This is a genomic window from Sphingomonas phyllosphaerae 5.2, assembly GCF_000419605.1.
Lineage (GTDB): Bacteria > Pseudomonadota > Alphaproteobacteria > Sphingomonadales > Sphingomonadaceae > Sphingomonas > Sphingomonas phyllosphaerae_B.
The window spans coordinates 1,522,501-1,580,171 of record NZ_ATTI01000001.1; the positions used below are offsets into that span (position 1 = coordinate 1,522,501).

Consider the following 57,671-nt stretch of genomic DNA (forward strand, 5'->3'; position numbering starts at 1 on the left):
CGAAAACTATTGAGGTAGTGCCTCGAGCGAATACCGTGGGGGGTAGAGCACTGGATGGGCTAGGGGGTCGCGAGATCTACCAAACCTAACCAAACTCCGAATACCCATGAGTACTACTCGGGAGACAGACGGCGGGTGCTAAGGTCCGTCGTCAAAAGGGAAACAGCCCTGACCTACAGCTAAGGTCCCCAAGTCACGTCTAAGTGGGAAAGCATGTGGGAATCCCAAAACAACCAGGAGGTTGGCTTAGAAGCAGCCATCCTTTAAAGAAAGCGTAACAGCTCACTGGTCTAAATAAGGGTTCCTGCGGCGAAGATGTAACGGGGCTCAAGACGTGCACCGAAGCTTAGGGTGTGATCATTGATCACGCGGTAGCGGAGCGTTCCGTAAGCCTGCGAAGCGATCTGGTAATGGGTCGTGGAGGTATCGGAAGTGCGAATGCAGACATGAGTAGCGATAAAGAGGGTGAGATGCCCTCTCGCCGAAAGACCAAGGGTTCCTGCGCAAGGCTAATCCGCGCAGGGTGAGCCGGCCCCTAAGACGAGCCCGAAGGGGGTAGTCGATGGGAACCACGTTAATATTCGTGGGCCTGGTGGTGTGTGACGGATGGTGTGTGTTGTACGTCCTTAACGGATTGGACGTGCTTCGAAACTGTCCCGGGAAATAGCCCCACCGTATAGACCGTACCCGAAACCGACACAGGTGGTCAGGTAGAGTATACCAAGGCGCTTGAGAGAAGTGTCCTGAAGGAACTCGGCAAATTGCCTCCGTACCTTCGGAAGAAGGAGGCCCCATGTAGGCGCAAGCCATCATGGGGGGCACAGGCCAGGGGGTAGCGACTGTTTAGCAAAAACACAGGGCTCTGCTAAGTCGGCTTCAAGACGACGTATAGGGCCTGACGCCTGCCCGGTGCCTGAAGGTTAAGTGGAGGGGTGCAAGCTCTGAAATGAAGCCCAGGTAAACGGCGGCCGTAACTATAACGGTCCTAAGGTAGCGAAATTCCTTGTCGGGTAAGTTCCGACCTGCACGAATGGCGTAACGACTTCCCCACTGTCTCCAGGACATGCTCAGCGAAATTGAATTCTCCGTGAAGATGCGGAGTACCCGCGGTTAGACGGAAAGACCCCGTGCACCTTTACTGCAGCTTCAGAGTGGCAGTGGACAAGAACTGTGTAGCATAGGTGGGAGGCTTTGAAGCATCGGCGCCAGCCGGTGTGGAGCCAAAGGTGAAATACCACCCTGTTGTTGTCTATTGTCTAACCTCGTACCGTGAAACCGGTACAGGGACCCTCTGTGGCGGGTAGTTTGACTGGGGCGGTCGCCTCCTAAAGAGTAACGGAGGCGCGCGAAGGTGGGCTCAGGCCGGTTGGAAACCGGCTGTTAGAGTGCAATGGCATAAGCCCGCCTGACTGCGAGACTGACAAGTCGAGCAGAGACGAAAGTCGGTCATAGTGATCCGGTGGTCCCTCGTGGAAGGGCCATCGCTCAACGGATAAAAGGTACGCCGGGGATAACAGGCTGATAACCCCCAAGAGCTCATATCGACGGGGTTGTTTGGCACCTCGATGTCGGCTCATCACATCCTGGGGCTGGAGCAGGTCCCAAGGGTTTGGCTGTTCGCCAATTAAAGTGGTACGTGAGCTGGGTTCAGAACGTCGCGAGACAGTTTGGTCCCTATCTGCCGTGGGCGTCGAAATTTGAGAGGAGTTGACCCTAGTACGAGAGGACCGGGTTGAACGTACCTCTGGTGTACCTGTCGTCGTGCCAACGGCGCAGCAGGGTAGCTATGTACGGACGGGATAACCGCTGAAAGCATCTAAGCGGGAAGCCTCCCTCGAGATAAGATTTCTCAGGACGGTCGGAGACCACGACCTTGATAGATCGGATGTGGAAGCGCGGTAACGCGTGAAGCTAACCGATACTAATCGTCCTATTCGCGCTTGAGAGCACACACCCCCAACATCAACGTTGGATGTGGGTGACTTCCAGACAAATCATAATGTGCATCGATTTTGAACCTCCCTGGCCTCAACAACCAGGGAAAACCCCCGTATGCTGGCCCCATTGCCTGGTGGCCATAGCGTCGGTGTCCCACCCGATCCCATCCCGAACTCGGACGTGAAACCCGACCGCGCCAATGGTACTATCGCTCAAGCGATGGAAGAGTAGGTCGCCGCCAGGCATTGAAGCCAGCACACGCAAAGAACCCATCACAATCTCCAAAACACCCGGCGCGGGGTGGAGCAGCCCGGTAGCTCGTCAGGCTCATAACCTGAAGGTCACAGGTTCAAATCCTGTCCCCGCAACCATTCCAGAATTCTCAAAGCGTCTCTGCAAGTCCCGGGGCGTTTTTTTCCATGCCTGTTGCCAATGCGTTGCGCCGGATCAGCGCTTCCCGCGAGGTGCCGGCACGTGCTCCTGAAACCCGGCACGTCGATTTGCTTTTGGTGGGGGCAGGTGGGGGTATCGGGGTGCGCGAAAGGAGTGGCGCCCCCATGGCTCTCAAGGAACTCGACGTGAAGTACGCGACCCGCCGGGATCGCGATTACAAGCTCGCCGGTGGCAGCGGTCTCTATGCCCTCATCCGGCGCAACCGCACCAAGCTTTGGCGGATGAAATACCGCTTTGACGGCAGGGAGAAGATGCTGTCATTGGACACCTACCCGTCAATCAGTCTCGCCGAAGCACGGGTGAAACGCATCAGGGCCAAGGCGTTGCTCGACGGACCGGCGCGGTCGCTGGCTGTATGGATGATGTCTTCATCGAGCGGCTCTCGCGGTCGCTGAAATACGAGTGCGTTTACCTGAACACATTCGTGACCGGCTCCGAGCTGCGGACCAGGCTCGGCAGATGGTTCGCCTATTACAACGGGCAGCGCCTCATCCCCGCCTTGCCGGCCGAACGCCGGAGGAGGTGTATAGGCAGATCGGGGCAACGCCATACCCGGGTCATGCGGATATGGCGTTCGCCAGAATGGCGGCATAAACCAACCAGGGTATAGCTTAGCTCAGCCGCCAAACTGCCCAGGATGGGAGACCACCTCAGACTTCGTTTCACGGAAGCATCGTGCTGACGCTAACAGGATAAGCGATCGGCGCAAATTTCGACATGAAGAATCGCTTAAGGAAAGAGGGAATGATGCGCGCACGGTCCTGATCGCCGAGATCCGCCGCCGTGGCAGCGATATCGGCTGCTCCCCCGGCAAGCGATCGCCCGACCACGGGACGTTCGGCTTCGACGGCGCGGGCATGGACCGGAGCATCAAGCCCGGCGACGATTTCTACGCCTATACCAATGGAACTTGGGCGAAGAACACCGCGATCCCCGCCGACGAATCGAACTATGGCGCGTTCAACGTGCTGCAGGATTTGTCGCGGGAGCGCGCGCGGTATCCTCGACGCGGGGAAGAGTGACGGCAATTCCAAGATCAGTCGCGCCTATGCCGCCTTCCTCGATGGCGCCGCGATCGAGACGGCAGGGCTGGCACAGATGGGGGAAATCTGCGATGCGGGCGGTACGCGGTCCAAGTGACCGCGTGTCGTCACATTTCCGGCTGTGATATGAAAAAACTTAGGAGGCCTCGCCCATGGATAGCGAGTCCTAACCACCTGAACAGCCTGAAAAGGCGTCCGGCTCAACCAGCAAGCTTGCGTCTGTCCGAATAGACCTGGCGCCCCAAACACGCGAAGCTCTGGTGGGCAGCGATCCCAATCTATTGGCGGATTGTTTTCTACACCCGTGACTAGGTGTCTAGGTTGTGTCTGCATTCATCGTAGCCAGATCATGGCACAGGCGAGATGTACGAAGCCCATGAAGGCAGTGATGGTTTTCTCGCAGCGCAGGGCGATGCGGCGGAAGCGTTTGAGCTTGTTGAAGAAGCATTCGACCTGATGCCGCTCCTTGTAGAGCCGCCAGTCGATTGACGGTTTTTTGGTGCGGCTGGGGTTTGCCTTGATCTGCGCGGTCGCGCCGAGATCATCGACGATGAAGGCGCGTAGCGGGTCGGCGTCGTAGGCGGCATCGGCGATGACGTGCCCGACGCCCTGTTAACCGGCCAGGAGGTTCCTGGCTTGCGGGGCGTCGCCATGTTGCCCCGGCGTGGGATGAATGCGGATCGGCAGACCGATGGCATCGACGGCTGCATGCAATTTGGTCGTCAGCCCGCCACGGGAGCGACCGATCGAGGCAGCTTCAGCCCCCCTTTTGCGCCGCTCGCATCGGCGTGGACTTTCGAGATGGTGCTGTCGATCAGGACGTATTCGAAGTCCGGCGTGTCGGCCATGCTATGGAAAAGCCTCTCCCATATCCCTGCGTGCGACCAGCGCCGGAACCGCGCATGAACCCCTGACCATTTACCGAACATCTCCGGCAGATCCCGCCAGCGTGCTGAGTTTCCCGCCATCCACAGGATCGCGTCCACGAACAGCCGGTTATCCATTCCACTCCGGCCGGGCATCCCCCTGCGTCCGGGAAGGTGACCTTCGATCCGCGCCCATTGCTCATCCGTCAGTGTCCGTCTGCTCACCGCTGGCTCCTTCCGCCAACCTTGAATCAGAACTTCACATCAAACGGAATCCCTGAATGCAGACACGACCTAGAGCGTGATGACGTGGATCTGAATCGCTGAGGATTTCCATTGGGCTGGCGATCTGATTCAATGTGCGGGTTGGCGAAGGAGGCCAGCCAGCATGTCAAAGCCGTATTCGATGGACCTGCGGGAACGGGTGGTCAGGGCAGTAACCGCCGATGGCATGTAGTGTCACGCGGCTGCTTCACGCTTCGGGGTGGCGCCGAGTTCGGCGATCAAATGGGTGCGGCGCTTTCGCGATACGGGCAGCGCCGCGCCGAGCCGGATGGGTGGTCGCCGATCCAACATCCTGTCTGGCGCGACACGTGACTGGCTGCTGGAGCGGATGACCCGCGACTTCACCGTGCGTGGACTGGTAGCGGAGTTGGCGAGCCGCGGACGTGAAGGTCGACTATGTTCAGGTCTGGCGGTTCGCCCATGACGAGGGGCTGAGCTTCAAAACAAAGCGTGCTGCCCGCCGAACAACTCCGTCCCGCGATCGTCCGGCGTCGGGCGCAGTGGAAGAAATACCAGGTCGGCTTGATCCGGCGCGTCTCGTCTTCATCGATGAGACGTGGGTGAAGCCTGTCCTGAGCCTGCCGAAGGGACGAACATGGCCCCCTTGCGCGGTGGGCACCGGTCGGCCAGCGGCTCCATGCCAAGGTGCCCTACGGCCACTGGCGCACGATGATGTTCCTGGCGGCGCTGCGCTGCGACCGGATCGACGCGCCGTGCGTGCTGGACCAGCCGGTCAACGCGCAAAGCTTCAGCGACTATATCGAGCAGTGTCTCGTGCCGACGCTGTCGCCCGGCGACGTCGTCATCATGGACAACCTCTCCAGCCACAAGAAACCCGCCATCCGCAACGCTATCCGTGCGGTCGGTGCCAGGCTGCTGTTCCTGCCGCCCTACAGCCCGGACCTGAACCCGATCGAACAGGTCTTCGCCAAGCTCAAGCACCTCATGCGCAAGGCCGCCGAGCGATCCCACGAGGCAACATGGAGACGCGTCGGCACGCTTCTCGATGCCTTCTCCCCCCCCCCCAGAATGCCGCAACTACCTCGTCAACTCAGGATATGGGTCAGCTTGATGTCATCCAACTCTAGTCCCGGCATTTGGTGGATCGGGTCGACGATGAACCGATTTGGCTTTGACGTCCCACATCTTGGCGATTTATTCGTAGGGTGTGAGCCCGCAGGGTGTCTTGAGCCGGCGGGCGAAGTTGTAGGCAGCCATGAAGTCGGCGGGGTGCGTTCGCAGTTGGTCGTGGCTCTCGTAGTGGAAGCGTTTGACGGTCGTCTCCTTGATGGTTCGGATCATCCGCTCGACCTGACCGTTAGTCCAAGGATGGTTCGGCTTGGTGAGCCGGTGCTCGATGCCGTGCGCGTCGCAGATCCTTCGACAGTTTGCACCTCGGCGATATCGATGTGGAAGAAGCCGATCGGGTAGCGTTTGAAGCGCTGACGCTTTGGCTTGTCGCCTTCGATGTCTGGCAGACGGGAAATGCCATGTCGCTGGAGGCAGCGGTGCAGCGCTGACCGTGTCAGGTGCGGTATCGACGGTTGCAACGCATAAAGGCAGTCGTCGAGAGGCAGCAGTGTGTGCCGGCGGAACGCCACGGCCACTACCTCTTCAGCCTCGGACAAGGTCGTTGAATGAGGGGCCTTCGGCCCGGTCTTCAGATCCTCGACGTTTGCCCCCTTGCGCCACTTCGCAACTGTCTTCGGGTCGATCCCCCAACTCACGGCTCAGCGTCGCGAGCGACGCTTGCGATCGCTGTATTGCTGCTCGAACAGCGTGCATGGTCGTGGCGCTCCCGGAACGTACCTGTCCCATGCGGCTTCCTTCCATTCCAACGAACGGATCGCACCATCAAACCCTGGGATCAAACAACTAGGGCCCGAGCTTCAGGGGTAAGTCACGTATGAGCGCGATCATTAATTCACGTCCTGCTGACCAATGAGCTCCGAGGGAATATCGTACATTTCCGCAGAATGGACGTAGTGATCCTCGTCCACTCGAGCCATAGTAATTCTCCTAGGGTCAGGACTCATTGGTCATAGCCAGAAGATGACTGTGGCCGCGAGGGCGACGGCGGAGAGGAAGACCGTTGGGCATCGGTCGTAGCGTGTGGCGACGCGGCGCCAATCTTTCAGGCGGCCGAACATGATCTCGATGCGGCTGCGGCGCCGGTAGCGCCGCTTGTCGTACCTGACCGGCTCGTTGCGCGATCTACGGCCCGGGATGCAGGGCTGGATGCCCTTGGCTTCCAGGGCGTCCCTGAACCAATCCGCATCATAACCGCGATCACCAAGCAGCCATTGCGCCTTTGGCAGATCGTCGAGCAGAGCTGCCGCGCCGGTGTAGTCGCTGACCTGCCCGGCGGTCATGAAGAAGCTCAAGGGCCGCCCATCCGCATCGCTGACGGCATGCAACTTGGTGTTCATACCGCCTTTCGTGCGGCCGATCAGGCGGCCGAGATCCCCTTTTTAACCCGCAGGCTCGATGCCGTGCGGTGTGCCTTCAGGTAAGTCGCGTCGATCATGACTGTTTTCGGCACGGCCTCCGCTGACGCCAGACCCTCCATCATGCGCAGGAAAACGCCCCGTTCACCCCAGCGCTTCCACCGGTTGTACAGCGTCTTGTGCGGACCATACGCGCTCGGTGCATCACACCAGCGCAGTCCGTTGCGATTGACGAAGACGATGCCACTCAGCACCCGTCGGTCATCGACCCGCGGCTTGCCATGGCTCTTGGGGAAGTACGGCTGCAGGCGCGCCATCTGCTCATCCGTCAACCAGTACAGGTCGCTCATCCACGCTCTCCTCACGGGGCCTGAATCAGATCGCGGCGCTCACATCAATGGGTCCTGACCGTAGCTTACTGTTCTCAACTTCGCTTCAGTCGCGCTCGCGACAGACGCCGATCTTCCAGGGAGTAGTACAGCCAGACCTCACCGTCGCGACTGGTGACGGACGCGGCGAAGGCGATGTCGCTCGCGGTCCGGTCCGGAGCCGGGGGCGGGGTGACGAGCGGTTCGATGCAGCGGTCCACCACACGCGTCAGTTCGCGGTCGAACGCCACCCAGCCGATCCGCCAGCGCGCGTCGTGCGTCGCACCGTTATAGAACATCACCGGCATTTCGGGATCGTCGAGCAGCATCGGGCCGGTCGACAGATGCCAGTTGTCCCACCCGTCTTCGCGCGGCATGAACGGCGTCGGCTGCTCGTTCCATGGCCCATCGACATTAGCGCCGATTGCGAGCCCGACGCGGCTCGCCTCGTCGGCGGCATATTCGTAGAACAGGCTCCAGCGCCCATCTTTCTCACGATCGACCGTCGCTTCCTTGGTGTTGCCGAGCGACTTGCTTGAGGCGAGCGCCACGCCGGCCTTGGCGAGTTGGCTGACGGTCGGCCCCGTCGCGTAGAACATCTCGCCATGCGCCATGTCGGCTTCGACGCCGGTATAATAGACGACGTAGCTGCCGTCGTTCATCTTTACCACGGTGGGGTCCTCTACCCCACCCGCATCCTTCTCGCCGGCGGCGCCGGGCAGGATCGAAGGCTGATCGAGCATCGCGAAACGGACTCCGTCGTCGCTCCACCCGGCCCAGATAATGCCCGTATCGGTCATCGGCTCGCCCGGCCGCGTCACTGCGCGCACCATGATCCCGAACCGACCATCGGGCTCGAGCCAGACGTACGGGCTCATCAGGTCGCGTGCCATCAATTGCGGCGGTCCCATCAGCTGTATATCCTGCAGCTCCTGGACGTTGAAATCGACGACTCCCGCGGACGGATAGAGCAGCACCTTACGGTCGCCGGTCACGCTGTCGGCGGGCAGGCGCGAGCGGACAATCGGCACCCCTGGCGTGATCTCCGACTGGTTCGTTGCCGCGGCCTTCGAAGACGGCGTGGCCGGGTTGTTCCCGATCATGCGCCGAGCGCCTGCATCAGCGAAAGACCGCCGTCGATCACGATCCGCGAGCCCGTGATGTACGAGGCCTTGTCCGATGCGAGGAAGACCGCGAGATCGCCAACCTCTTCGGGCCGGCCCGCGCGATCCAGCGGGATGTTGCGTTCGAGCGACCGGCGATAGGCGAGATCGGTGCTGGCGCGCGCGTTCATCGGTGTCAGGATCATGCCCGGCTCGATCGCATTGACCCGTATCCCGTTGGAAGCCTCCTCGATCGCGAGCGTCTCGATCAGGTTGGTCAGACCGCCCTTCGCCGCGCAATAATCGGCGCCGCCCGCGCGGACGGCATAAGCGTGGATCGAGGATATGTGGATGATCGCTCCGGGAGTGTTGGCGGGACGATCGCGAACGAAGCGGCGCGAGGTGAGGAACGCGCCCGTCAGGTCGGTAGCCAGCATGCGCTGCCATTGCGCCAGCGTCATTTGCCGGACCGGCACGCCAGCCATGTTGATCCCGGCCGAATTGACCAACACGGTGACGAGGCCAAACGCATGTTCGGCGGCCGCGAACGCCGCCTCGACCGAGGCTTCGTCGCCGACGTCGCACTGCACCGCTATCGCATCGCCGCCCGCTCCCTTGACCTTCGCGACGGTGTCGCTTCCGTCGATACGGGCATCATGGAACAACACCACCACTTTGTCGCCCAGCGCTCCGAATGCGATCGCGCAAGCCGCGCCGATGCCGCTTTCCGCGCCGCTTACCAACACGCATCTGCCGTTCGCCACCCGCGTTGCCCTTTCAATCGTTCACGGTCGTATCGGCGCTGCCCGCAGGCAAAAGCAAATATCATTTCTGTCATGTTAGAGCTGACAAAATGCCCGGCAGCATCCCGATGGATGCGGGCTGTTTGCGCGTTCGGGCGCCGTGTCCAAAGCGGCTGGTCCGCGAAGTTGAACGAACGACGGTTCTAGGTGGTAGCGTAGAGGAAGCGACGGGGGGCGCCGTCCTCAGCAGGGCCGGGCAGGTGATAAGCACCTTTCCGCTCTCGCGCTCGACGTTGACCGGCAGCGGCGTGGGCGGGATCTGGCGCGTTCCCGAGCGGCCGCGCTGACGACTTGGTCCTAGCGGTGAGCAGGAGCGACATGCCGGGCGTGCCGCCAAGACGTTCGACGTTGGCCACTCGGCCGCTTGGTTTGCGATGTCGATGACGCTGACACAGATGGCGTTGCGCATCCTGTCTCTTTCGACCACATTAATCGTCTAATTTGATGCTTTCGGGCACCACGGACGGGGTTGTGCGATGGATTTCACGGTGACCGAAATCGATCAGACCGATTGTCGCCTTCTAGGCGAGCTTTCCGCCGACGGACGAATGTCCGACGTCGCGCTCGGCGAACGTGTCAATCTTTCGAGCACTGCGACCGCACGGCGGCGCAAGATCCTGGAAGAGCGCGGAATGATCGCGGGCTACACCGCCAGCCTCGATCTCGATCGGCTTGGCTACGGCATCATGGTGCTGGTGTCGATCGAGTTGAACTCGCAGGCGGAGCAAGCGCTGATCGAGTTCGAGGAGGCGGTCATGCAATGTCCGTCGATGAGCTTCTGTAGCTTCGTTTCCGGTGACACCGACTTTATCATGATGGTGCATGTGCGCTCGTTCAACGACTATGACCGGGTCTACCGCAGCGAGCTCTCGCGCTTGCCGTATGTCGCCAAGATCCGCAGCAGCTTCATCATGCGTCAGGTCGCCCGCCGTGGCGTTCCGCCGGTGGTATTCGAACGCTAATCTGTACGCCATGCCGTCAGCCGCAACTTCGCGGCGGCGCGCGCCGCGCCTCTTCGATCTTTGACACGTCCCATCGTCCCCATGGCGTTCGAGATTCGTCCTCCGCATTAGATCGCAGTTCGCGCAAAGGACCAGACCGGCCTTTCTGCACGATTTTCCGGTGATTTCGATCCGCAGCGCTCGAAATCATCATTCGACAACGAAAATACCATGATTTTTCCGAAGATCGCCCATGCCCTAACGTGCAAGCTTATAACGATCGACACGGGGATCGACGCAGTAATGTTGCGCGAAACCCCTCGTCGACACCGTTGCACCCGATCAAGGCGGGGCAAGTCGGCCTGACTTTGATGTGCCTTTCCGGGTGCGTCAGAGACGACACTCAGGGCCGGGGAGAGGATGCCAGCAAGGCTGGTCGATTTTCTCGGGGGTGTTCGGACATGCAGGCAACGTCAACCACGGCATTACGGCGGCGCTACACGGCCCGGCTCGTCAACATGCTGCTGCTTGGTACAGCGGGTACGGTTTGGGGCGGCAGCGCAGCGGCACAGGTACCCGTGTCCTTCGCTGCGCGCCAGCCGTCCGAAGCGGGCGGCGAGCCCGTTGCGGTCGACACCGCGCTCACGCCGCCGCCGACCCAGGATACCGGTGCCGATTCCGTGCCGTCCGATGACATCGTTATAACCGGCAGCCGCATCGTCCGCGACGGCTATAGCGCGCCCACTCCCGTCACCGTGCTGGGCGCCGCCGACCTGGCTGCCCAGCGCCCCGCCAACGTCTCCGACTTCGTCAATCAACTGCCTTCCATCGCGCAGGGCAGCACTGCGGCGAACAGCTCGGGCTCGCTGTCGAACGGACTTGCCGGGATCAACTCGGTCAATCTCCGCGGATTGGGCGCCGGGCGCACGCTGGTGCTGCTCAACGGGCAGCGCTCCGTGGCCTCGGCCGTCAACGGCGTGGTGGATGTGAACACCTTCCCACAGGACCTGATCGAGCGGGTCGAGGTCGTCACCGGCGGCGCGTCGGCGCAATATGGGTCGGACGCCGTCGGCGGGGTCGTCAACTTCATCCTGGACGAGAAGTACCGCGGCATCAAACTCGCCGCCGACACCGGCATCACGGACCGTGGTGACGGCCACAATTACCGGTTCGCCGCGACGATCGGCAAGTCACTGGCCGGCGACAGGCTCCACCTGCTCGCCAGCGCCGAATATTACCATCAGGACGGGGTCGCCACGATCGCGCGCGACTGGAACGATCGCGGGTACTTCCAGATCAACAATCCCGCATACACCGCCGACAACGGCCTGCCGCAACGGCTGGTCGGCGGGGGCTTCGGCCCGGCCACCTACACGGCGGGCGGGCTCGTCACCGCCGGGCCGTTGCGCGGTACGTATTTCCTCGCACCGGGCACCACCGGACAGCTTACCTACGGCACCACCAACGCCACATCCTCGCCGTGGATGGTCGGCGGCGACTGGCGCACCACGCTCGCCGGGCACGTCGGCAGCAACTCCCTGTTGCCCAATGAAAAACGCATCAGCCTCTTCTCCCGCGTCGGCTTCGATCTCACACCCGACGTGCAGGTCTACGGGCAGGTCTCGTTCAACCGCTACGAAGGGCAGAGCTTCTACCAGCAGACGCCGAGCACCGGCGTCACGATCCGCGCGGACAACGCCTATCTGCTGACGCAATACCGCGACGTCGCCGCGCGCATGGCGGCGGCAGGGGTGTCGAGTTTGACGATCGGAACCTCGAACGCCGGCTTTCCCGTGCCCGGCAGCGACAACCGTCGCGATGTCTATCGCTACGTCGGTGGCGCGAAGGGCAAGTTGAGCGTCTTTAATCGCAGCTGGTCGTGGGACGTCTACTATCAACACGGCCTCACCAAATCGCATGAGGAACTGACCAACACCTGGAACAACGCGCGGATGGCGCTGGCGCAGGACGCGGTGCTCTCCGGCGGACAGATCGTCTGCCGCTCGACCCTGACCAACCCGGGCAACGGCTGCGTGCCGATCGACCGGCTTGGTACCGATGGCCCGTCGGCGGCGGCGCTGGGCTACATCTACGGTGCGGCGCAGCCGCAGCGCGATCAGTCGATCCAGCAGGACGTCGCCTCGGCGAGCATCAGCGGCACCGTGTTCGATCTGCCCGGCGGGGCGGCGGCAATCGCCTTTGGCGGGGAGTGGCGCAAGGAGCAGATCGACGGTCGCGTCGACCCGCAGTTCAGTTCGGGCTGGCTGTATGGCAACTATCTGGTCAACCGCGGCGACTATAATGTGAAGGAGGGTTTCGTCGAGATCGACCTGCCGCTGTGGCGCGGGTTCACGGTCAACGCCGCCGGGCGCTACACCGATTATTCCACCTCGGGCTCGGTCTTCACATGGAAGGCAGGCGCGACGTTCGAGCCGATCCCCGACCTCAAGTTCCGCGGCACCTACAGTCGCGACATTCGCGCGCCCAATCTGCAGGAGCTGTTCGCCGCCGGGACGGCGCGTACCAACACCGTCATTCTGCCCACGAACGCCCCCGCTACGGGATCGCAGCAGTTCCTCGAAAACACCATCGGCAATCGTGCGCTTGATCCCGAGAAAGCGAAAAGCTGGACGGTCGGCGCGGTGGCAACCCCGCGCTTCCTGCCCGGCTTCACGGCCTCGTTCGACTATTATGATATTCGCATCAGCGACGCGATCGGCACGATCACCGCGCAGAACACCGTCGATTTCTGCTATTCCGGGACGACACTTTATTGCGATAATATCGTCTACGCTGGCGGTGCGCTCAGCTCGATCGTCATACAGCCCTTCAACTTCGCCAGCCAGGTGGAGAAGGGCTTCGACATCGCGGTGAGCTATCGCCGCGACCTTGCCGAGATCGCTTCCGCTTTACCGGGCCGCCTGACGATCAACGGCGCGGTGACGCACTATATCGAGAACGTCATCGACAACGGCATCTTCCCTGTCGATTATGCCGGGATCAACGGCGGCAGCCTGTCGGGCACCTATTCGTCGCCGAGCTGGCGCTATCGCGTCAGCACTTTCTACGAACTCGACGCCTTCACGCTCAACCTCGTCGGCCGCGGGTTCGGCTCGGGCGTGTACGGCAACGATTATATCGAGTGCACCAGCGGCTGCCCGGTGTCGACGACGCAGTACCGCACGATCAACGACAACGACATCGGCGGTGCCTTTTACCTAGACGCCTCGCTTGGCGTGAAGCTGCGTGCCGGCGGGCGCGAGGGATCGCTGACCTTCATCGTCACCAACCTGCTCGACAAGGATCCGCTGCTCGTCGGCAACGGCCCCGACGGCAACAACACGCCCGCTTACCCACAGACATCGCGCAGCCTTTACGACGTGCTCGGCCGCAGCTTCCGCGTCGCCTTCACCACGAATTTCTGACCGCCGAAACCAACGGGAGATACGATATGACGACGTTCCGCGACGCCGTGACCGCGCTGCTGCTCGGTACGCTGCTTACGCCCCAGGCGGCGCTGGCGCAGGCCGGCAAGGCGCTCAAGCGCGAGGCCGAGAACAAGGTCGACGCGCAGGCCAAGGACATCCAGGTGATGGTCGACCAGGTGTTCAGTTATGCCGAGCCGGGCTTCCAGGAGGTCCGCACCTCGGCCTATCTCACCGCCGTGCTCGAAAAGGCCGGCTTCACCGTGACGCGCGGCGTTGCGGGCATCCCGACCGCTTTCACCGCTACCTGGGGCGAGGGCGGGCCGCTGATCGCGCTGGGCAGCGACATCGACGGGCTGCTCGGCGTATCGCAATATCCCGGCATGGCCGAAGCCAAGGCGATGGTGGAGGGCGGCCCCGGCCACGGCGAGGGGCACAATGCCGGCCTGCCGCTGGTGATCGCCGCGGCGATCGCGGCGAAGTCGGTAATGGAGAAGCATCATATCCCCGGCCGTCTGATGATCTGGCCCGGCGTCGCCGAGGAGCTGCTCGCGACCAAGGCCTATTATGTCCGCGAAGGGCTGTTCAAAGGCGTCGACGCCTGCATCTTCACCCATGTCAGTAGTGAATTCGGCACCGCTTACGGCGACTTCGGGATGAACGGCATGGTGTCGGTCGAATATCAATTCCGCGGCAAGACCGCGCACTCGGCAGGGATGCCGTGGGAGGGGCGCTCGGCGCTGGATGCCGTCGAACTGATGAACACCTCATGGAACTTCCGGCGCGAGCATCTGCCCGTCACGCAGCGCTCGCACTACGTCATCACCGATGGCGGCGGGCAGCCGAACATCGTCCCGGCGACCGCGTCGGTATGGTATTACTTCCGCGACCGGAGCTTTGGCGCGATCAAGTCGATGTACGAGACGGGCAACGAGATCTCGGAGGCAGCCGCCAAAGCGACCGGCACGACCGTCAGCCATCGCGTGCTCGGTTATGCCGCCCCCAATTTCGGCAACAAGCCCATGGCCGAGGCAGCCTATGCCAATATCGCTGCGGTCGGTATGCCGCACTGGTCCGCCGACGATCAGGTTTTCGCCAAGGCGGTGCAGCAAGCCAACCAGCGCAAGGTCGAACCGCTCAAGGCCAAGGTGAGCGAGCTGTCGACACCCGAAAACCGGCCGCAGTCGATCGGCGGGGGCTCTGATGACATCGGCGACATCATGTGGGCGGTGCCGACGATCACGATCCGTTTTCCCTCCAACGTGCCCAACATGATCGGCCACCATCTCACTTCGGCGATGGCGATGGCCACTCCGATCGCGCACAAGGGCGCAGTCGCAGGCGCCAAGGCGGTGGCGATGACGGTCCTTGATCTGATGACCTCGCCCAAGCTGCTGGCGCAGGCCACAAGCTATTTCAATGATGTGCAGCTGAAGAGCGACAGCTACGCCCCACTAATCACCGCGCAGGACAAACCCGCTATATGGCTCAACGAGAAGGTGATGCGCGACATGCGGCCCCAGTTGGAGAAATTCTACTATGACCCCGCACGCTACCCGAGCTATCTTGAGCAGCTGGGGATCAGCTATCCAAGCGTAACGATCGAAAGCAAGAAGGCGCCGTGACCTAAGATCAACAAGTGGCAACTTCGATGAGCTGCAACTTGTAAATAAGACGCAAGCGGACTTTCCTGAATGCTTCGCGCATGAGGCGGAGATAACCTCTGCCTCATGCCTCATGCGTCTTGTGCCTCGGCCGCAACGCCAGGCAGAACTTGCTATATCCGCGCGTAACCGACCGCGACCTCCGTTAACACCATCCCGTGGCCGTCCACGCGGTCGATCCGAACGCGGTTGGCGGTCGAATAGCGGGATGAGCAAACCTAGAAAGTCGGGAAGCGAGGTGGCCTACTGAGTCCCCGTTTCACCTGAAGCCGACAGCGACCGTCGCATGTCTTGCGCTTGCCCCCCATCTGTAAAATCGCCAAAACGATGCTGTAACAAGGTGTTGCGCTTCAAGGCGGCGAGGAGGGGGCGTGATGGTCGTTAGGCGCATAGGCGGTGCTGTAATCGTGGCATTTCTCGCCTCCGCATCACTTGCGGCCGGGCCTTGGACGGCCGAGCAGGACCATGCAGATATGATGCGCCGGCTCGGCATCACCCAGTTGCGCCCCGGTGCGAGCGGCGATCCGGCCGCGCCAGATGCCGCCAATTACGAACCCGGCAAAGCCAATCCGTATCCCGTCTGGCCTGACCTGCTGAAAATGGCGGACGGTCGGCCCGTGACGACCGCAGCGATGTGGCAGCAACGGAGGCGGCCAGAGCTGATCGAGCTGTTCGAGCGCGAGATCTACGGGCGCATTCCTGCGAACGTACCCGGCGTGACATGGCGCATCGACAACGTGGATCGCGAATATTTCGGCGGCCAGCCGGTGTTGGCACAGCAACTCGTCGGTCACGTCGACAACCGGGCAGCGCCGAAGATCGACGTCGATATCCGCGTAACGTTGGTGCTGCCGGCGAATGCGAAGGAGCGCGTGCCTTTGTTGATGATGTTCGCGCCGGCGCGTTATCCGTCACCAAGCCAGCCAAACGCGGTGGAGGCGGCCCGGCTCGACGCAGTGCTCAAGGCGACGTTGGTTGCGCGAGACCCCGCGCTTGCGCCAATCTTCACCGCGCATCCCGGTTTCGAGTTCGTCAAACCCGGCGGCTTTGTCGCGCCGCCGCCCGACGACGAGCGCATAACCAAGGTGATCGCTGCCGGCTGGGGCGTAGCGCTGCTCGATACATCGACGATCCAGGCGGACAACGGCGCGGGGCTGCGCGCGGGGATCATCGGCTTGGCCAATCGGGGCGCACCTCGCACGCCGGAGCAATGGGGCGCACTACGCGCATGGGGCTGGGGCGCGAGCCGGCTCCTCGATTATCTCGGCACGCGCCCGGAAGTCGACGTGGCGCACGTCGGCATCGAAGGCGTGTCGCGCTGGGGAAAGGCGGCGTTGGTCACCGCCGCGCTCGACGAGCGCTTCGCGATGGTGCTGATCGGATCGTCGGGGGAGGGCGGCGTCAAACCGCACCGGCGCAACTTCGGTGAGCAGGTCGAGAACCTGACGGGCACCAGCGAGTACCACTGGATGGCGGGCAATTTCCTCAAGTACGGGACGGAACGCGGACGCCTCGGGCGCAAGACCGCCGACGATCTGCCGATTGAGTCACATGAGCTGTTGGCGCTGGTGGCGCCGCGGCTTGCCTTCGTGAGCTACGGAGTACCGGAGCAAGGCGACGCGAACTGGCTCGATCAGCAAGGCAGCTACATGGCGACGGTGGCGGCGGGGCGCGCGTGGACCCTGCTTGGCCGGCAAGACCTTGGTCGCGGACATGATTATCACACGGCGGTGCTTCCGCCGCAGGGCACCAATCTACTCGAGGGCGAGCTCGGCTGGCGGCAGCATGAGGGCGGCCACACCGATGCGCCGAACATGACCTACTTTCTTGAATGGGCGAACCGCAAGATCGGGCGCGAACCGCGTCGCTGAGCGCGGAACAACGCCGCAAACCCTATCTGACCGGGTGCGAGCTCGCCCGGCGATGCCAAATGAGTGCGCGTACGTCGGAGGGCTGGCAATCCTGCCGCGCAAGGCGCCTTTCATCAGGCCGGGCGCCTGAATTCGCAAAGGCACGCTTCATTCCCTGCGCCGAAGGATACCAATGAACGATCCGGCGCGGCGATCATTCTGAGCCGGCGTCCTTTTTCTCAGTCGGAGCCATCAATCATGAAGACCAGCGGCAACACGATCCTGATGACTGGCGGAGGAAGCGGGATCGGTGAGGCGCTGGCCCACCGGTTCCACGATCGTGGCGACACGGTTATCATTGCCGGTCGTCGGAAAGAGGCGCTCCAGCGCGCTGCGGATGGTCGCGATCGCATCCATACCGCAGTCCTTGATGTCGAGGACGCCGCGGCGGTCGGCGAGTTCGCCAAGCAAGTGGTCGCCGACTTCCCGTCTTTGAACGTGCTGTTCAACAACGCCGGCATCATGAAGTTTGAGGACCTGACGGGCCAGCGCGACCTGACCGATGCCGAGGCGACTGTGGCGATCAACATCCTCGGCCCGATCCGGCTGACGAACGCGTTGATTGACCATTTCAAGGAGCAGCCCGACGCCGCGATCGTCACGGTCACCTCGGGTCTCGCATACGTGCCGCTGGTGGCGGCACCGACCTACTCGGCGACCAAGGCAGCGATCCACTCCTACACCGTCTCGCTCCGGACCCAGCTGGCGGGTAAGGTAGAGGTGATCGAACTGGCTCCGCCAGGTGTGCAGACCGATCTGACGCCGGGACAGGCGAATCGCCCGGGCTACATGCCGCTCGAGGCCTTTGCTGACGCTGTCGCGGCGCAATTCGCGCAGCAACCAACGCCGCGCGAGATTCTCGTCGATGAAGTGCAGTTTTTGCGCCAGGCCGAACGTGAGGGCCGTTTCGACGAGACACTGAAGACGCTGACGGAGCGCGCGGCCAAGCAGCGTGAGCAGGGTGACCAGCGAAGCTGATCGTCGAACACATCCGGTAAACGACCGGTGCCGCGCTCCTGGGATGTGCACGCTCGTTCCGCGACGCGTTCCAATGCGCGGCGTGACAATGCAATATCGAACAACGTTGGAGACGCATCATGGTAGAGGCACGGTGGAACGGCACGCTTATCGCGAGCAGTGACGAGACAGTGGTGGTGGAGGGCAACCACTATTTCCCGATATCGTCCGTCGACGCCTCGCGACTTCGACCGAGCGCGACGACAACGACCTGTCCTTGGAAGGGCGAGGCACATTATTACGATATCCATGTCGACGGTGCGGACAATCCCGACGCCGCCTGGTATTATCCTGAGCCAAAGGCGGCGGCCGAGGAAATACGCGGACGCTTGGCTTTCTGGAAGGGCGTGAAGGTTGGCTGACTTCGCCCTCTCCCCGGCAGGAGCGTGGTTGAGCGTAGCGCGATGCCGGATAACGGTTGGGGCATTGCGGCCACGCCGAACCTGCACCACGTGTGGGGCGTGACTGGCCAGCCGATCCTTCTTGACGTCCGTACGCTCGGCAAGTCGGTGCCGGGACCGCGGCAGTTATTCCGGTCGCTCGACCTTCAGGTCAATGCGGGCGAGCTCGTTGCGATCATCGGTGAGTCCGGCGTCGGCAAATCGACGCTTCTGAACATCCTGGCCGGACTGGACGATACCGACGAAGGCAGCGTTGCGATTGGCGGCACGTTGCTCGGTACGCTCGACGAGGCCACACGGACGCGGTTGCGACGCGAGCGTATCGGCTTCGTGTTCCAGGCCTTCCACATTCTTCCCTATCTCACGCTGCGCCAGAACGTCGCGCTGCCACTCGCGCTGGTGTCGCCGGACGCGGCAAGAGCGAACACGCGCGCTACGGAAATGCTGGAGGCGGTCGGGCTCGGCGATCGCGGTGAGGCCTATGCGAGAGATCTGTCGGGCGGTGAGCTCCAGCGCGTCGCGATTGCGCGCGCGCTGGTTCACCGACCTGCGTTGATCCTGGCCGACGAGCCGACCGGTAATCTCGACCCCGACACCGCAGCACGCGTGCTGGCCCTGTTCGCCGCCGCCGTCCGCGATAATGGAGCAGCCGGCGTGATGGTGACCCATTCGGACGCGAGCGCCGCCGTTGCCGACCGGGTGCTGACGCTCGGCGCGGACGGGCTGGTGGAGCGACGTGGCCGCTGAGCCCGGCCTCTTGTCGGGTCGCCTCGCACTTGGCTGGCTGATCGGTGGCGAGTGGCGCTTCCATCCCGCCCGCTTTCTCACCACCGCGATTGCGATTGCGGTTGGTGTCGCGCTCGGTTTCGCGGTCCACCTCGTCAACGGGTCGGCGCTAGCTTCGTTCGATGATGCGGTGCGCGGGGTGAATGGCGCCGCCGAACTGTCCGTGAATGCGACGAGCGCGCTGGGGATCGATGAGCGGCTTTATCCCCGCGTCGCAAACGCCGCTGGCGTCGCCGACGCGAGCCCGGTCGTTCGACTGGATGCCCGGATCGGCGGCACCCGGCTGACGCTGCTTGGGCTGGACGTAATCCGCGCGGGCGCAGTGACGCCGTCGCTGGTCGGTCTGCCGCCACGCGGACCCGATGCTGGTGGCGATGCGGTGTTCGACGAGGCCTCGCTGTTTCTGTCACGCACCGCATTGGTCAGGTCCCACGTCGCCATCGGTGATCGGGTGATCGTGAGCGCGAACGGGCGCAACGTGCGGTTGCGCGTCGTTGGCACGCTGCCCGCGGCCGAGCCTGACGCCGCGATCGGCGTGATCGACATCGCTGCGGCACAATGGCGCTTCGGGCGGCTCGGCAGGATCGACCGGATCGACCTGGCCTTGTCGGACCGCGAGGCGGCCGAAGCTGCGCTTGCCCGGCTGCTCCCCGCCGACGCGATCCTGTCGACGGCCGAGGCGCGAGGTGCGCAGGGCTCAGCATTGTCGCGCGCCTATCGGGTCAATCTGGACATGCTGGCGCTGGTCGCGCTGCTGACCGGCGGGTTCCTGGTCTACTCTGCGCAGTCGCTGTCAGTCGCGCGACGGCAGCGTGCCTTCGCGCTGCTCCGTACGCTGGGCATGCCGCGCGGCGCGGTGGTCGCGGCGGTAGTCGTCGAGGGCGTTGCGATCGGGATCGTCGGCGCCACCGTGGGTCTCGTGGCCGGGTACGGCCTCGCGTGGGCGGCGCTGCACTGGTTCGGCGGCGACCTTGGCGCTGGCTACTTTGGTGGAACCACGGCGCGGGTGGTCTTCCAGCCTGCGTCGGCGGCCGGGTTCTTCGTACTTGGTCTGCTCGCCGCCATCCTCGGCAGTGCGATCCCCGCGCGTGCCGCCGCGCGGGCGGCACCGGCGGCTGCGCTGAAGAACGCCGGCGACGTGCTTGACCCACGCCGTCGCGTGGCGTGGTGGCCTGCGGCCGTGCTGCTTGCGGCAGGCGGGGCTACGGCGCTTCTTCCCGCGATCGCCGGGCTGCCCTTGTTCGGCTTCGTCGGCATGGCGCTGATGCTGGCGGGCGGCGTCGCCGGCGTGCCATGGTTCGCGCGGACGCTGTCGGCGCCGCTCGCCAGACGCTCCGGTGGGAGCGTGCCTGTCCAGCTTGCGATCCGCCACCTGTACGGCGCGCCCGGCGAGGCGGCGACCGCGCTGTGCGGCATTGTTGCGTCGACCGCGTTGATGATCGCAATGGCAACGATGGTGACCAGCTTCCGCGGCGCGGTCGACACGTGGCTGGGGCAGGTGCTCGGCGCGGACCTCTACCTGCGCACCGATGCCGGCGCGAGCTTCGATCCGGACATGCGGGCCCGCCTTACCGCGACGCCCGGCGTGAAAAGCCTGGCGTTCAGCCGGCAGCTGCCGCTGACGATCGTCGCTGATCGTCCGCCGATCAGTCTGATCGCGCGGCCTGAACGCGGCGGCCGCGATCCGCTGCTGGTTCTGATCGAGCGTGCAGAAAATCTTCCGGCCGCCGCGCTGCCGGTCTGGGTGTCGGAGCCGGCACAGCGGCTCTACGGCTGGGATCCGGGCGAGACGATCATCCTCCCGCTCGCGGGCCGCACGCGCTTCACGGTCGCGGGCGTCTGGCGCGATTATGGTCGTCAGGCGGGCGCGGTGCTGGTGGATGAGGGCGATTACCAGCGCCTGACCGGCGATACCGGCCGCGACGAGGTGTCGGCGATGCTGGACCCCGGCAGCGATGCGGTGGCGGTCGGCGAGGCCATGACAGCACGCCTGCCGACTTCCGTGCGCGGCCAGGTCGAGGTGACGCAGCCCGCGACGCTCCGGCGCCTGGCGCTGACGTTGTTCGACCGAAGCTTCGCAGTGACCTACCTGCTGGAAGCGGTGGCGATCCTCGTCGGACTGGCGGGTGTCGCCGCAACGATGTCGGCCCAGACGATCGCGCGCGAGCGGGAGTTCGGCATGCTGCGCCACCTCGGGCTGACGCGCGGACAGCTCGGCACGATGCTCGCCACCGAGGGGGCGATGGTCGGGCTGACGGGCGCGCTCGCAGGCATCGGGCTCGGCCTGATTCTCGCGCAGGTGCTGATCCACGTCATCAACCCGCAGTCGTTCAACTGGACGATGACGACGCAGGTGCCGATCGGCACGCTGCTCGGCGTCTCCGCGGCGCTGACCGGCGCGGCCGCCGCGACGGCGGTGCTCGCCGGCCGCCGCGCGACCTCCAAGGGCGCGGTGCATTCGGTGCGGGAGGATTGGTGATGCGCGGGTTGCTACTGGGCTGGCTGGGCCTGATCGCTGTGGCGGCGCCCGCGGCCGTTCCATACCCCGTCGTGAGACCCGGCATCGTGCTCGCATTCCCCGCGGACCAGGGCGCGCACCCGTCATTTCGCACCGAGTGGTGGTACGTCACGGGTTGGCTGAGGACCACGGCGGGGGAGGACCTCGGCTTTCAGGTCACCTTTTTCCGGACGCGCCCTCTCGTCCACGAGGCGAACCCGAGCCGCTTCGCCGCACGGCAGGTGCTGTTCGCGCACGCCGCGCTGTCCGACCCCGCGACGGGCCGCCTGCTCCACGGCGAGCGCGCCGCACGCGAAGGCTTTGGTCTTGCCACGGCGCGCACCGGCGACGCCGATATCGGCATCCGCGACTGGCGACTGCGGCGCGCACGCGACGGCCGCTGGATGACCCGCGTCGCCACGAACGACTTCACGCTCGCGCTAAACTTCCAGCCGACGCAGCAACCGCTGCCGCAAGGGCAGGGCGGCTACAGCCGGAAAGGCCCGCGACCGGAACAGGCGAGCTATTATTACTCCGTTCCGCATCTGCGCGTCGCCGGGCGGGTCCGACGCGGCGACCGCCTCGTCGCGGTAAGCGGCGAGGCATGGCTCGATCGCGAATGGTCGTCCGATTATCTCGCGCCCGAAGCGCAGGGCTGGGACTGGACAGGGCTCAACTTTGACGATGGCTCCGCATTGATGGCGTTCCGCATTCGTCGCAAAGGCGGCGGTGCCCTATGGGCAGGCGGTGCGCTTCGCCGGCCGAACGGCACCACGATCGCGCTTGGCCCAAACGATGTCGCGTTCCGGCCGCTGGCGACGTGGCGGAGCAAGGCGACCGGCGCGGTATACCCGGTGTCGCAGGAGGTGAGCGTCCGCGCGAACGGCCGGATCGCGCGTTGGCGCCTCGTCCCGATGTTCGCCGCGCAGGAACTCGACTCCCGTCGCAGCGGCTTGCCCGTCTATTGGGAGGGTGCGGTGCGGACCCGAAACGGGCGCGGCTATCTCGAACTCACCGGCTACGATCGGGCATTAAGGATGTGAGCGACATGACCGACGATCTATCCGAGCTGCCCGTCGGGGCCTTCGCGCGGCAGGACGACGGCGACGACCTCGCCTTCTACGCACCGCCCCGTCTCGTCACGCATATCGATGAGGCAGCCGTGGCGGCGCTCTCCGCCCGCTATCGTGAACTGCTTCCACAAGGGGGCCGCGTTCTCGACCTCATGTCGAGCTGGGTTAGCCACCTGCCGGCCGACTGCGCCTATGCCGAGGTCGTCGGCCACGGCATGAACGCAAGCGAACTCGAAGCCAATCCGCGGCTCGGCCGCTGGTTCGTCAAGGACCTCAATCGCGACCCGTTCCTGCCGCTGGATGCCGGCGCGTTCGATGCCGCGCTTTGCTGCGTCGGGGTTCAGTATCTGCAGCGGCCTGTCGAGGTCTTTGCTGAGGTCCGCCGTACGCTTCGCGAGGGCGCACCATTCATCGTAAGCTTCTCCAATCGGTGCTTCCCGACGAAAGCCGTTGCGGTCTGGCGCGCGCTCGACGCAGCCGGACATGCCACGCTGATCGAACTTTACCTGGCCCGCGCCGGGTTCCGGGCCAGCAGCGTGGAAATGCTGGCGGACGGAGGACGAAGCGATCCACTTACGATCGTGATCGGCCATGCCTGACGTGCGCTGTGATCCGGGCTTTTCGTCAGAACACCCCATTTGGGACGCTCAACGTCGGTCCCGCCACGTCAAAGGCGAACTTGGTTCGTGACGCTGAGATCAGCACCCAGGCTTCCCGAACGGGTGGAGGCTGATCCATCGGCGAAACCGCTCGTTCCCAATCCGTTCTGGCGCATGTATGGCGATGGAATGGTCGCCGTCACTCGCAAGATCATCCACGTCGCCATGGGCACCTTGTTCGCGTCCTTCGCGAGGCACGGTGGTACGTCTTTCCACGATCGTCCCGTGGCGGCTCCGCAGCAAACCGGGCTCCACGCCTCCGTGGGCATCGCTCGCAGCAGCTTCCTCGCCACGCTCGCGCAGGCGCTCGCGCCACCGGCGTTGCCGGTCTCTGTGGTGGCCGCAGCGTGATGATGGACCTCTTCGACACGCCGGTACTGCCGGGGCTCGGCACGCGAGCGAACCTGATCGACGCCGTCGAGGAGCGGATGCTGATCGACCGTATCGACGCGACCGACCTGGCGCCGTTCCGCTTTCAGGGATGGACCGGCAAGCGCCTGACCACGTCATTCGGTTGGAACTACGATTTCGAGGTGGGCCGGCCCGCGCAGGCACCACCGATCCCCGATTGGCTGCGCCCGTTCCGCGACCGCGCGGCCGCCTTCGCAAATCTCGATCCCGAGGAGCTGATCCAGGCATTGCTCATCCGCTACGATCCGGGCGCGGGCATCGGCTGGCATCGCGACCGACCGATCTACGGGCAGGTCCTCGGTATTTCGCTGGGCGAACCGGCGACCATGCGCTTCCGGCGGCGGCGTGGCGGCGGTTTCGACAGGGCGTCGGTACCGCTCGATCCGCGTGCGGCCTATCACATGACCGGACCCGCCCGGCATGAATGGGAACACAGCATCGTCGAGATGGAGCGGCCGCGATGGTCGATCACCTTCCGAACCCTTGTTGCCCGGGCATGACGTCCATTTCGACCGTGCCGCCGCCTGCATCCCTTGTCGCCGAAACCGCTGCGCCCGACTTTGTCGTGATCGACGTGGAGACCGCCTGTTCGCGCGTCGGCAGCATCTGTCAGGTCGGCATCGTCGGCTTCAGGAACGGGATGGAGGTGTTCGCGTACGAGACGCTGGTCGATCCGCTCGACGATTTCTCTTACTTCAACACCCGGATCCATGGGATCACCTGTGACCACGTCATGGGGGCACCGACGTTCGGCGACATTCATGCCGCGATCGACGGGCATCTGGCGGGCCGGATCACCGTCGCACATTCCTTTTTTGACAAGGGTGCGCTTGGCGCGGCCTGCGCGGCGCATGGGCGACCCGTTATCGACACGACGTGGCTCGACAGCGTGCGGGTGGCAAAGCGCGCCTGGCCCGAACTTCCCAGTCACCGGCTTAACGTGCTGACGAAGTTCCTCGGGGTCCGGCACAAGCATCACGACGCGCTCAGCGATGCGCGCGCCGCCGGGATGGTGATCGTCCGTGCCATCGAGCACACCGGCATCGGGCTTGCCGGTTGGCTGTCACCGGCAAGCGGACGTAGCCGTGCGGCGCCGAAGCCAGCCGCGACCGGTCCCCTCAGGGGTGAGCGGGTAGTGATCGTCGGCGCAGCCCGCGACGGCGAGCTTGCGCGGTCTCTGGCAGCAGCCGGCGCGCGCATCATGTCCGCCGTCGGCACGACCACGACCAAACTTGTCATCAGCGACGATCAGCCGTTCGGCCGCTTCGTCACCGCGCACGTCGAGCACCGCCGGGCGGAAGAATTACGCCGGGGCGGGGCGGCGATCGAGATCATCGCCGAAGGGGATCTTCGTGGCCGGCTTGCGCTGGCGCTCACGTAAGCGCTGCTGAAAGCCGGGTTCGACGGCGGCTTGGCCCCCTCCACATTCGCATGGACAGCGGCCGACGCAGTGTATTATTGAGGCAATACACTTTACGGGAACGTCTTCGATGATGCTGACGATGCTAGCCGCGGTCGCGGGGGCGCTGGCGCCGATCGCGCCTGCCCCGGTGCAGGTCATGGTCCTGGGCACGTACCATTTCGGCAATCCGGGCCGGGACAAAGTGAACGTGCGCGTCGACGACGTCACGACCCCGCAACGTCAACGCGAGTTGGACGCGCTGGCCGATGCGGTTGCCGCGTTCAAGCCGACAAGGGTGATGGTGGAGGTTCAACGGCCGGGGCCGAGCTACGACGTGACGGACTTCGCCACGTTCTCCCCTGCGGTGCTGCGCATCGATCGCGATGAGACGACGCAGATCGGGTATCGCATCGCGGCGCGCGTCGGCTTACGATCCGTGCAAGGCATCGACGAGCAGCCCGGCAAGGACGAGCCCGATTATTTTCCGATCGACCGGGTCGAGGCATATGCGAAGGCACGTGGCGAACAGGAGTATCTCGATGCCGCCTTCGCAACCGTCCAGGCGTCGGCGCGGCAGTTTGAAAAGGAGCAGTCGGTAACCAGCATCCCGGAGATGCTGATACGCTACAACGATCCCTCCACGCCGATGGGTGGTCAGGACCTCTACTATTCGCTGCTCCGCTTCGGTGATGGCGCAGATCAGCCGGGCGCTGACCTGAACGCGCTGTGGTATCTGCGCAACGCGAAGATCTTCTCGAAGCTCATCAACGTGGCAAAGCCGGGTGATCGCATTCTGATCGTGTACGGAGCGGGCCATGGTTATTGGCTGCGTCACTTCGCGGCGACAACGCCGGGCTACAACTCCGTCGATGTCGCGCCTTATCTGAAGCGGGCTGCGGCAAAGGTCCGTTAGACCGGTCGTCCATGTAATCGTAGGGTTCCGCCATTCTCGCGATCGCCGGCATGATGACGATCGGAGGGAGAAGGATTGTCGCAGATCTCGCGAATAGTGGCTTCATCGTGCGCGCGATCGGCTTGCGGCGCCTGACACTCGTCCGACATCTTCTGCAGCTATTCGCAGCCGGGCACGACTAGTGGCACTGCGGAATGCGAGCCGCGCTTAGTGGCTGACGCTGCACAACCTAGAGGCTGATGTTGCGCCTTGTCATTTCGGCGGTGGCGATATCCCCGAGCGGTCCACGTCGCTCGCCCCGGAAAATGTCCGCGAGGTCGAGAAGGTCCTCGTCATCGAGGCCCGTGATCGAGTGGACAACCTGGGAGTGGAATTGCACAGCATGCGCGTCACGGGCTGCACGCCGCTTCTTAAGTGTCTTAAGCATCATTGCGCCTGATGTATTATGAAGGGATCCGGGTTCGAACGGACGATCCGGACGGCAATGGCTACATAGACGTATCGCCGAGATTTACCAGCAGTGTCGCGCGCCACCGATCCACTCCGCGACGGCGGTCGCGATTTTGACGACGCAGGTTTGTGATTGGGATCGGCCCGCGCGTCTTGCGCATCAACTCATCCACGGACGAACCTCGTTCCGTTCGCATCGTCTTGCGTGCGCACGCGCGTGATCGACGTCGGCGAACTGCACTCCGGCACCGTCGCGATCATGGCCGTTGGCGTGAATGTAGTCGCGCGCACCTTCCGGCCACTGGCGGCGATCTACGGTGCTGGCATCGTCAGGTTTGCGCCGCCTTGGGCACCTGAGTAGCAAGAGCACGCAGCGCCTCGATAGTGCTTTGCTCAACCTGTTGCCGCGGTGATCGGCTCGAAACGCATAGTGCGCCCAGCGCAAAGCCGCGTTCGTCGACGATTGGCGCGGCCACAAAGAACCGGATCAGGCCCACGCGCACGAACGGGTTCCCGCCGAAGCGCTCGTCGGCAGGCGCATCCAGGACGCAAAGTACCGCGTCGGGTTCGAGGATTGCGTAGGCCATGATCGACCGCGCACGCTCATATCGCCCCACGCGCCCGCCCGATGAAGCGATGACCACCTGATTGTCGTCGACGATCAGCCCGACGCCCGCCCAGTCGCCGCCCATGAGCCGACAGGCGTCTTGGGAGAGTTCGTTGAGCGCAGGTGCGCCCACCATGTTCAGTAACCCTGATGCATGGACTGCGGCGTTGCGTGCTCCCTCGTCCCGCGGAATGGGGGCTGGCGAATACAGCGTTACCGACACACCAAACCAATTCTCCTGTCTTAGCCGGCAGCTTTTCTCACCACCTTAACGTCTCAGAACAAACGGTTCCGGCGCTCCGGGGGCAACTATCCACACGGGCGGACGGCGTCACCACGACGGCATCTTTCCGCACGCGCATCTGTGCCAGAATGGGACTGGGGGTGGTTGGTGGAAGGTGCCGCCACCGCCGCCGGAGCGGAATGGCGCCCGTCGGCCCCGCTCATCGTAAGTGGTCGCTCCTCGCCCTCCGCGGCGCTGGGATCACGGCCGGCGCCGATGTGAGCGGCGGTGGTCAGAAAGTGCGTCACCACCCGCAACCGGCACGATCCAGATTTCGATCAAGCGCGAAGGCCTTAATCGGAAACGCTGCTATCGCATTGATGTGCGGTCTACGGCTGCAGCGTTTAACCAGCGGGAAACGCCTTGATCCATGTTATCATAGTCTTCCGCGGGGTGAAGGAAGAATACAGCATCCTTAAATCGGCAGTGCTGACGAGAGAGCGTAGAAACCGATGGTTTCCGAGGGCCTTGGATAGTTAATAAAATCCTAACGTCCTTGTAGCGTCTACAATCACCGGGTCGATTACACAAGGCTGCTTATATACGTAATCTTCGATGGGACATTTACCGCGTCTCGGTAGTTCTGCGGCCGGTAGGAGTACGAAGATGATTGCCTGGTTCACATGTCACGCCCCGATACGGATCAAGTTCCGTGTCGTTGTTGCTTTCCAGCTATCCGTGGCTGCGCTCAGCCTCGGATTGATCTACCTGGCGGCCATGTCGCCGCCGACCGAGGTGTGGACCATCATGCTGGGCGGCACCGCGCTGGCGTCGCTGCCGGTGCTCCTGACCTGGTACAGCGGCAAGCTCATCAGCGATCCCTACGTCACCACCGTCGTCCGGATGGAGGCATTGGCGGCCGGGGATCTCGACAGCGAGATCCTGTTCTCCGACCATCGTGACTGCGTCGGACGTATGACCCGCGCCATGCAGGTCTTCCGCGACAATGCCGGGTCGATCAGGCGCTCGGCGGCTGAATCGCAGTCGATGGTCGAGGCGGTGAGTGCGGGCCTCGGTCGATTGGCTGCCGGCGACCTCACGTTGCAGATCGAAGCGCCGCTTGCCGAGCAGTTCGAGACTGTTCGACGCGATTTCAATGCGGCGATGGGGGCGATGGCGGCGACGCTGGGCAGGGTGTCGCTGATCGCCGACGGCATCAACAACGGCAGCGGTGATATCCGCGCCGCATCGGACGACCTGTCGCGTCGCACCGAGCAACAGGCCGCGGCGCTGGAAGAAACCGCCGCGGCGATGGACGAGATCACGACGACGGTTCAGCAGACCGCAGACGGTGCAGCGAAGGCCAGCGAGCTGGTGCTGCAGGCCCGCGGCGAGGCGCGGTCCTCCGGAGACATCGTCGCGCAGGCCGTGACCGCCATGGACGGTATCGAGCGCACCTCTGCGGAGATTTCGGAGATCATCAGCGTCATCGACGGCATCGCTTTCCAGACCAACCTGCTGGCGCTGAATGCTGGCGTCGAGGCGGCACGAGCGGGGGATGCGGGCAGGGGGTTCGCGGTCGTCGCATCCGAGGTTCGTGCGCTCGCGCAACGCTCCGCCGACGCCGCCAAGGACGTCAAGGCACGTATCGCCGCCTCCACCGTCCATGTCGAGGCGGGGGTCGAACTGGTCAGCGCCACCGGCTCCGCGTTGCGCGGGATCATCGGACGCGTCGAGGACATCAACGCGATCGTGTCCACCATCGCCTCGTCTGCCAAGCAGCAGGCGGTCGGGCTGCTGCAGGTGAATACCGCCATCTCGGAGATGGACGGCGTAACGCAGCAGAACGCGGCGATGGTCGAGCAAGCAACGGCGGCAACGCGCAGCCTCGCGTCGGAGGCCGAAAACCTCGCGCAGGAGGTCGCGCAATTCACCTTTGCCGACAAGAACGCCGATCGCGTGGCGCGGGACGGTCGTGCACGACCGAGCCACGATCGCAAGCCGTTCGAGATCGTGCGGTCGGCGCCGCCGGTGCGGGCGCTGCGGCAAACCGCTCAGGAGGACTGGGCGGCGTTCTGATCGCCTTGCACATGAAGCCGTCGAACGGATCCGGATGACGGGCGGTGCCGATACGAACGTGTCGGGATCGCTCGCCGGTGTCTCGCGCCTTCATGATCCGCGTGGGCGCGCACCTTCGACGGCGTCATCGGCGTGGCGCGGACCTTTTCGTCGATCGAGCGTCGTGACGGTCTCCGGCGCCGCCGGGTCCGGATTGAAGCTCAGGCGTCGGTCGAAGGATCGTGGCAGCCTGCATTGGTCCATCCGGGCGATACTCGTACCGCGTTACGTCCGCGCAGGAATGTTCCGCATGATGTTGCGCCGGTCCGGCCGGCCTGCCACGCAGGCTTCGCGCCTCTGTCAGTACCGGGGTGCACGTCCGTGCAAGCTCTTTGACAATGCTGTCATAAGGTTAGAGCAGTCGGTAGATCTGGATTAAGCTGATTTCCGGGCGGCGCGTCTTCGCTTAAGAGATTGTTTAGGACGCCGCTCCTAGTTTCCTCCGATGGGTGGGATCCTTCCGAGAGATGAAGAAGCTCGGCTCGACGCGCTTCACCAGCTCAGGCTGCTGGACACGCCGGCGAGCGAAAGCTTCGATCGCATAACGCGCATGGCAAGCCTGATCTTTGGCTTGCCGGTGGCGGCGGTGTCACTTACCGACCGCGATCGGCAATGGTTCAAATCTCGGGTCGGCGTCGATCATTGCAGTATTCCGCGCCACAAGGCGCCCTGCGCACGGGTTGCCGAAGCCGGACAGCCGCTGATCGTCGAGGATTTGCTTGCACATCCGCATTACGCGGACAGCGTCCTCGCCGATGCCGGCACGCGCTTCTATGCCGGTGCGCCGCTGGTCACCAGCGACGGCTATGGGCTCGGCGCGCTCTGCGTGCTCGGCACGGAGCCGCGGGCGGCATCGTCGGTAGAACTCGCCGCGCTCGTCGATCTCGCCGCGATGGTCATGGCGCAGATCGAGCTCCAGCACGCCTTCGGCCGGATCGATCCGGTCAGCGGGCTGCCGATGCGTGCGCAATTCCGCGACGACGTGCTCGATCTCGCCCGCAGCCGGGCGGGCCAGCCGGGGATCGTGGTGCTGGTCGACATCGCGCGGGACGAACAGATCAGCCGGATCGGCCGCGTGCTCGGCGGGGCGCGCGTCGATGATCTGGTCCGTGAGGCGAGCCGGTCGTTGCGCGCCGCCATCGGCGCGGAGCGCAGCCTTTACCATGTCGGAGCAGCGCAATTCGCGTTTCTGGCGCCTGATGATGCCGAGCAGGACAGCTACGTCGAGGAATTGCGCTCCGGGTTCGCCGCGATCAGGGCGTCGTCCTCGGTCCGCTTCGTCACCAGCCTGTCGATCGGCGTCCGGCCGTTCGTGCTCGGGCAGACCTCGCCGGACGACCTCCTGCGTGGCGCCGCCGCTGCGGCGCAGGACGCGCGCGGTGTTGCTGGCGCCGTCTCGCTCTACTCCACGTCGAGCGATCGCGCGCATCAGCGACAATACGGCCTGTTGCAGGATTTCGGTGCGGCGCTGCAAGCGGACGACCAACTCCGGCTTGCCTTCCAGCCGCGGATCGAGGTGGCGACCGGCCGCTGCGTCGGCGCGGAGGCGCTGCTTCGCTGGCGACATCCCCGATACGGCGACGTATCGCCGGCCGAGTTCATCCCGATCATCGAGCGTACGTCGCTCGCGCTGCCGACCACGCGCTGGGTCCTCGACGCGGCGCTGACGCAGATCGCGCGCTGGCAGCGGGAGGGTGTCGATCTCAGGGTGTCGGTGAACCTGTCGGCGGTGAACCTGAGCGAGCCCGATCTGGTCGCGTGGCTGCAATGCGGCCTCCTCAAGCACGGACTGCGGCCCGAGCAGATCGAGCTGGAGCTTACGGAAAGCGCCATCATGGAGCATCCGGAACAGGCCGTCGGCGTGTTGCGCGAGTTGGCGGAAGCCGGCGTGTGCCTTGCCATCGACGATTTCGGCACCGGGCAGAGCAGCCTTGCCTATCTGCAACAGATCCCGGCGCAGGTGCTGAAGATCGATCAGGCGTTCGTGCGCTCGCAAACGCGCGCCGAGGGTGCCGATTACGTGCTGCTGGAGACGATGGTCGCGATGGCCCACAAGCTCGGCTATCGCGTGGTGGCGGAGGGCGTGGAGACAAGCATGGCGGCAGAGATCGTCGCAGGTCTGGGCTGTGAGGAAGTCCAGGGCTTCCTGTACGCGCGCCCGATGGAGGCTGAGGCGCTACAAACATGGTATCACGAGCGTGCCGGCGCACGCGAAGTCCGTCTGGCGCAATCCTGAGCGGCGATCGCGCTGACGCGGCCCGCGCCAGAACCTGCCACTGCTCGCGGCCGCATCGCCACTAGAGTGGTTTCCGATCATGTTGCGCCATCGGCACGGAGGGGATTTCGATCCGCCGCAAGGCGCGAGGAGGGCGCGATGCTTTGGCCTCGTAACCGGGGAGCAACGCCGCGGCGGGCCGAAATCATCCCGCCGCGGAGCGGGCGCCCAAAGGGCGATGACGGTGGCGCAACGTGGTCGGGAACCGCTCTGGCGCTGCATCGCGGCACTCACCGCTGTCCCACGCCTTGTCAAACTACCAGCCAGAGCGGTTTCCGATCAGGCAGCGCCATCGGCACGGAGCGAACCGCGCCCGCACGTTCGGGCAGACTTGCGCCCGCCACCCGTCATTGCGAGCGTAGCGAAGCAATCCAGCGTTCCACGCCACACCCTGGTTTGCTTCGCGACGCTCGCAACGACGGCGCTTGCATGGAATCCGGTGTGACGCCGCTTCAAACGGATCATCGAGCGCTTTCCGCTCGATCGGCGCTTGCGGCTTGCCGCGTGCGGCATCCACGCCGCGCACGGGCAGATTACGCCGATCGCGACCGTGCGCGATCGCCGGCATTCGAGTGAAGTAGCGGCTGCGCTGGGGCAATCGACACGGCACATCCGCCGACGGGACGTTCCGTCTCAAGCGACGACGGTGGCCGTCAGTCCGGGCACGTCGATCGTAATCGAGCCATCCTCAAGCGCCTCCAGCAGACGCATCCCGGCCCGGTGTCCGGCAGTCCAGCGTCTCGCAAGCGTTGGGCCGGAGAAGTCGAGCGCCTTGCCCGCAACTTCGTCGCGCTGCTCCGCGTAAGGCAATCTGGCCAGTGCAACGCGGTGATCGTCGCGCCCCGCATAGACGGCTTGCCAACGCGCGATGCTGCGGCTGGATTGCGCCGCGAACGTCAGGTCCTGCATTCGCCCGGCGGCTTCACCGAGCGTCCGCGGTCGATCGCCCGACAATGGCAGAAGATCGACCGCCACGCACAGCGTCGGCCGCGCTGGCGGATCGCCCAGAACCGGGTCCAGCGGGAGGTTGGCGGAGAGCCCGCCATCGACGAGCCAGCGGCCATCGACCTCCACGGGCGGGAAAAGGACAGGCAGCGCGGCGCTGGCGCGGATATGTTCGGCGGCGATCCGGCGCTGCGTCGAATCGAACGCGACATCTTCGCCGCTGGCGATGTCCACGGCAGTGGCGGTGAAACGGCAAGCGCCGCCGTTGAGAAGGTCGAAGTCGACCAGCCGCTCCAGCGTAGCCGTCAGCTGATCGGTTTCGTAGATCGATGGCCGATCGTCCGACCAGGGCATCTGCGCGGACAGCAGTGGGCCGAAAACGCCCGACCTGCCCGCCACCGCCGTCCACGCCGCCGCTGCGGTGCGACGGCTCGTCTCCAGTTCGGACGAGAGCCAGGGATGGGCGGCGTCCAGCGGACCGACAGCATGGGCCTGCCAGAAGGCGCGCAGCGTCTCGATGCGGCGCGCCTCCGGTGTGCCGGCGATCAGCGCCGCATTCACCGCGCCGACCGATGCACCGATGATCCACTCCGGCTTCAGATCATGCTCGTGCAATGCCTCGTAAACACCGGCCTGAAAGGCACCGAGCGCGTTCCCGCCGCTCAGCACCAGTACGACAGCGACGTCGCGCGTCATCCGGCAAGCCGTTGCTCGGGAGGATCCGACGGCGCTCATCCGCTGACGATGTGCATAAGCCGGTCTTTCAACGCGCGATCGGTCGCTATCTCCGCGGCGCGATTTGCTTCGGCCACCGCCAGCGCGTCGCCAACATCGAGTTCGCGCGCGAGCGCCATCGCAGTCTCCGAAGAGACGATTTCCGCGGCCTTCGCCTTACGGATCGCGCCGATCAGGGCAACATCGAGCAGGCGACCGGGCTGGGTCTGGTGGGTGTCGCGCTCGGCATCGTCCAGGATGCCGGCCATCCACAGGTTTTCGGGGCCGTCAACATCCGTAACCGCGGCAATGTCCCCGGCCTGCCGCGTCGCGTGGTCCGCCTCCGCGGCGACCAGCGCAACCAGGCCGGTATCGGTGCACCGCTCGGCCAACCCCGGCAACCGCTTTGATTGCGCCGATTTGCCGGCGTGCAGATCCTGAAGCGCGACATGCAGAAGTGCCGCTGCGGAACGGGTGATGCTCATGCATTCCCAAGCATTGTCAGCAGATTAGGTTCCTGTCGCCTGCCGGGTGGGCCGGGCGGCGGAACAACGGACGATTACCGCGCGTGCATACTTCGCAACCTACTCCATGCAGGTGAGCAGATTGTCGACGGATAGCGAGCCGAACGCCGAGAAGCTGTCGGCAACGGCATAGGGAAGCAGCAGGGTGCGCCCGCTGAGCAGCGCGCCACACGTATAGACGACATTGGGCACATAGCCGTCGCGCTCATGCGGGCTGGGGGCGAGCACCGGCCGCGGCGTGCGTGCCAGGAGCTTCGACGGATCATGCTTGTCGAGCAGGCAGGCGCCGATGCAGTAATTGCGCACGGTGCCGACGCCGTGCGTCAGGACCAGCCAGCCCTCATCGATCTCGAGCGGCGAGCCGCAATTGCCCATCTGCACGAACTCCCACGGGTAACGCGGCTCGATCAGCTTCGCGCCGCCGTTCCAGTGGAGAAGATCGTCCGAGAGGTTCAGCCAGATGTTCTTGTTGTCCTGTCGGCCCAGCGTCACGTAGCGGCCGTCGACGCGACGTGGAAAGAGCGCCATGCCCTTGGCGCTGGCGACCTCGCCGGTAATCGCCCGCATCTCAAATGACTTGAAGTCCGCCGTCGAGAGCAGTTCGGATCGCGCTTCGGCGCCGCTGAACGCGGTGTAGGTGCCGTGATAGGTGGCGCAGCCATCGTCCTCGACGAAGCGAACCAGGCGCATGTCCTCGATGCCCTGACGCTGGCTGGGCAGCGTCGGGAAGAGCACGGTCTCCGAAATGCTTCTCGAACCGCCGCAGTCGAGGTGGACGGCGCCATCATCCTCATCGTGCGGGACGATGATCGGCGGCACCGAGGTCGAGCCCGGAGCGTCGATCGTGAGGTCGCCGCCGGGCGTCCATACGCCCGTCCGGAACGTGACCGACGAGACATGACCTTCGCCGACGCCGCGCAGCGAGAGCACGAAGCGAACCGCGCCATCGGCAAGTCCCGACTGATCCGGATGCGGTACGGCGCTGGGGTTGAAGAGTGCCGCGGCCTCGTAGGCGTATTCCTGGCTGAAGTAGGCGCCGATCAGGCGCTGCTGTTCAGGCGAAAGGCTTGCCGCGGCTTGGATGCGGTCGGCCAATTCCCCGAACCGCCGCAGCAACGTCGTGTCAACATCGCGGTGGTTCTCATCGAGCGAGGCCGTGACACCAGTGAGTTGCCGCTGGAGCTCCTCCTCGTCGAGGCTCAGGATCAGATCGACGGTTTCGTCCGTACGCGTGCGGCCGGTGTCGAAGCCCTTGGGATAGCCGGGTTCGAACGGACGTACGACCGTGCGGGAGGGATCCGGCTTCAGAACCACGTCGTAGAAGTCCACCTGAGCACGCTTTGTCATTCGTCATCCTTGTGACGCCGTGAGGGCCGGCGCGGCTTCTTGCGGGTCGTTCCTCCGCCGACCTAAGCCACTCGGACACCGTGGAGAAGAGCGGACGGTGCCAGCGACGCATTTCTGCTTCCCTGTAGATCGGCGAATGATCGGACAGGTCGAAACCGACGCAGCTCGAGTTCCTCGATCGCGCAAGCCGGAACGCTGCTGTGACGCTATGCGGCGGTGCTGCCACGGTCATGGATCACGCAGCTGCGCCGACGAGCGCCTGCGCCACTGCGCGCACGCTCTCGCCGCTGCGGGACGACCGACGTGGTGCATGTTCGTCGTCGGCGGCACGGGTACTGTGAACCGTGAGTGTGAACGAGCCGGAGCGTTGAGCGTTCGTACGAGCTGCGGCAACCGGCCCACGGGAGAGTAGCATGATCACGAAGGATCTTCTCCCGATGGAGGCGAAGCTGGTCGCGGATCTTCCCGACGATGGCGCATGGCAGTTCGAACCGAAGTGGGATGGCTTCCGTGCGCTCGTCTTCCGCAGGGATGACGATGTCGAGATCATGTCCAAGTCCGGCAAGCCGCTGAGCCGCTACTTCCCGGAAATAGTGCATCTCGTCAGGAACGTTGACTGTCGTGAGTTCACGTTGGACGGTGAGCTCATCCTCCCGATCGGTGGTGTGCTCTCGTTCGACGCGCTGCAGGCCCGTCTTCACCCGGCCGCCAGCCGCATCGAGCGGCTTTCGCGTGAGACGCCGGCTCAGCTCATGCTGTTCGATTGCCTCATGGCCGAAGGTCGGAATCTGCTCGACCGATCCCTTGCGGAGCGTCGGTTTCATCTGGAGGTCTTCCATCAGGCGCATGGCGGGCCGTCTCTGCTGCTGTCGGATCGGACGCTCGACATCGGCGTCGCTCGATCATGGCTCGCGCGCGGTGGCGGCGCGCTGGACGGTGTGGTGGCGAAGCGGCTCGACGAGCCCTACCGCTTTGGTGAGCGCGCCATGCTGAAGGTGAAGCAGCATCGGTCCGCCGACTGCGTCGTTGGGGGTTTTCGGCGCGTGAAAGAAGGGGAGGGCGTCGCATCCCTTCTGCTGGGCCTCTACGATGATGCCGGTCGGTTGAACCACGTCGGCTTCACGTCCGGCATTGCCGCGTCCGAGCGTACCGGGCTGCTCGGACGACTAGAACCCCTGATCGAGGCGCCCGGCTTCACCGGCAAGGCGCCGGGTGGCCCGAGTAGATGGAACGATGGCCAGGAGAGCGAATGGGAACCGCTCAGGAGTGATCTGGTCGTGGAAGTGCTTTATGATCAGGTCACCGGCGGCCGGTTCCGTCATGGCACGAAGCTGCTGAGATGGCGTCCGGACAAGGCGCCCGGGCAATGCCTAATGGACCAGCTCATTCATGAAGTGCGCCCGGCGGAGCTGGCGACGATGAACCACATGACGGAGGAAAGCTGACCTGTTCCGCGCACGTGAACGAACTGCGGAACCACCTTAGTCGCCTTGCTCCAGCTTCGAGACGGGTGAGATAAGTACGTCGATGAACACGCGAACCTTCGCCAACGGGATCGATGGCTACGGCTGCGAGGAAGTCGGCGAAGTGCGCGGTGCCCGCGCCGCCCAGAACAACTGCAGCACCGCGACCAAATCAGGCTCCGCAACCACTTTCAACCGCGCACAGCGTCGTCGAAACAAGGTGCGCCGGCCGCTTCTCTGGCTCGTCAGCTCAATCCGCCTCAATCATTCCTCGGATGCGGGTTGCCAGCGCGTCGATGGCGAAGGGCTTGGTGATCATCGACATGCCCGGGTCGAGGAAGCCGTTCGCGATGGTCGCATTCTCGGCATAGCCGGTCATGAACAGGACCCGGAGGTCGGGGCGCCGCTCGCGGGCCGCATCCGCAAGCTGCCGCCCGTTCAATCCCGGCAGACCTATATCCGTGACGAGCAGATCGATCCGCTGCTTCGATTGCAGGATCTTCAAGCCCGACGGTCCGTCGACGGCTTCGAGCGCACGATAGCCAAGCTCCTCAAGGACGTCGGTAACCAGGCCGCGGACCGCCGTCTCGTCCTCGACGACTAACACCACCTCGCCACGTTCGGCGCGGAGTTCGTCGCCGAGTTCAGGGCTATGGCTTTCCTCTTCCTCGCCCTCGCCATAGTGGCGCGGAAGATAAAGCTTGAACGTCGTGCCCTTGCCAACTTCCGAGTAGATCTTGGCATAGCCTTCGGACTGACGCGCGAAGCCGTAGATCATCGAAAGGCCCAGTCCGGTGCCCTGGCCGATCGGCTTGGTCGTGAAGAACGGTTCGAACGCCTTGGCGATCGTATCCTCGCTCATGCCCGTGCCGGTGTCGGTCACGCAGATGCAGACGTACTGCCCCGGGGTCACTTCGCGCTGCCGTGCGGCGTAGGCATTATCCAGATGAGCGTTGCAGGTCTCGATCGTGACCGCGCCGCCTTCGGGCATCGCATCGCGCGCGTTGATCGCGAGGTTGAGGATCGCGCTCTCGAGCTGGTGCGGATCGCAGAGCGTCTGCCACAGCCCTCCGGCCGTAACGATCTCGAGCCGCACGGTCTCGCCGATCGTCCGGCGCAGCAGTTCCTCCATGCCGGTGACGAGCCGATTGGCGTTGACCGGCTTTGGATCGAGCGGTTGGCGGCGCGAGAAGGCGAGCAGGCGATGCGTCAGCGCTGCGGCACGGTTCGCCGACGTGATCGCCGTCGTCGTATACCGCTCCATCTTGCTCAGATCGCCCTTGGCAAACTGACGCTGCATCATGTCCAGCGAGCCGATCACGCCGGTCAAAAGGTTGTTGAAGTCGTGCGCGATACCGCCGGTGAGCTGACCGACGGCCTCCATTTTCTGCGCCTGACGCAGCTGCTCCTGCGCCTGCTCCAATTCCGCGTCGCGCTCGCGATCGGCAGTGATGTCGCGTCCGACGGCATGGATCAGGTCGGCACCCGGCACTGCGGCCCACGAGAGGAAGCGATAGCTGCCGTCCTTGGCGCGGTAACGGTTCTCGAACTGGGAGATCGTGGTGCCTTGCGACAAGTCGCCGGCGGCGACCGCCGTGGAGCCGGTGTCGTCGGGGTGGACAAGCTCCAGAAACGAACGGCCGATCAGTTCGTGTTCGCTCCACCCGAACAAAGCCGTCCAGGCCGGGTTAACCGCGGTGATTGTTCCATCGAACCGCGCCACCAGCATGATATCCGCAGACAGTCGCCACATGCGTTCGCGATCGGCCGTGCGCTCGGCAACCTGCGCCTCCAGGTTCTCGTTCAATGCACGCAGCCGCTCCTCGGCGCTGCGCCGTGCCGAGATATCGTTGAACAGGATGGCGACGCGACGATCGTCCGGTTTGCCGATCCGGAATGCGTACACGTCGAACCAGCGCCCGAGGGAGGCGGATCCCTGCTCGAAGCGTTCGGGTGCCCCGGTACGTGCTACGCGCCCGTAGATTTCGTACCAGCTCTCCTCGAGTGCCGGCGCCGCCTCGCGCAGCCAGCGGCCGAGCACGTCTTCGGCAAAGCCCGTTTGCTTGTGGAAGGCCGGGTTGGCCTCGATCACCCTGTAGTCGACCCGATCATCGCCTGCATCGAAGCGCACTTCCACTACGCAAAAGCCGGACTCGATGGTTTCGAATAGCATTCGGTAACGCGCTTCACTCTCGCGCAAGCGATCACCCAAGCTGCGTTGCTCGGTGAGATCGAGCATGGCCCCGATCATGCGGACGGCACGGCCATCATCGTCGCGAAGCACGGTTCCGCGGTCAAACAAATGCGCATGGCTGCCGTCTGCGCGCCGGAAACGATATTCTGCCGACCAGTTCGTGCCATCGCCGTCGATCACGGCATGGATGCCGTCGCTCACTCGCTGGCGGTCATCGGGGTGGATATGTTCGATCCACCATTTGGCATCGGTTGCGCGCTCGGCGTGGCCGAACAACGTCTGCAACGCGGCGTTCCAGACGACGTGATCGTCGGCCATGCGCCAGTCCCAGATGGCATCGTTGGTGGCACGGGCCGCAAGCCGATACCGTTCCTCGACCTCGCGCAGCGCGTCGTCGGCTCGCCGCCGCTCCGTTTCGTCGCGCGCGATCTTGAGGTAGCCGATCTGTCGTCCGGCCCCGTCGTGCAACGGACGCATTGCGCCGTTGAGGAACACGCCGCCGCCGTCACGCCGCCGATGCCAGCGCACGTCTGGTGCCATGCCTTCCCGTCGAGCGATTTCGGATTCGATGATCGGCTGGCCTGCCTGCCTGTCTTCCGGCGTAAACAGGATGTCGCCCGAGCGCCCGATCACATCCACCGCGGCATAACCGAAGGCGGCCTCGGCACCGGCAGACCAGCTCGTGACATGGCGTTCCATGTCGAGCGTGAGGATGGCGTAATCGCGCGCTCCGTCGAAGACGAGGCGCAGTCGCTCTTCGCTCTGACGAAGCTGCCGCTCGGCAAGCACCTGCCCGGTGATCTCGTTGCAGGGGCAGAAGAAGCCGGCGATCTGCCCGTCATCGCCGCGGACCGGCGTGTAGGAGAAGGCGAAATGCGTCTCTTCCGGGTAGCCGCGGCGATGCATGACCAAGGTAATGTCGTCCATGTGGACCGGCTCACCCGCATATGCCTGTTCGACGATGGGGACGAGGTCGCCACGGATCTCCGCCCAGACCGCGAGGAAATCCTTGCCCAGCGCGACCGGATGCTTGTCCGCCAGCACGGCGGCGTAGGCGTCGTTGTAGAGAAGGGTGCGCTGCTCACCCCAGGCGATGAACATGGCTTGTTTGGAGCCGAGCATCACGCTGACCAGCGTCTTCAGCGATTGCGGCCAGCTCTCGATCGATCGGAGCGGCGTTGCCGCCCAGTCGTGGTGCGCTGTCCGCGGGGCCATCTCGCCAAATCCACTGGCAAGCTGTTCACGGAACGAAGACGTCGACATGGGCGGGGCAAGATCTTTCGATTTGCGGATGCCAGCGCGGCCGGCGTGAGTGGCGCGATTTAGGCGCTTTCGATCACCGCGTCACCTGTCGAACGTCTCTCTCTAATATACATCGGTGACATGCCAGCCGCCGGTTGCCGCGGTCGGCCGCAAACGGCGGCGAGCCGGGTAGCTGGAGCAGGACTGCTCCGCGAGGCGGGCCGGGTTCATTTTCAATACGGCGGCGTGACGCGGGCGCGTTGTTCCCGAGCGGCAGCCGTCCACCATGCGAGGTCGTCGGCGAAGCGCGGAAAGGAACGGGTCAGCGCGCCACCGCCGTCGCCGGTCGGACGACCCTCATCATCAAGCGCATGGCCGATACCGCCGACAGTGAGCGTGCTCGACACCACGACCATGCCCATCTCCGTAAGCGTACCGTGCCATGCGACGCTGGCGTGCGCTCCCGCGAGGCGCCCGGCCGAATAGCTGGCGATCGCGGCGGGTCGCCAGAACCACTCTTCGAGGAAATGATCGGTCAGGTTTTTCAAGCCGGGTTGCTGACCCCAATTATACTCGCCCGTGACGAAGACGAAGGCGTCCGCGCCGCGGATCTTGCCGGCGAGTTCCTCGAGGGCGGAAGGCGCTTCGCCGTCCGGGTATTCCTTGTACATGCGATCGAGCATCGGCAGGCCGACCGCCTTGGCATCGATCAACTCAGGTTCCGCGCCGCGTTCCGCGAAGGCGCGCACCAGATAATCGGCGAGGCGGATGCCCTGCCGATCGGATCGATACGAGCCGTAGAAGATCAGAATGCGGTCAGCCATCGGCCCTCCAGTAAAAACGGGTTGGCCCCCGGGGCGCCCGAACTATCTCGCAACTCGCGGTGAACGCTCGACCACCATCCGGATGACCTAACCGGGGATCTAAGCACCGCATACTTCGCCCCGCTAACCTTGATCTGCGACAATGTCAGCCCCCGCGAGCTTTTCTCACGGCGAAGGACTGCCCAACGCCCGTAGGGTGAATCGGCCCCGGGGCCTATTGTGGTAGAAGCCGCGGGAACTCGGCCGGCACCTCGCGCGCAAGGAAGCCGATCGGGCCACTGGTCGTCGCGACACGGCGACCGCTTTGGCCATGGAGCCATACGCCCCAGCCGGCTGCTGTCAATGGAGGGCTGCCCCTCGACAGCAAGCCTGCGATCGCCCCGGCGAGAACGTCGCCCGAGCCGCCGGTGGCCAGGCCCGTGCCGCCGCCGCCATAATGCAACAGGGTTCCGTCGGGATCGGCGATCACGGTGTCGCTGCCTTTCAGCACCACGACCGCCCCGAAGTCCGCCGCAGCGGCGCGTGCAACCCGCTGCGGATCGGCGGCGACCTCTCCCTCGTCGCAATCGGCAAGGAGCGCCATCTCGCCGTAGTGAGGGGTCAGGATCAGGCGGCGGGAGAATGGCGCGGCTTCGTTGCGCAGGTCTTTCAGGCAACCGATCGCCATCGCGTCGATCACGATCGTAAGATCGTCCCGCTTTGTCCCCAGCGCGAGCCGAACGAGGTGAGATGCAGCGTCGGCATCGCCGATGCCCGGCCCGAGGACCAACGTGTCGCAACCCTGGAGCGGACCCGCCAACGCCTCCCCGGCGTCGCTGATCTCGCCGTCGCTGTCTTCGGGCAACGCGATCGCGGCGGCTTCGGGGACGAGCAGGCCCAGTTGCAGCGCCGTCGACCGTGGCGTCGCCATCTGAAGCTTGCCGGCGCCGACGCGAAGCGCAGCCTCACCGGTCAGCCGCAGCGCGCCCGGCACCATCCGCGAACCGCCGATCGCGAGCACGCGCCCACGGCTGTTCTTGGTGGTTCCCTGACCGTGAACGGGCACCGGGTTGGCCGCGATCCAGGCGCTGTCGAGCGCAATCGGTTCGTCGTTCATCCTCGCACTCCTGCTGTTCGCTCGGGTTCGGCGGTCGCGGGTGCGGTGGCCGCTTCCAGATGTGAGACCATGTTGTAGCCGATCAGGGCCATCCCGCCTTCCTGGCCGAGGCCGGGATCAAACCGGTATTCCGTGACGGAGCAGTTCGCGACGTCACCCTCCCGGTCGATCGCGAGGATCTGTTCCTCCGAGAGGTTCTCGATGATGTAACGCAGGCATAGGACAACGACCTGATGCGCAACGATCATGACCCTCTTTCCGGGGTAATGAAGCGCGATCGTGTCCATGAGCGACCGCAGCCGGAAGATTACATCGCACCAGCTTTCGCCGCCGGGGGGGCGATGATAGAATTTGCCGAGCAGTTGTCGAAATTCGGCCTGGTCGGGGAAGACCGTCGCGACGCCCGCTACGGTGAGGCCGTCGAGAATACCGAATTCCTTCTCGCGCAGCCGCTCATCGACGCAAATCGGGGTGTCAGCAACCGCCCCGCCCGCGGAGCGGAAAAGTGACGCGGTGGCGCGGGCGCGATCATAGGGCGATGCGAGGATCACCTCGGGCCGTTCATCTTCCGCGCGTCCAGCGAAGGCCTCGCCCAGCGCCCTGGCCTGATCCTCGCCGCGATGCGAAAGGGCGATATCCACGTCGCGGGTCGACAATGCGATGCGTTCCGCCCCCTCGGCCATTGCGGCATCGCGGGCGAGGTTCCCTGCGCTTTCGCCATGACGGACGATCCACAACGTGCCTGGCCAGCGCGCCGCCTTCATACGAAAGCGCTTTCTAACGTAGATTGAATATTGAAGAGCGTCAAAGTAACCATTGTACAATCCCGGTATAGACACCGTCCCCGCCGTATAAAGCTCGCGGCCGGCTGCTCTGTTCCGAAGTGTGCGATAGGTGCCGGTCATGATCCCACAACTGGCCGCACGGCCGTTGATGCAGATCAAGATGCTGTAAATGCCGGAACTATCGTGGTCCAAAGTGTTTGACGGTGCATAACTGATCATCACGCTGCCGGGATATTCCGGGAAGGACGAACTCATATGTTGGCGATGAATTATCGCGGACCCTATCGCGTTCGGGTCGACGAGAAGCCGATGCCGGCGCTGCTCCATCCCGAAGATGCCGTCGTTCGCGTAACCCGCTCCTGCATCTGCGGCTCAGACCTTCATCTTTATCACGGCATGGTTCCTGACACGCGGGTCGGGATGACGTTCGGCCATGAGTTCTGTGGCATCGTCGAGGAGGTCGGGCCACAGGTCCGCAATCTCAAAGTCGGCGATCACGTCCTGGTCCCGTTCAACATCGCCTGCGGAAAGTGTCACTTCTGCCAGCAGGGGCTGTTCGGCAATTGTCACGAATCCAACGCGCAGGCGACCGCGGTCGGCGGGATCTACGGGTATTCGCATACCGCCGGCGGCTACGATGGCGGGCAGGCGCAATATGTCCGCGTTCCCTATGCCGATGTCGGGCCGATGGTGATCCCGGACTGGATGGACCCGGACGACGCCGTCCTGCTGACCGACGTCGTGCCGACCGGATATCAGGCCGCGGAGATGGGCGGCATCCAGAAGGGCGATACGGTTGTGGTGTTCGGCGCCGGCCCGGTCGGGCTGATGGCGGCACGATCCGCCTGGCTGTTCGGCGCCGGCAGGGTGATCGTGATCGATCACCTCGATTATCGCCTCGAATTCGCGCGAACCTTCGCGCCGGCTGAAGTCTATAATTTCCGGGAGATCGACGATGTCGTCGTCTTTCTCAAGAAGCAGACCGACTCGCTGGGCGCAGACGTCTGCATCGATGCGGTAGGCGGGGACGCGGCAGGAAACGCGATCCAGACGTTGCTCGGTACCAAGTTGAAGCTTGAAGCCGGCAACGCGATCGCGCTGCACTGGGCGATCAACTCCGTGAAGAAGGGCGGCGTCGTCTCGATCGTCGGCGTCTATGGCCCGACCGGAAACATCGTGCCGATCGGGAACGTCGTGAACAAGGGTATCACGATGCGCGCCAATCAGGCGTCGGTGAAGCGCCTGCTGCCGCGGCTGATCGAGCATATCCGCGTCGGCCACATCAATCCGAAGGCGATGATCACGCATCGCGTGCCGCTCACCGATGCCGCCGATGCGTACCACATGTTCTCCGCAAAGCTGGACGGCTGCATCAAACCCGTCCTGCTGCCGAATGGCGCGTGAAGGGGTAGCGAGAATGAGCAAGGCCTTGATCGATACATCGACCGTGCCCGGCTGGGGCACGGATGCCGATCCGCAGAACGATCCCACCTATCCGATCCGCCATATCGAGGATCAGGAGACACGCGGGCTGGCGTGGGCGCGGCCCGCACTTCAAGAACCGGACGTCGAGATCCTCCGCTCGATCGAGCACAATCGGCTGCCGGCGGTGGTCGGGACGTCGACGCCGCCCAGCGGGCTAAGCGGGATGCTGCGTCGCTATGCCTTTCGTCGCAGCGAATCCGACTGGTGGCACTGGCTGCTGTTGATGGGGGCGGACCGCATCAACGTGGTGGAAGGCGTGGTCGCCGACCTGCGCACGGGCACCGTCCCGAACATCCCGGCGGAGATGGGCGCCAAGGCCGAATGGAAGCACAATCGCACCGGCTTCGTCACCAAGGTCGGCGTGCTCGCCGCCGCATCGCTGGGTGCCTTCCTGTTGTTGCGCGGCAGGAAGCGCGGCGATGGCGAAGCCCCGGCCGTCGTGGAGAGCCGGCCGATCACGCGCGGCGTTCAGGAGACGGCGTTAAGCGAGAATTTGCAGGCGCACGGACGGGGTGACGATCAGCATCGCACGTGATCCCGTCGGCGCGCGTCGCGGCACTTTTCAGACCTTATTCCAGCGAGAGGAAACTATCATGACGACTTCCAGTGACGCACTTCGCGAGTTGTTCATCGTCGGTCTTCGCGATGCGCATGCCGTCGAAAAGCAGGCGCTTTCGATCATGACGCCGCAGGTCTCCCGGATCGAAAACTACCCGGAGGTGGCCGATCGCTTGCGCCTCCATATCGACGAGACCAACGATCAGATCCAGCGACTGGACGAGCTTCTCGCAACGTTCGACACGAGCGGGTCGACGTTGAAGGACATGGCGCTGAGCCTGTCCGGCGGCATGGCGGCGCTTGCCCATACGGTGGCGGGCGACGAGATCGTAAAGAATACCTTCGCCAATTACGCCTTCGAGCATTTCGAGATCGCCGCCTACAAATCGTTGATCACGCTGGCCGAGGACGCTGGCTTTTCGCAGGCGACGCCGTTGCTGACGCAATCGCTCAACGAGGAGCAGAGCATGGCTGAGTGGATCGACAAGTCGTTGCCGATGGTCACCCGACGCTATGCCGAGTTGTACGCGGCCGAGGGCGCGTTTACCGCCAAGGTATAAATCGCTGTTGCCGATCAAGCCGCGCGCTGTCGACGAACCGTGCCGATCGGTACGGCGGCGGCGGCGCACGGTAGGCGGCGGCGGGGATATCGCATCGTCGGTGGCGGTTGTGTACGTGTGATCCCGGTGACAGCCGTCAGGGAATGCGCACGACTGCCGCCCCGCTGACCGGCGTGTGCTCTTTCGCCACGGCGTGCTTCGTGGTCCGCGATGTCGCGGGTACTAGCCGGTCGTCCTCGAACCGCCATGTGCCGGCCGCGCCGTCGATGAGAAGATCCAGCGCGGCATCTATAAAGGCCGGGCACGGGCCATGTGCGGCCGTGCCTGTCGGCACCGTGTCGTTCGTTATGGTGAAGTGCGGCATGATCGTCCGGTGATCGCGCCGATCCCGTATCTCGATCACTCCCCATGGATCGATCGCGGCGTCTCCCGTCAGCGTGGGTTCTTCTACGACGTGCCGCAGCGCGCGACGCGAGCAGGCTTCAGCCACGGCGCCGCAACTGCTGGGGTCACCGACGATCAGGAGCGGGCGGCCGATGGCCGGCGCGCTCGCTGCCGTTACGATCGACGTTCCGTAGAGAAGGCGTTCCTGGCGCCGCCACCAGCCGGGCGCTCCGACGACGTCGTGACGACGCGCCCCGTGCGGCAGCGCGCGCCATAGCGCCGCCAGCGCGGTGGGGCGCGGAGTTCCGGACGAAAGGTCGAAGACGCCGGGTTCATAGGCATGTCCGCCGGTCAGGAGCGTGTTCCAGCCATAGCTTCCCAGCAGCGACCAGGCGGTGACGGCACGCACGTCGATCCCGCCGTCGCGCGCGGCTTCCGCCACGTCCCACGCCTCGGCTGCCCAGCGAAGCTGTTCCTCGCGCGTCGAACCGTTATGCACTTCCGTGATCGCGATCGGGATGGCGTAGCGATCCCACGCATCGCGCAATGCCCCGGCTAGGCCACCCGGGGCGGGGTCCAGCACCCGCACCGCTTCGGTATCGGCGAAATCAAGGTGGTCGTTACCGCCGTGCAGATGCGCGGGGTAAAGCGCGGTCCGATGGTCGAGGAACCGGTCGCTCGTCAGATAGTGGTTCAGGCCGATCACGTCGGGTGGGCAGGGATCGTCGGCGATGCGCCGCACGCGATCGCCCAGGCCGATGCGTGCGAAGACGTCCCAGAGCGGATGATGCCGGTCGACGCGACCGTCGAGCAGGTCCCAGCTCGCCCAGCGCCGCAGGTTGTCATGCTCGGCCTGGTTCGCAAGCGGCGCGGTGGCGTAGGTGCGGCCGAGATCCTCGGTCTGGATCAGCCGCGCCGCCGGGTTGACACGCCGGATCGCGCGCATCGCCGCGCGCGTCGCATCGATCTGGTTGAGCAACGCGCCCCAGAATGCGCGCTCGCTTCGTTCGTGCGGGTACCAATGGCCGTAAAGCGCCGAGAACCGCGCGGTAGTCAGCGGTTCGTTGACGGGCGTCCATTCCTCCACCCAGTCATAGCGCTCGGCTACCAGCCCGGCGAAATGGCCCAGCCCTGCGGCAAAACCCTCGTCGAGCAGATCGGTATGGCGCGGCCCGCTGCCGTGATGGACGAGGCCGAGGATCGGCCGGATGTCGAGTTCGCGCAAGCGGGCCAGACGGGCATCCGCCCACGTCCAGTCCGGTGCAGCGCCGGACGCGCTCAGTGTCCGTTCCCACAGCACGGGGTAGCGGAGCGCGCGCAGGCCGAGCCCGGCAAACAGGTCCAGGTCGGCAATGCGATCGTGATGGCCGCTCAGGATCGTCTGGTCACGGTACCCATCGCGCGTCCGGTTCACCGTGCACTCGATTCCGCCCCATAATTCCAGCGGCGGCATCGGCGTTGGGGGCGTGCCGGTCACAGCTGCGCAGGCCGATCATGACGGCGCCCCAGCATGTCGACGAGCGCGTCCACCACCTGAAAGGCTGCGTAGGGCACCGCAAGGCTGCGCAGAAGGCCGATTCTCGGCAACGGCAGGGCAAAGACGGAATGAACGACCAGCAGCGCAACAGTCCCGCGCGCCGCCGCATCGATCAGGCTGCCGCCATCCGCCGTCTGCATGCTCTGGCTCATCACCACCGCATCGGGCGGTGGATCGCCGAGCTGCAAGACCCCGGCGGCGGGCGCGTGGCCGGGCGAGGGGCCGTGGGCGGGTTCGGGCGCCGACGGATCGAGCACGACAGCGCCGGCCGCGATCATCACCTTCGACAGATACTCCATCTGGAACTTGTCCTCGTGCGCGATGAGGACGCGCACTCCGGTAAGCTCATGTGCAATCAACATCGCAGCGTTTCCGCTATTCGGCCGCCGTCGCCATTGCCGCTTCTTCCTGACGCGCGTGCCACCGCCGCCATGTCGCAAGCGCCTGACCCACGACCTGGTCCATATTGTAATAGCGATAGGTCGCCAGCCGCCCGACGAAGAGGACGTCCGGCTCGGCGAGCGTCAGGGCCTCGTATCGCTTGAACAATGCCTGGTTTTCGGGGCGAGGGATGGGGTAATATGGGTCGCCGGTCGCCGCAGGATATTCGTAGGTGACGCTGGTCACCGGAGATTGCTGCCCGGTCAGATGCTTGTACTCCGTCACCCGGGTATAAGGCACCGCCTCGTCCGGGTAGTTGACGACGGCAACCTGCTGGTGCTGTTCGACAGGCAGGGTGCGATGCTCGAAGCGCAGCGATCGATACGGCAGCGCCCCGTAACGCTGGCCGAAATATTCATCGATCGGGCCGGTGAAGACGAGCAGGTCGTACGTGACCGCATCCTTGACCGCCACAAAATCGGTGCCGAGCCGCAGCGTGATATTGGGATGGTCGAGCATTGCCGCGAACATGGCGGTATAGCCCTTGTCCGGCATCGCCTGATACGTGTCCGTGAAGTAGCGCTCGTCGGTGCTGGTCCGCGTCGGAACCCGTGCCGTGACCGCTTTGTCCAGCTCTGACGGGTCCAGCCCCCATTGCTTGCGCGTATAGCCGCGGAAGAACAGGCGATAGAGTTCCTGACCTATCGAGGACACGACGACGTCTTCAGACGTGCGGATCGTCTCCACCGGTTCGGCGCGCGCCGCCAGAAAGCCAGCAGCATCGGCGTCCGTTTCGAGCCCGGCATCGAACAGCGTGTTGAGCGTCGTACGATTGATCGGGACGGGTACCTGATGCCCGCGCACCTCGGCCAGAACACGATGTTCGTAAGGGCGCCAGCCGGTGAAGCGCGAAAGATAGTTGAACACTTCGGCGGAGTTGGTGTGGAAGATGTGCGGCCCGTATTGATGGATCAGGATACCGGCGGCATCCTCGACATCATAGGCGTTGCCCGCGATGTGCGGGCGGCGATCGATTACGAGGACGCGCCGGCCGCTTTCCGACGCCAGTCGTTCCGCCATCACCGCCCCTGCGAAGCCGGCACCGACGATGAGGCAGTCGTAGTGCTCGTGCGCGGAGACTGGCAGATACGGCTCGATCTCCGCGAGCATCGCGGCGGCCGTATCGTCCCACGACATCGCGGCGAGCATGGCATCTGCGGCATCGCGCCACGCGCGATCTTCGCCGCGGGCCAGCGCCAATGCCGCGTCGCAGGCGGCGACGAAGGCAGGCCCGCTCTCCGCAATGCGAACGGCGGCGGTATCGCCGTATTGGCGCACCACATCGGCGACCGGTGTGGAAACTACCGGACGACCTGCGGCGAGATACTCCGGCGTCTTGGTCGGGCTGATGAAACGGGTCGCTTCGTTGATCGCGAACGGCATCAATGCGACGTCCCAGCGCGCGATCGTGGCAGGCAGCGCGTCATAGGAGCGCGAACCAGGATAATGAAGGTTCGCCCGACGCGGAAGTTCGGCAGGATCGATCTTTACGACCGGGCCAACGACCTCGATCGTCCAATCCGGCCGCGCATCGGCGAGCGTGCCGAGCAACGCCAGATCCATCCGCTCATCGATGACGCCGAAGAAGCCGAAGCGCGGCCTGTCCTCATCGTCACGGCGCCCAGCACGGGCCGCGGAGAAATGCGCGACGTCGACGCTGGAAGGGAAGGCATGGACGCTGGCGTGTCGGCTTCGCTTCGCTTCATACAGGCTCCAGCCGCCGGTAAACACAAGGTCAGCCACCCCCAGAAGCTCGTCTTCCAGTTGCAGCAAATGCGGCGGCGCAAACCGAAAGGCGGAAAGCTCGTCCATACAATCATAGACGGTACATGCGGCGATGACATGGCGCGAAAACGTCAGCATCATCGGCGTGTAATACCAGCGCACGCTGACGGGCGGCTCGCCGGCCAGAAAGCGTTCGAGCAGACGTACGAGCGCCGTCTGAGCCGCGTTATCGTCGAGCCCGGCCGGTAGTTGCGGCGTTACCACCCGAATACCGCCCGACCTGGTCTGGATTCGAAGGTCCGGCGTGGCGACGGCGCCGGTTTCCGCCTCCTCCCAGACCACGACGGAGAAGCGTTGCGCGAGACGCGTCAGGAGATGCTGGGGTCGCTGAAAGACGAAGTCCCATCGAAGATGGGAAAAGCAGAGCAGAAGCTCGCTATTGCCGCTGGTCGTGGAAGGGGTAGCTTGTGCCACGACAGACATTCGTATCTCCCAGCCGCCATTCGGCTTCTACTGAGCTAGCAGGTTGCCGACAGTAGAAACGATGATCCTGGTTAATCGCACGAAAATTTCTCAGTAACACCGATCAATAATGTCGTCAGCGCGACTGCAGAAAAGGTTTTCCGACTATGTCGACGCCGTATGCATCGCCCGACGTCAATATCACGCCACTACCATGTCAGGATATTGTCGCGCCGGATTGTTGAAGTCGCGACCGCAGAGACGATTGTTCTCTTCTCATGTACACACCATCTTGCCGATGGCCGTGGCGTCACGAAGGAGGTGCAGCTTCAAAGCGCCTGTCTGCGGGGTTTGTTCCAGATGAACGCTAATATCATATTGCCTCACATCAAGCGCGCAGCGCAGCGCTTGTCGGACGCAGCTTTCGCGATGGTGTCGGTGCGCAATGGACGGTAACCGATGCCGGTGCATGTTTCCAAAGTCTCGCTCGTTCAGGCGATGCCGCGTATTCGCGTGATCCCGGGTGTCCCTTATTTCCTGACGGATGATGGCCGCCCGTGGACGCCGGTCGGCGACAATGACGCGATCACCTGGCCGCACCTCGCGCCGCTGTTCCGTCGCCGCGATCTGGCGGCTGTGGAGCGACACCTGCTCGACCTGCGCGCACATGGCGTTACGTGCATTCGTCTGATGCTGGAATATTGCCACGGTGAGCACCGGTATCTCGAGCGGCCCGCGGGGCGGTTCGTGCCCAATATGGTGCAGCTGTGGGACGATCTCTTCGCATTGCTGGAACGGACCGGCCTGCGCGTGCTGCTGACGCCCTACGACACTTTCTTCATGTGGATACGGTGGCGGCGGCATCCCTATGCGCAAGCGGACAGCGGGCTCCGTGTCGGCCGCGACGGCTGGCTCACCAGTCCCGAGATGCGACGCGCGATCAAGGATCGGCTGGCGTTCGCGAGCGACCGCTGGGGCGGCAGCCCCGCGCTGTTCGCCTGGGACCTGTGGAACGAGATTCATCCTGCGCATGGCGGAAACGATCCGGCGGCGGTCGCGCCGTTCATCGCCGATCTGTCCGACTGGCTGCGGGCGCGGGAGCGCGAGCGATGGGGTTACGCGAACCTGCAAACGGTTTCGATCTTCGGCCCGGAACTTGTCCGCCATCCCGTGCTGGTCGACCCAATCTTTCGCCACCCGACGCTCGATTTCGCCAACACCCACCTCTACGAACATGGCACGATCGACGATCCTCGCGACACCGTGGCGCCCGCATTAGCCGTGGCGCGGCTGATGCGTGCCGCGGTGATCGCGGCCGGGCCAAATCGGCCGGTGTTCGATTCAGAGCACGGGCCGATCCACAGTTTCAAGGATCGCAAGCGCACGCTGGCGAGCGACTTCGACGACGAATATTTTCGCCATATCCAGTGGGCGCACCTCGCCAGCGGTGGAGCGGGCGGCGGGATGCGGTGGCCGAACCGCCATCCGCACGTACTGACCCGCGGCATGCGCGAAGCGCAGCGCGCACTGGCGGATTTTCTGCCGCTGATCGACTGGTCGACGTTCCGGCGACGGAACCTGACCGCCGAGCTGACGTGCGACGATCCCGGCATGGCGGTGGTCGGCTGCGGTGACGAGCGGCAGGCGCTGGCGTGGCTGGTGCCGACCGACGCGTTTTCCGAGCGCGGAACGTTGCGCCCGCGCGAGAAGGCGAGCGCCACCACGCTGCGTGTGCCCGGGCTGACCGATGGCCGCTATGCGGTCGTGACCTATGACACGCGCACCGGCGGGATTCTGCGCCGTGACCGGGCCACGAGCGCGAACGGGGTGCTCGCCGTATCGCTCGATCCAATCCGCTACGACCTCGCAATCGCCATCGATCCAGTGACATGAAGGCAGCCGAACACGTCACGCGACCGCCGACCGGATGGCCGGAGACGGCGTTGTATGCACCGGTGAAGACGTTTCTCGAGGCGCAAGGCTTCGAGGTGAAAGGCGAGATCTGCGGCTGCGACGTGGTGGCCGTTCGCGAAGGCGAGCCACCGGTGCTGGTCATCGCCGAACTGAAACTGTCGTTCACGCTCGAACTGGTGTTGCAGGCGGTGGACCGGATGAGGAGCGCCGACACGATCTATCTCGCCGTCGTGGCTTCGCGGCGCGGGCGCGATCGCGATCCGCGCGTGTTGCGGCTCTGTCGGCTGCTCGGCGTCGGGCTGCTCGCGGTCGATCCCGGCGCGCACCGGGTGGAGGTGCTTGGCGAGCCGACACAATACCGGCCGCGTGCGAACCTGCCGCTGCGTCGTCGGCTATTGCGTGAACACCGGCGGCGGGTGGGCGATCCGAATGCCGGCGGCTCCTCGCGCCAGCCGATCATGACCGCTTACCGGCAGCGGGCGCTGGCCTGCGCGGGGGCGATCGGTGACGGCGTCGCGAGGCCACGCGACTTGCGTCATCTGGCCGACGACGCGGGCACGATCCTGCTACGCAACGTCTACGGCTGGTTCGAACGCGTGCGGCCCGGTCACTACCGGCTTAGCGATGCGGGCCGGCAGCATGCGGTGGCGCACCGGACGGACGAACCCGACACCGTCGGTCCTTGAGCCGCTTCGCTGCGGCGCGGGGCACGCGACCTTCCGCTTTCGCGGCGTCAGGCCGCGGCCAGGCGAAGATAGGATGGATCGAAGCCGCACGAACGACGAAGCGCATCCAGGTTTTCGATCACCACACGGTCGCGCTGCAGCACGATCAATTCCTCCGATCGCAGGACCCTCAACATGCGATTGGTGTGAACAGGCGTTATGCCCAGCGCATCGCCGAGGTGTTCCTGCGTGATCGGGAAGTCGAAGGCGTTACCCGAAACAAAACCGGCGGCCTCCAGGCGTGCATGTAGCTCGCAAATCAGATGAGCCAGGGAGCGTTCCGCATCCTGCGAATTGCGCAGCCACACTCGCAGAATCGCTTCGTCGACCAGCTTTGCGGTCCACAATGCCTTTCCGATGCGGGGACAGGACGCGACGGCCTCCTCCATGAACCGCTTCGGGACGGTTGCCACCGCACAATCCGTGAGCGCCGTGATGGCATGATCCATCGGCGATTCGGTGACCGCGTTGATGCCGCACATGTCGCCTGGCAGCATGAAGCCCGTGATCCGGCGCGAGCCGTTCCGGCGAAGGCTGTAGCGCCCGGCCCAACCCTCCAGGATGACGAAGATATAGTCCGGCGTTTCGCCGACCAAAAGAATGTCGCGATGGCGATCGATCCGCTTGATACTCCAGGGGAGGCTTCGAACCTGCTCCTCTTCGGCAGGCGAGGCTCCAACACGGTGCATAAACATGCTCACCGCCGACTTCCCCACCATTTTTCCTCCCTTTGCAGGCACTTCGCCGCGAAGGGCAGATAGGGACAACGATCAGGCCCAGTCATTGCCCTCGATCAATATCCGTCCAGATCACGCATAGAGTTGGAGGTGTTCATGACGTCGCTCGTCGCCGGACCGGGAGGGAATCCCAGCACATCGGCTGAGCGCGGGCATAAGAGGACTGGTCGCCGACGGTCCGCGGGCTTGCTCTGCTTACTTCGAGAAGCTCGCCGCGCCTCCGACGGCGAAGAAAATCAACTCGAACAACGTGAGATCGGCAGAGTCGGTAATGCGCATGCGCCAGTCGCTGCAATCACCGAATCCCGTGGCGCTGTCGCGTAGCAACCCGCTCGCAAAGCGTGCCGCCTCGCTCCGCGCAGCCGCGATATCCGGAAGCTCGGTTCCGATCAGGTCCAGGTCGTCTTCGCCATCGTGCACATGAAAGAAGTAGCGGGACATTGTGTGCTCCAGCTTGGCGTGCGCGAGCTCTTCCCGCCACAAGCGCCAGGTAAGCCTGCGATTGACCCTAGATGGTTGTGTCCGCGCCGGATGTAAGGCGACCTTGATCCATATCTTGATAAATGTAGAAATTACGACCCAGACATATGTTGTGCAGCTTGCTAATCAACATCCGCCACGCGGGTGTATGCCGCTATCGTCGTCGTAGGTACGGAGCGCTCGCCCCCAAGCTAAAGCTTGGTTCGGAACGTGACGCCGTATCGTGCCGGCTGATTGTACGTGACAGTTCGACCCAGATAAGCGGTCACGCCCGCTCCGGACGGAGCGGCGAGCAGCGCCTGCGAGATGATGTTGCGTTCGTCGGTCGCGTTGTTGGCGAAAAGCGATACATCGTATCTCCCGTCCTCCCATCGCAAACCGGCGCGAAGATTGAGATTCGACTGGCTTGGGACCTGGGTATAGAGCGATTGGGTCACCCCGGTGCCGTAAGATGTCGTGAAGCTGTATTGCGCGTAGCTGTACAACTCGCTGCGGGCACCGAGGCGCAGGTCCCACGACGGCGTGACCGAGAGCGCCCACTTCGGCGCATATGGCGCACGCTGGCCCGCGGCATCGATGTTGGCGACCCCATTGTAGCTGAGTTCCGCGGGGGCGGGGAGGGACGGTGCGCGTGTGTAGACGGCATCATTGTAGTTGCCGTCGAACGTCAGCCTGATCCCACGGCCGAAATTGGCTGCGACGCTCCACTCGACGCCGCGCGCGCGGATGTCGCCCACGTTGGTCGCGCCGCGTTGCGGCGTCCCGTCCGGCAGGATGAACGAGATCGAGGTCTGGAAGCCCTTCAGTTTTTCTTGATAGGCGGCCAGCGACAGTGTCACATGACCGTCTAGCAACGCGGCCTTGAGCCCTGCTTCAATGTTGGTCGTCGTTGTGGGCTGCACGGCCGGGGCAAGCGGGTTCAGCGCCCGGTTGTTCAGGTCGAGCCCGCCCGCCTGGAAGCCGGTGGCATAAGTGACATAGGTCGTAACGTCGGGCGTGACCTTGTACGACACGCTCGCAGTGCCGGAGAGATTGTCGTTCGAGGTGGCGATGTCGAGCGGATAGCCCGTCGCCGCGACCGCCGTCGGATAGCCGGGCAGCGTGTAGCCGCGCCCGGCATTGCGCTGCACGGCGTCAACCGCGTTGTAGAATGCCAACAGCTGCGCGTTGCTGATACCCGCCGGCAGGGCGGGCGGCATCCGACTGGTATCTACCGGGCTGCTGCCGTTCTTGCGATCATAGGTGTAGCGCAGGCCACCGGTGAGATCGAGCGCATCGGTGGCGTGCCAGATCGCCTGCCCATAAGCGGCGGCGGTACGGTTCTCGACCGTGGTGTCCTCGATGATCTGCGCCCCGGTCAGTTGTGCGCGGAAGGAAAGCGGGATCGGCGTGAAGGCGTTGCCGGCTACCGTGTTGTAGGCGTTGTACCACGGGATCACGTCCGCACCGAACTGGTGCACGACATAATGATCCTTCAGGCGCGAATAGTAGAAGAACGCGCCGACCTGCCAGTCGATGGTCTTGCGGCCCGACGAGGCAAGCCGCAGTTCCTGGCTGAATTGGTCGCTGTGGCTGATCGCCATGTTCTGGTAAATATCAATTGGCGAATTGTCGCTGTCCTGCGGCGGATCGAACGACCAGCGCCGCCAGGCGGTGATCGACGTGAGCCCGGCCCAGCCGAAGTCGTAGTCGGTCGTCACTGATATCCCGGCGTTGGTGGTACGCATCTGGTTGTAGCTGTTCGTGATGCTGGTGCGCGCATCAACCTGCGGCAGCCAGTTCTGCACGCCACCAAAGTCGGCGAGCCGCGCAAGGGCCGTGCGGGCGTTCGTCACCCGCGCCTGCTGCGCCGCAGTCGTGTTGATGCCCCAATTGCCCGGGCCGAAGAGTTCGATGATGCCACCGCCGGAGCTGAACCCGGAGGAACTGTCGCGCTCGATGTTGAGGTCGCCTGCGACGTTCACTTTCAACGCGCCTGCATCGAGTAATAGTTGCTGGCGCACCCCCCACCGGCCGGTCCCCGCGGTCGTCGCCTCGTTCGTCGCGGTCGGCGCGTAGATGCCCTTTTGCAGGGCGGAGGCCCGGAAATCCGGTCGAAGCGGCGTATCGATCCACCCGTCGGCGCGGGTTCCGAAGGCGACGGTCCGGAACGCGACCGTATCGCTTATCGGCCCGGTCAGGATGACCTTGGCCTGCGCGAAGTCGTAGCGGCCGTAGGATAGTTCTACCGACTGGCTCGACGTGAAGCTGGGCTTGTTGAAGGTGATGTTGAGCGCACCGGCGGCGGCGTTGCGGCCGAACAGTGTCCCTTGTGGCCCGCGAAGCACCTCGAAACTCTGCACGTCGACGAGATCCTGTAGCACCTGTCCGGGGCGCGCCTGGTAGACGCCGTCGAAATAGACACCGATCGCATTGTCCAGCCCATCCGCCGCGGTCGGCGCGTATCCGATGCCGCGGATCGTGACGGAGAAGTTGCGCGGGTTGCCGCCGGTCGTGTTCAGGCCGGGCGTCTGGTCGACGATGCTCTGGAGATCGATCGTCCCCTTGCGCTCCAACGTCTCGCCGCTGATCGCCTGAATCGAGATCGGTACGTCGCGGATGTTTTCCGTACGGCGGCGGGCGGTCACCACGACATCGCCGGCGTCGGCGGCCGCATCGTCAACCACCGGTTCCCGTACATCGTCGCCGGGTCGCGTCGCTGCCCACGCGATCGACGGCAGCGAAAGCGCGGCCGCGGAAGCGAGCAGGGCGGCCGGCAGGGCGGATCGGTTCATGCGAAGACCCCCATCTTCTATATTCCTGATGTAATGAGGGTTTTGGGTCTCACATTCTAATCCCCATCGATTAACTAGGAAATCTTCGCGGTTGCCGTAGTTTTTCTGCGTCGCGGCTTTTTCGATCCAGTCCGACACTCCGGCCATCCAGACAGGAGGACGAGCATGGCGAAGATCGGGGTGCTGGACGTAAGTACGCAGGGGTTCGGCGCGATGGGCCTGTCGCATGTCTATGGGCAGGCGGATGAAGCGGAGTCGATCCGTACCCTCCATGCCGCGATCGATCTTGGCATCACCTTCTTCGACACCGCCACCGCCTATGGCAAAGGGCATAATGAAGAGCTGCTCGGCCGTGCGATCGCCGGGCGGCGCCAGAAGCTGGTGATCGCCAGCAAGTTCACGCACGGACAGGACGGCGAGGGACGCCGCGTCTCCGCGCGCGCGGCGGTCGAGGCCAGTCTCCGGCGGCTCGCCACCGATCATATCGACCTCTACTATCTGCACCGCGTCGACCTGGACGTGCCGATCGAAGAGTCGGTCGGGGAGCTCGGCCAGCTCCGCGACGAGGGCAAGATCGGCGGCGTCGGGGTGTCCGAGGCGAGCGCGGCGCAGCTTCGCGCCGCGCATACAGTGACCCCGCTGACGGCGTTGCAAAGCGAATATTCGCTTTGGACGCG

40 protein-coding genes, 1 tRNA gene, 2 rRNA genes and 6 pseudogenes (2 of these 49 only partly in view) are annotated in these 57,671 nt (G+C 64.3%); 30 read left to right on the forward strand and 19 right to left on the reverse strand.

Annotated elements, in window-relative coordinates; translation table 11 throughout:
• The 6 genes and pseudogenes from SPHPHY_RS0107085 to SPHPHY_RS21340 all read left to right on the forward strand — a co-directional run.
• Positions 1-1,945, forward strand: a 23S ribosomal RNA gene (locus tag SPHPHY_RS0107085) (it extends 836 nt beyond the left edge of the window).
• Between the two features lie 122 nt (positions 1,946-2,067).
• Positions 2,068-2,182 (forward strand): 5S ribosomal RNA (rrf, locus tag SPHPHY_RS0107090).
• 50 nt (positions 2,183-2,232) lie between these two features.
• A tRNA-Met gene (locus tag SPHPHY_RS0107095) sits at positions 2,233-2,309 on the forward strand.
• Positions 2,310-2,495: 186 nt separating this feature from the next.
• Positions 2,496-2,663: pseudogene (locus SPHPHY_RS22480) on the forward strand (Arm DNA-binding domain-containing protein); the annotation flags it as partial.
• 49 nt (positions 2,664-2,712) lie between these two features.
• A pseudogene (locus SPHPHY_RS21335) lies at positions 2,713-2,985 on the forward strand (integrase core domain-containing protein); the annotation flags it as partial.
• Positions 2,986-3,152: 167 nt separating this feature from the next.
• A pseudogene (locus SPHPHY_RS21340) lies at positions 3,153-3,486 on the forward strand (M13 family peptidase); the annotation flags it as partial.
• Between the two features lie 281 nt (positions 3,487-3,767).
• Here SPHPHY_RS21340 and SPHPHY_RS21930 read toward each other — a convergent pair.
• Positions 3,768-4,525: pseudogene (locus SPHPHY_RS21930) on the reverse strand (IS5 family transposase).
• A 163-nt stretch (positions 4,526-4,688) separates the two neighbouring features.
• Here SPHPHY_RS21930 and SPHPHY_RS21350 point away from each other — a divergent pair.
• Positions 4,689-5,657: pseudogene (locus SPHPHY_RS21350) on the forward strand (IS630 family transposase).
• Here SPHPHY_RS21350 and SPHPHY_RS21355 read toward each other — a convergent pair.
• The 4 genes and pseudogenes from SPHPHY_RS21355 to SPHPHY_RS0107155 form a co-directional block, all read right to left on the reverse strand.
• Positions 5,632-6,403: pseudogene (locus SPHPHY_RS21355) on the reverse strand (integrase core domain-containing protein). The pseudogenes SPHPHY_RS21350 and SPHPHY_RS21355 overlap by 26 nt on opposite strands.
• A 221-nt stretch (positions 6,404-6,624) precedes the next feature.
• A protein-coding gene (locus tag SPHPHY_RS21360) for an IS5 family transposase (RefSeq protein ID WP_156024961.1) occupies positions 6,625-7,382 on the reverse strand; the annotation gives its coding sequence in 2 pieces (ribosomal slippage) (positions 6,625-7,049 and positions 7,049-7,382; 759 coding nt in all).
• A gap of 74 nt (positions 7,383-7,456) precedes the next feature.
• On the reverse strand, positions 7,457-8,503 hold the full coding sequence (locus SPHPHY_RS0107150) for a glycosidase (protein WP_022686004.1): 1,047 nt from the start codon (positions 8,501-8,503) through the stop codon (positions 7,457-7,459).
• Positions 8,500-9,246 (reverse strand): SDR family oxidoreductase, encoded by a 747-nt coding sequence (locus SPHPHY_RS0107155; protein WP_051148393.1) that lies wholly within the window; start codon positions 9,244-9,246, stop codon positions 8,500-8,502. The genes SPHPHY_RS0107150 and SPHPHY_RS0107155 overlap by 4 nt, the downstream gene beginning before the upstream one ends.
• Positions 9,247-9,782: 536 nt before the next feature.
• On the opposite strand from SPHPHY_RS0107155, the gene SPHPHY_RS0107160 reads away from it, so the two are divergent.
• From SPHPHY_RS0107160 to SPHPHY_RS0107225, 14 genes are all read left to right on the forward strand, one after another.
• Entirely contained in the window at positions 9,783-10,268 is a 486-nt protein-coding gene (locus tag SPHPHY_RS0107160; protein ID WP_022686006.1) for an Lrp/AsnC family transcriptional regulator, read from the forward strand.
• Positions 10,269-10,708: 440 nt separating this feature from the next.
• Positions 10,709-13,672 carry a TonB-dependent receptor plug domain-containing protein gene (locus SPHPHY_RS0107165; protein ID WP_028056599.1) on the forward strand — a complete coding sequence of 988 codons (2,964 nt, stop codon included), beginning with the start codon at positions 10,709-10,711 and terminating at the stop codon, positions 13,670-13,672.
• Between the two features lie 26 nt (positions 13,673-13,698).
• Positions 13,699-15,297 (forward strand): amidohydrolase, encoded by a 1,599-nt coding sequence (locus SPHPHY_RS0107170; RefSeq protein ID WP_022686008.1) that lies wholly within the window; start codon positions 13,699-13,701, stop codon positions 15,295-15,297.
• A 512-nt stretch (positions 15,298-15,809) separates the two neighbouring features.
• Positions 15,810-17,207: an acetylxylan esterase gene (locus SPHPHY_RS0107175; protein WP_156025056.1), complete on the forward strand. Its 1,398-nt coding sequence runs from the start codon at positions 15,810-15,812 to the stop codon at positions 17,205-17,207.
• A gap of 237 nt (positions 17,208-17,444) precedes the next feature.
• A complete protein-coding gene (locus tag SPHPHY_RS0107180) occupies positions 17,445-18,224 on the forward strand; it encodes an SDR family oxidoreductase (protein WP_022686010.1) in 780 nt (259 codons plus the stop codon).
• Between the two features lie 119 nt (positions 18,225-18,343).
• Complete coding sequence (locus tag SPHPHY_RS0107185; RefSeq protein WP_022686011.1) at positions 18,344-18,625, forward strand: DUF427 domain-containing protein; 282 nt, start codon at positions 18,344-18,346, stop codon at positions 18,623-18,625.
• A gap of 42 nt (positions 18,626-18,667) precedes the next feature.
• Complete coding sequence (locus SPHPHY_RS0107190; protein WP_081645266.1) at positions 18,668-19,411, forward strand: ABC transporter ATP-binding protein; 744 nt, start codon at positions 18,668-18,670, stop codon at positions 19,409-19,411.
• Complete coding sequence (locus SPHPHY_RS0107195; RefSeq protein WP_022686013.1) at positions 19,401-21,929, forward strand: FtsX-like permease family protein; 2,529 nt, start codon at positions 19,401-19,403, stop codon at positions 21,927-21,929. Before SPHPHY_RS0107190 ends, SPHPHY_RS0107195 begins: the two co-directional genes overlap by 11 nt.
• Entirely contained in the window at positions 21,929-22,990 is a 1,062-nt protein-coding gene (locus SPHPHY_RS0107200) for a lipocalin-like domain-containing protein (RefSeq protein WP_022686014.1), read from the forward strand. Before SPHPHY_RS0107195 ends, SPHPHY_RS0107200 begins: the two co-directional genes overlap by 1 nt.
• Positions 22,991-22,995: 5 nt before the next feature.
• A complete protein-coding gene (locus tag SPHPHY_RS0107205; RefSeq protein ID WP_028056603.1) occupies positions 22,996-23,619 on the forward strand; it encodes a class I SAM-dependent methyltransferase in 624 nt (207 codons plus the stop codon).
• A gap of 189 nt (positions 23,620-23,808) precedes the next feature.
• Positions 23,809-24,030: a hypothetical protein gene (locus tag SPHPHY_RS0107210; protein ID WP_156025057.1), complete on the forward strand. Its 222-nt coding sequence runs from the start codon at positions 23,809-23,811 to the stop codon at positions 24,028-24,030.
• Entirely contained in the window at positions 24,030-24,590 is a 561-nt protein-coding gene (locus SPHPHY_RS0107215; RefSeq protein ID WP_022686017.1) for an alpha-ketoglutarate-dependent dioxygenase AlkB, read from the forward strand. The genes SPHPHY_RS0107210 and SPHPHY_RS0107215 overlap by 1 nt, the downstream gene beginning before the upstream one ends.
• Positions 24,587-25,471, forward strand: coding sequence for an exonuclease domain-containing protein (locus SPHPHY_RS0107220; protein ID WP_022686018.1), 885 nt, complete (start codon positions 24,587-24,589; stop codon positions 25,469-25,471). Before SPHPHY_RS0107215 ends, SPHPHY_RS0107220 begins: the two co-directional genes overlap by 4 nt.
• A 121-nt stretch (positions 25,472-25,592) precedes the next feature.
• Complete coding sequence (locus tag SPHPHY_RS0107225; protein ID WP_156025058.1) at positions 25,593-26,405, forward strand: DUF5694 domain-containing protein; 813 nt, start codon at positions 25,593-25,595, stop codon at positions 26,403-26,405.
• Between the two features lie 779 nt (positions 26,406-27,184).
• On the opposite strand, the gene SPHPHY_RS19610 is transcribed toward SPHPHY_RS0107225, so the two are convergent.
• Positions 27,185-27,598, reverse strand: a complete 414-nt coding sequence (locus SPHPHY_RS19610) for a GAF domain-containing protein (RefSeq protein WP_081645267.1) — start codon at positions 27,596-27,598, stop codon at positions 27,185-27,187.
• 825 nt (positions 27,599-28,423) lie between these two features.
• On the opposite strand from SPHPHY_RS19610, the gene SPHPHY_RS19615 reads away from it, so the two are divergent.
• A complete protein-coding gene (locus SPHPHY_RS19615) occupies positions 28,424-29,764 on the forward strand; it encodes a methyl-accepting chemotaxis protein (protein WP_022686022.1) in 1,341 nt (446 codons plus the stop codon).
• A gap of 484 nt (positions 29,765-30,248) precedes the next feature.
• Complete coding sequence (locus SPHPHY_RS19620) at positions 30,249-32,039, forward strand: putative bifunctional diguanylate cyclase/phosphodiesterase (protein ID WP_022686023.1); 1,791 nt, start codon at positions 30,249-30,251, stop codon at positions 32,037-32,039.
• A 672-nt stretch (positions 32,040-32,711) separates the two neighbouring features.
• On the opposite strand, the gene SPHPHY_RS0107265 is transcribed toward SPHPHY_RS19620, so the two are convergent.
• From SPHPHY_RS0107265 to SPHPHY_RS0107275, 3 genes are all read right to left on the reverse strand, one after another.
• Positions 32,712-33,719: a patatin-like phospholipase family protein gene (locus tag SPHPHY_RS0107265; protein WP_028056609.1), complete on the reverse strand. Its 1,008-nt coding sequence runs from the start codon at positions 33,717-33,719 to the stop codon at positions 32,712-32,714.
• 35 nt (positions 33,720-33,754) lie between these two features.
• Entirely contained in the window at positions 33,755-34,222 is a 468-nt protein-coding gene (locus SPHPHY_RS0107270) for a DUF892 family protein (protein WP_022686024.1), read from the reverse strand.
• 99 nt (positions 34,223-34,321) lie between these two features.
• The gene (locus SPHPHY_RS0107275) at positions 34,322-35,608 is read right to left on the reverse strand and encodes a glycoside hydrolase family 130 protein (protein WP_028056610.1); all 1,287 of its coding nucleotides are present in this window, start codon (positions 35,606-35,608) and stop codon (positions 34,322-34,324) included.
• 413 nt (positions 35,609-36,021) lie between these two features.
• On the opposite strand from SPHPHY_RS0107275, the gene SPHPHY_RS19625 reads away from it, so the two are divergent.
• On the forward strand, positions 36,022-37,053 hold the full coding sequence (locus SPHPHY_RS19625) for an ATP-dependent DNA ligase (RefSeq protein ID WP_022686026.1): 1,032 nt from the start codon (positions 36,022-36,024) through the stop codon (positions 37,051-37,053).
• Between the two features lie 268 nt (positions 37,054-37,321).
• Here SPHPHY_RS19625 and SPHPHY_RS0107285 read toward each other — a convergent pair whose 3' ends face one another.
• The 4 genes from SPHPHY_RS0107285 to SPHPHY_RS0107300 form a co-directional block, all read right to left on the reverse strand.
• Positions 37,322-40,480 carry a PAS domain S-box protein gene (locus SPHPHY_RS0107285; protein ID WP_231370376.1) on the reverse strand — a complete coding sequence of 1,053 codons (3,159 nt, stop codon included), beginning with the start codon at positions 40,478-40,480 and terminating at the stop codon, positions 37,322-37,324.
• A gap of 260 nt (positions 40,481-40,740) precedes the next feature.
• Positions 40,741-41,331 carry an NADPH-dependent FMN reductase gene (locus SPHPHY_RS0107290; protein ID WP_022686028.1) on the reverse strand — a complete coding sequence of 197 codons (591 nt, stop codon included), beginning with the start codon at positions 41,329-41,331 and terminating at the stop codon, positions 40,741-40,743.
• A gap of 214 nt (positions 41,332-41,545) precedes the next feature.
• Positions 41,546-42,427 carry an NAD(P)H-hydrate dehydratase gene (locus SPHPHY_RS0107295; protein ID WP_022686029.1) on the reverse strand — a complete coding sequence of 294 codons (882 nt, stop codon included), beginning with the start codon at positions 42,425-42,427 and terminating at the stop codon, positions 41,546-41,548.
• Positions 42,424-43,467, reverse strand: a complete 1,044-nt coding sequence (locus SPHPHY_RS0107300) for a histidine phosphatase family protein (protein WP_331271015.1) — start codon at positions 43,465-43,467, stop codon at positions 42,424-42,426. Before SPHPHY_RS0107300 ends, SPHPHY_RS0107295 begins: the two co-directional genes overlap by 4 nt.
• On the opposite strand from SPHPHY_RS0107300, the gene SPHPHY_RS0107305 reads away from it, so the two are divergent.
• The 3 genes from SPHPHY_RS0107305 to SPHPHY_RS0107315 are packed head-to-tail and all read left to right on the forward strand — an operon-like array spanning position 43,468 to position 45,815.
• Positions 43,468-44,616, forward strand: coding sequence for a zinc-dependent alcohol dehydrogenase (locus SPHPHY_RS0107305; protein ID WP_022686031.1), 1,149 nt, complete (start codon positions 43,468-43,470; stop codon positions 44,614-44,616).
• Between the two features lie 13 nt (positions 44,617-44,629).
• Entirely contained in the window at positions 44,630-45,232 is a 603-nt protein-coding gene (locus SPHPHY_RS19630) for a hypothetical protein (RefSeq protein WP_022686032.1), read from the forward strand.
• 58 nt (positions 45,233-45,290) lie between these two features.
• The gene (locus tag SPHPHY_RS0107315) at positions 45,291-45,815 is read left to right on the forward strand and encodes a ferritin-like domain-containing protein (protein ID WP_022686033.1); all 525 of its coding nucleotides are present in this window, start codon (positions 45,291-45,293) and stop codon (positions 45,813-45,815) included.
• Between the two features lie 136 nt (positions 45,816-45,951).
• On the opposite strand, the gene SPHPHY_RS19635 is transcribed toward SPHPHY_RS0107315, so the two are convergent.
• The 3 genes from SPHPHY_RS19635 to glf are packed head-to-tail and all read right to left on the reverse strand — an operon-like array spanning position 45,952 to position 50,166.
• A complete protein-coding gene (locus SPHPHY_RS19635) occupies positions 45,952-47,613 on the reverse strand; it encodes a family 1 glycosylhydrolase (RefSeq protein WP_231370377.1) in 1,662 nt (553 codons plus the stop codon).
• Between the two features lie 59 nt (positions 47,614-47,672).
• Positions 47,673-48,071, reverse strand: a complete 399-nt coding sequence (locus tag SPHPHY_RS0107325; RefSeq protein WP_022686035.1) for a hypothetical protein — start codon at positions 48,069-48,071, stop codon at positions 47,673-47,675.
• A gap of 40 nt (positions 48,072-48,111) precedes the next feature.
• Positions 48,112-50,166, reverse strand: coding sequence for a UDP-galactopyranose mutase (gene glf / locus SPHPHY_RS0107330; RefSeq protein ID WP_231370378.1), 2,055 nt, complete (start codon positions 50,164-50,166; stop codon positions 48,112-48,114).
• A gap of 696 nt (positions 50,167-50,862) precedes the next feature.
• Here glf and SPHPHY_RS19640 point away from each other — a divergent pair.
• Together SPHPHY_RS19640 and SPHPHY_RS19645 are read left to right on the forward strand one after the other, a co-directional pair.
• Positions 50,863-52,257 carry a hypothetical protein gene (locus tag SPHPHY_RS19640; protein WP_156025060.1) on the forward strand — a complete coding sequence of 465 codons (1,395 nt, stop codon included), beginning with the start codon at positions 50,863-50,865 and terminating at the stop codon, positions 52,255-52,257.
• A complete protein-coding gene (locus tag SPHPHY_RS19645) occupies positions 52,254-52,964 on the forward strand; it encodes a DUF2161 family putative PD-(D/E)XK-type phosphodiesterase (RefSeq protein WP_022686038.1) in 711 nt (236 codons plus the stop codon). The genes SPHPHY_RS19640 and SPHPHY_RS19645 overlap by 4 nt, the downstream gene beginning before the upstream one ends.
• A gap of 47 nt (positions 52,965-53,011) precedes the next feature.
• Here the strand turns inward: SPHPHY_RS19645 and SPHPHY_RS19650 are convergent, their stop codons facing one another.
• The 3 genes from SPHPHY_RS19650 to SPHPHY_RS0107355 all read right to left on the reverse strand — a co-directional run bounded on the left by SPHPHY_RS19650 (position 53,012) and on the right by SPHPHY_RS0107355 (position 57,327).
• On the reverse strand, positions 53,012-53,722 hold the full coding sequence (locus SPHPHY_RS19650) for a Crp/Fnr family transcriptional regulator (RefSeq protein ID WP_081645269.1): 711 nt from the start codon (positions 53,720-53,722) through the stop codon (positions 53,012-53,014).
• A gap of 213 nt (positions 53,723-53,935) precedes the next feature.
• The gene (locus SPHPHY_RS0107350) at positions 53,936-54,181 is read right to left on the reverse strand and encodes a DUF6894 family protein (protein ID WP_028056612.1); all 246 of its coding nucleotides are present in this window, start codon (positions 54,179-54,181) and stop codon (positions 53,936-53,938) included.
• A 230-nt stretch (positions 54,182-54,411) separates the two neighbouring features.
• On the reverse strand, positions 54,412-57,327 hold the full coding sequence (locus tag SPHPHY_RS0107355; protein WP_331271028.1) for a TonB-dependent receptor: 2,916 nt from the start codon (positions 57,325-57,327) through the stop codon (positions 54,412-54,414).
• Between SPHPHY_RS0107355 and SPHPHY_RS19655 the strand changes: the two genes are divergently transcribed.
• Positions 57,208-57,671: the 5' portion of an aldo/keto reductase gene (locus SPHPHY_RS19655; protein WP_231370463.1), read on the forward strand. It continues 445 nt past the right edge of the window; the window shows 464 of its 909 coding nt (coding positions 1-464); it begins with the start codon at positions 57,208-57,210; its stop codon lies beyond the right edge, outside the window. The genes SPHPHY_RS0107355 and SPHPHY_RS19655 overlap by 120 nt on opposite strands.

Excerpts from the sequence above, each read along its gene's own strand:
- SPHPHY_RS0107295 (WP_022686029.1), bottom strand. The coding sequence starts at position 42,427 with ATGAACGACGAACCGATTGCGCTCGACAGCGCCTGGATCGCGGCCAAC.
- SPHPHY_RS0107205 (WP_028056603.1), top strand. The coding sequence starts at position 22,996 with ATGACCGACGATCTATCCGAGCTGCCCGTCGGGGCCTTCGCGCGGCAG.
- SPHPHY_RS0107290 (WP_022686028.1), bottom strand. The coding sequence starts at position 41,331 with ATGGCTGACCGCATTCTGATCTTCTACGGCTCGTATCGATCCGATCGG.
- SPHPHY_RS0107170 (WP_022686008.1), top strand. The coding sequence starts at position 13,699 with ATGACGACGTTCCGCGACGCCGTGACCGCGCTGCTGCTCGGTACGCTG.
- SPHPHY_RS19640 (WP_156025060.1), top strand. The coding sequence starts at position 50,863 with ATGCCGCGTATTCGCGTGATCCCGGGTGTCCCTTATTTCCTGACGGAT.
- SPHPHY_RS0107265 (WP_028056609.1), bottom strand. The coding sequence starts at position 33,719 with ATGACGCGCGACGTCGCTGTCGTACTGGTGCTGAGCGGCGGGAACGCG.
- SPHPHY_RS0107150 (WP_022686004.1), bottom strand. The coding sequence starts at position 8,503 with ATGATCGGGAACAACCCGGCCACGCCGTCTTCGAAGGCCGCGGCAACG.
- SPHPHY_RS0107190 (WP_081645266.1), top strand. The coding sequence starts at position 18,668 with ATGCCGGATAACGGTTGGGGCATTGCGGCCACGCCGAACCTGCACCAC.
- SPHPHY_RS19630 (WP_022686032.1), top strand. The coding sequence starts at position 44,630 with ATGAGCAAGGCCTTGATCGATACATCGACCGTGCCCGGCTGGGGCACG.
- SPHPHY_RS0107200 (WP_022686014.1), top strand. The coding sequence starts at position 21,929 with ATGCGCGGGTTGCTACTGGGCTGGCTGGGCCTGATCGCTGTGGCGGCG.
- SPHPHY_RS0107175 (WP_156025056.1), top strand. The coding sequence starts at position 15,810 with ATGATGCGCCGGCTCGGCATCACCCAGTTGCGCCCCGGTGCGAGCGGC.
- SPHPHY_RS0107225 (WP_156025058.1), top strand. The coding sequence starts at position 25,593 with ATGCTAGCCGCGGTCGCGGGGGCGCTGGCGCCGATCGCGCCTGCCCCG.
- SPHPHY_RS0107165 (WP_028056599.1), top strand. The coding sequence starts at position 10,709 with ATGCAGGCAACGTCAACCACGGCATTACGGCGGCGCTACACGGCCCGG.
- SPHPHY_RS19610 (WP_081645267.1), bottom strand. The coding sequence starts at position 27,598 with ATGGTGGGCGCACCTGCGCTCAACGAACTCTCCCAAGACGCCTGTCGG.
- SPHPHY_RS0107160 (WP_022686006.1), top strand. The coding sequence starts at position 9,783 with ATGGATTTCACGGTGACCGAAATCGATCAGACCGATTGTCGCCTTCTA.
- SPHPHY_RS0107300 (WP_331271015.1), bottom strand. The coding sequence starts at position 43,467 with ATGAGTTCGTCCTTCCCGGAATATCCCGGCAGCGTGATGATCAGTTAT.
- SPHPHY_RS0107215 (WP_022686017.1), top strand. The coding sequence starts at position 24,030 with ATGATGGACCTCTTCGACACGCCGGTACTGCCGGGGCTCGGCACGCGA.
- SPHPHY_RS0107210 (WP_156025057.1), top strand. The coding sequence starts at position 23,809 with ATGGTCGCCGTCACTCGCAAGATCATCCACGTCGCCATGGGCACCTTG.
- SPHPHY_RS0107275 (WP_028056610.1), bottom strand. The coding sequence starts at position 35,608 with ATGACAAAGCGTGCTCAGGTGGACTTCTACGACGTGGTTCTGAAGCCG.
- SPHPHY_RS19625 (WP_022686026.1), top strand. The coding sequence starts at position 36,022 with ATGATCACGAAGGATCTTCTCCCGATGGAGGCGAAGCTGGTCGCGGAT.
- SPHPHY_RS0107305 (WP_022686031.1), top strand. The coding sequence starts at position 43,468 with ATGTTGGCGATGAATTATCGCGGACCCTATCGCGTTCGGGTCGACGAG.
- SPHPHY_RS0107220 (WP_022686018.1), top strand. The coding sequence starts at position 24,587 with ATGACGTCCATTTCGACCGTGCCGCCGCCTGCATCCCTTGTCGCCGAA.
- SPHPHY_RS0107285 (WP_231370376.1), bottom strand. The coding sequence starts at position 40,480 with ATGGCCCCGCGGACAGCGCACCACGACTGGGCGGCAACGCCGCTCCGA.
- SPHPHY_RS19620 (WP_022686023.1), top strand. The coding sequence starts at position 30,249 with ATGGGTGGGATCCTTCCGAGAGATGAAGAAGCTCGGCTCGACGCGCTT.
- SPHPHY_RS0107180 (WP_022686010.1), top strand. The coding sequence starts at position 17,445 with ATGAAGACCAGCGGCAACACGATCCTGATGACTGGCGGAGGAAGCGGG.
- SPHPHY_RS0107350 (WP_028056612.1), bottom strand. The coding sequence starts at position 54,181 with ATGTCCCGCTACTTCTTTCATGTGCACGATGGCGAAGACGACCTGGAC.
- SPHPHY_RS0107355 (WP_331271028.1), bottom strand. The coding sequence starts at position 57,327 with ATGCCCTTTGCCATAGGCGGTGGCGGTGTCGAAGAAGGTGATGCCAAG.
- SPHPHY_RS0107185 (WP_022686011.1), top strand. The coding sequence starts at position 18,344 with ATGGTAGAGGCACGGTGGAACGGCACGCTTATCGCGAGCAGTGACGAG.
- SPHPHY_RS0107315 (WP_022686033.1), top strand. The coding sequence starts at position 45,291 with ATGACGACTTCCAGTGACGCACTTCGCGAGTTGTTCATCGTCGGTCTT.
- SPHPHY_RS0107270 (WP_022686024.1), bottom strand. The coding sequence starts at position 34,222 with ATGAGCATCACCCGTTCCGCAGCGGCACTTCTGCATGTCGCGCTTCAG.
- SPHPHY_RS19645 (WP_022686038.1), top strand. The coding sequence starts at position 52,254 with ATGAAGGCAGCCGAACACGTCACGCGACCGCCGACCGGATGGCCGGAG.
- SPHPHY_RS19650 (WP_081645269.1), bottom strand. The coding sequence starts at position 53,722 with ATGGTGGGGAAGTCGGCGGTGAGCATGTTTATGCACCGTGTTGGAGCC.